This window comes from Ruminococcus sp. Marseille-P328, assembly GCF_964249465.1.
In the GTDB taxonomy this organism is placed as follows: domain Bacteria; phylum Bacillota; class Clostridia; order Lachnospirales; family Lachnospiraceae; genus Blautia_A; species Blautia_A faecis.
This window is the reverse complement of the sequence record NZ_CAXUBQ010000004.1, coordinates 144,187-201,857: the sequence shown is the minus strand read 5'-3', so window position 1 is coordinate 201,857 and position 57,671 is coordinate 144,187. Positions and strand designations below refer to the sequence as shown.

Sequence of the window (57,671 nt, the reverse complement as noted above, 5' to 3'; positions counted from 1 at the left end):
GAAGCCATTCAGGAATATGCCAACATCACAGAGCTGGACGCAGCCACCCTTAACCGCTTAATCAAAGAAATCGTCGTGCATGAGCGCATTGACGAAGATAAAACAAGACACATTTCTATCGAAATTCATTTTAATCTCAAACCCATCCCAGAGGTGGAACAGGTCACTGCCTGACCTGTCCTACCGGGACGGTTCTCTTAAAAACACCATATAGATTTTTTGTACGCCGCCGCCCGCCATCGAGCAGAGTTTTACACCTAATTGGGGATAAAACAGCTCATGGCGGGCGGCGGCGTTGCCCTTATCGGCGGCACCCTCGTACCTCTGCTTGCCGGACTGTTCGGTTAAGCGGCGGGGTTAGCCTATGCAGAGCATACTTGACGCGATTAACGAATGGATAAAGGAAATCCTCATTGGAGCCATTAACGGTAATCTGTCAACTATGTTCGGGGACGTAAACGAAAAAGTCGGAACTATCGCCGCAGAGGTAGGACAAACCCCGCAGGGGTGGAACGCAGGCATATTTTCCATGATACAGAGCTTGTCGGAAAATGTGATTGTACCCATTGCGGGGCTTGTTATTACCTACGTTCTATGCGTGGAGCTTATCAGCATGGTAACGGAAAAGAACAATATGCACGATATTGACACGTTCATGTTCTTTAAGTGGTTTTTCAAGGCGTGGGTAGCGGTGTATCTCGTTACCCACACCTTTACTATCACTATGGCGGTGTTCGATATGGCGCAGCACGTTGTTTCCGGCGCGGCGGGCGTGATCGGCGGCGATACGAATATCGACGTTGACGCCGCCCTCTCGTCCATGCAAGCCGGACTTGACGCTATGGAAATCCCCGAACTGCTTATGCTCGTTATGGAAACAAGCCTTGTGAGCCTTTGCATGAAAATCATGTCGGTGCTTATCACGGTTATCCTGTACGGCAGAATGATAGAAATTTACCTTTACTGTTCGGTATCGCCTATCCCGTTTGCAACTATGACCAACAGAGAGTGGGGGCAGATAGGCAACAACTACTTAAAAGCCCTGTTCGCCCTCGGTTTTCAAGGCTTCCTCATAATGATATGCGTCGGCATTTATGCGGTTTTGGTTGGCAGCATGATTGTAGCGGACAACCTGCACAGCGCGATTTTCTCCCTTGCAGCCTACACCGTGATTTTGTGCTTCTCCCTATTCAAAACAGGCACACTTGCGAAGTCAATCTTTAACGCCCATTAAAGACCGAAAGGAGGTTTTCACTTGGCGTATGTACCCGTACCCAAAGACTTATCAAAAATCAAAACAAAAGTCGCTTTTAATCTGACAAAGCGGCAGATTATATGTTTTGCGGCAGCCCTCGCTATGGGACTACCGCTTTTCTTTTTGCTCAAAGACAGCGCGGGAACAAGCATGGCGGCATTTGCAATGATTGTCGTTATGCTTCCCTGCTTCCTCTTGGCAATGTATGAAAAACACGGGCAGCCCCTTGAAGTCGTGATAAAGAACGTCATTCAGACAAAGTTTATCCGACCAAAGGAACGCCCCTATCAGACGGAAAATTTTTATGCCGTCATAGAAAAACAACGAAAACTGGAAAAGGAGGTATCGGCTATTGTCAATGGCAGAACGAAAAACCATGACCCGCGCGGTAAAAAATTCCGTGAAGCGTAAGCTGACCCGCGCAGAAAAGAAAGAAATCGCCGCCGTGATACAGGCGGCAAAGGGCGACGGGAAGCCCCACACCGCGCAGCAGACCATTCCCTACTTGCAGATGTACCCGGACGGGATTTGCAGGGTAACGGAAAAGAAATACAGTAAAAGCCTTGTCTTTGAAGATATTAACTATCAGCTTGCACAGGCAGATGATAAGACCGCCATTTTTGAAAACTGGTGCGATTTTCTCAACTACTTTGACGCTTCCGTTTCGGTGCAGCTCTCTTTCATCAATCAGGGCGCAAGAAAGGAAAAGGCACAGGCGGCTATCGAAATTCCGGCACAGGACGACGCTTTTAACTCTATCCGCAGGGAGTACGCGGATATGCTGAAAAATCAGCTTGAAAAAGGCAACAACGGACTGGAAAAGTGCAAGTACATTACCTTTTCCATTGAAGCGGACAATCTTGCGGCGGCAAAAGCCCGCCTTTCCCGTATCGAAACCGATGTACTGAATAATTTTAAGGTGCTTGGTGTAACCGCCCGCCCCATGAACGGACAGGAACGCTTGAACGTCCTGCATGGGATTTTCCACCCGGAGGGCGAGCCGTTCCGCTTCTCTTGGGACTGGCTTGTGCCGTCGGGGCTTTCTACAAAGGACTTTATCGCCCCGTCCTCGTTCCGTTTTGGCGACGGGCGCACGTTCCGCATGGGGCGAAAACTTGGTGCGGTATCGTTCCTTGAAATCCTTGCGCCGGAGCTGAATGACCGTATGCTTTCGGACATTCTCGACCTTGAAAACGGGATAATCGTCAATATGCATATCCGCAGTATCGACCAGAGCGAAGCAATCAAGACTATCAAGCGCAAGATAACCGACCTCGACAAGATGAAGATTGAGGAACAGAAAAAAGCGGTACGCAGCGGGTATGACATGGATATAATTCCGTCCGACCTTGCTACTTTCGGCAGCGAAGCAAAAAATCTGTTGCAGGATTTACAGAGCCGCAACGAGCGAATGTTTCTGCTGACGTTCCTTGTGGTAAACATGGCAGACACAAAACGGAAACTAGATAATGACGTATTTGCTACGGCGGGCTTTGCACAGAAAAACAACTGCGCTCTGACCCGCCTTGACTATTTGCAGGAAGCGGGCTTTATGTCCTCTATCCCGCTTGGGGAGAACCTTATCCCCATTCAAAGAGGACTTACCACATCAAGCACCGCTATTTTTATCCCGTTCATCACGCAGGAGCTTTTTCAGCGGGGCGCAGCCCTTTACTACGGCTTAAATGCGCTGTCAAATAACATGATACTCTGCGACCGCAAGCAACTGAAAAACCCAAACGGGCTTATTCTTGGAACACCGGGAAGCGGTAAATCCTTTGCGGCAAAGCGGGAAATGACAAACGCTTTTCTCATTACTGACGACGATATTATCATCTGCGACCCCGAAGCCGAGTATTTCTCCCTTGTGCAGCGTTTGGGCGGGCAAGTGATACGCCTGTCGCCAACAGGAAAAGGTATGGACGGCAAGCCCCAGTATGTGAACCCCATGGATATTAACCTCAACTACTCCGAGGACGACAACCCGCTTGCCTTGAAATCCGACTTTATCCTTTCCCTCTGCGAGCTTGTTATCGGCGGCAAAGAGGGCTTGCAGCCCGTGGAAAAGACCGTCATTGACCGCGCCGTTAGGAATGTGTACCGACCTTTCCTTGCAGACCCCGACCCGGCAAAAATGCCGATTTTGGGCGACCTTTACAACGAGCTTTTGAAGCAGCCGGAGCCGGAAGCTGCCCGCATTGCGGCGGCATTGGAGCTTTATGTTTCCGGCTCTCTGAACGTCTTTAACCACCGTACCAATGTAGAACTGAATAACCGTCTTGTCTGCTTTGATATTAAGCAGCTTGGAAAGCAGCTCAAAAAGTTAGGTATGCTCATTGTGCAAGACCAGGTGTGGAACCGCGTGACCGTCAACCGCGCCGAAAAAAAGGCAACCCGTTACTACATGGACGAGTTTCATTTGCTGCTCAAAGAGGAACAGACCGCAGCTTACAGCGTGGAGATTTGGAAGCGTTTTCGGAAATGGGGCGGCATACCGACCGCTATCACGCAGAACGTCAAAGACCTTTTGAGCAGCCGCGAAGTCGAGAATATTTTTGAAAACTCTGATTTTGTCCTCATGCTCAATCAGGCACAGGGCGACCGGGCTATCCTTGCAAAGCAGCTTAACATCTCCCCGCAGCAGATGAAGTATGTAACCCACACCGAAGCGGGCGAGGGGCTTATCTTTTACGGAAACGTGGTGCTGCCGTTCATTGACCGTTTCCCGACGGACACCGAGCTTTACCGTCTGCTTACGACAAAGCCGGAGGAAATGAGCAAAGCATGAAAATGGACGTAATCATCAACCGTGACGCCCTCTATGCCCTGCGGGAGCTTCCGAGTGAAAGCGTGAATTGCTGCGTCACAAGCCCGCCTTACTATGGACTAAGGGACTACGGGCTTGACGCGCAGATTGGACGGGAGGACACGCCGGAGCAGTATATCGGGCGGCTTGTAGAAGTATTCCGGGAGCTGCGCCGGGTACTCAAAGACGACGGGACATTTTGGCTGAATATCGCGGACACATACTGCGGCAGCGGCATGAAAGCGGGCTGCAAGCAAAAGGATTTAATCGGTATTCCGTGGCTTTTAGCCTTTGCCCTGCGCTCTGACGGGTGGTATTTACGCAGCGATATTATCTGGCTGAAAGAAAACCCCATGCCGGAGAGCTGCCGCGACCGACCGAGCCGCTGCTATGAGCATATCTTTTTACTGACGAAATCAAAGAAATACTACTATGACGCTGCCGCCATTGCGGAGCCGATCGCGCCGGGAACGGCTGCGCGGTACCGACAGGGACGCGGCGCAGGACACAAATACGCCGAGGAAGTACCGGGACAGGGCAAGGTGCAGGGTATCAATCAGCCCCGCAGCGGCGGCTATTATGACGACGCTCTTATACCGACCACAAGGAACAAGCGGGACGTTTGGCTTATCAATACCGTACCGTATAAGGGCGGGCATTTTGCCGCCTATCCCCCGAAGCTCGCGGAAACGTGCATACTGGCGGGCTGTCCGGCAGGCGGCGTTGTCCTTGACCCGTTTTTTGGAAGCGGCACCACCGGGCTTGCAGCGAAAAGCCTTGACCGCCGCTATATCGGCATTGAACTGAACGCCGAGTATTGCGCCCTTGCAGGGGCGCGGATTGGAGGTGGTAACACTTGAAAGACCCATTAAAGCCCCGTGATAAAATCACGCAGAAAATGACCCGCGACGGGGCTATCGCAGAAAATCAGACCACGGGAGACACGGAACGTATCAGCAAGCGGACGCAGGACGCGGATTTTCAGAAATCCCCGGAGCAACAGGCAGCACAGGACGCAGCGCAGCTACAAGGTGCAGCTTCCCCGACTTCTCCCTTGCCCCATGTGCCGGGAGCTGCCCCCAAAGCGGACGCAGGCAAAACGGAGCGCGTCATGGAGCATATCGAAGCCGCCCATACCCGCAAAGCGTCTAAAAAAGCGGTACGAAAGGCACAGGCAGAAGCTACCGCCGGGACGAAATCTTCCCGGCTGCAATTTACCGACGAGGAACGCGCTGCCCCGGAGCTTGAAAAGTATATCAAGAAATCCGATAAAGCCGCCGACCGCTTGGATAAGGCAAAGGCGGCTATCCCCAAAGAAAAGAAACTGGTAAAAGAGCGCACCTTTGACGAAACCACCGGGAAAGGCAAGACCCGCCTGCACTTTGAGGAAAAGGACAAGCCACCCGGATTTAAGGAGAAGCACAACCCACTATCCCGCCCCACACAGGAAGCCGGGATTTTGGTACATAACAAAATCCATTCTGTCGAAAAGGATAATTCCGGCGTGGAGGGCGCACACAAGAGCGAGGAAACCGCAGAACGGGGATTGAAGTACGGGGCGCGGAAAATCAAGCAGGGCTACCGCAGCCATAAACTGAAACCCTACCGGGAAGCGGCAAAGGCAGAAAAAGCGGCTTTTCGGGCGAATGTGGATTTTCAGTATCACAAGACCCTGCATGAGAATTCGCAGCTAACCAGTAACCCCATTTCCCGGTTTTGGCAGAAGCAGAAAATCAAGCGGCAGTATGCAAAGGAAGCCCGCAATACCGCAAAGGGCATCAAGGGCGCGGCAGAACGCACCCGCAAGGCGGCAGCCAAAGCCGCCGAGAAAACGAAGCAGACCGCAGCATTTGTGGCAAGGCACCCGGCGGGTGTGGCAATCGCTGTCGGTGTGCTGCTGCTCTTTATCATGGTTATGTCCGGGCTGTCCTCTTGTGGGGCAATGTTTTCCGGCACCTTAAACGGCGTGCTTGGAACGTCCTATACCTCCGAGGACAGCGACCTTGTGGAAGTGGAAAACAGCTACGCCGGATTGGAAAACGAGCTGCAAAGCAGGATTGACAATATCGAGCGCGACAATCCGGGCTATGACGAGTACCGCTATGACCTTGCAAATATCGGACATAACCCACACGAATTAGCGTCCTATCTGACCGCAAAATATCAGAGCTACACCCGCGCCGAGGTACAAAGCGAATTACAGCGGATTTTCAATCAGCAATATAAGCTGACCTTGACCGAGGAAGTGGAAATACGCTACCGGGAGGAAGAACGCACCGACACATGGACAGACGAGGACGGCAACGAGCATACGGACACCTACACGGTACAAGTGCCTTATGAGTATTACATCTTAAACGTCAAGCTGACGAACACCCCGTTATCCACGATTGCAGAAAACAATCTGACCCCGGAACAGCTTGAAATGTACCGGGTGTACTTACAGACAAGCGGAAACAAGCCCCTTATCTTTGGCGGCGGTTCTTCCGATACTTCCGCGTCCGAGGATTTAAGCGGCGTGGATTTTGTGAACGGAACGCGCCCCGGCAATACCGCTATCGTTGACCTTGCAAAGCAGCAAGTCGGAAATGTGGGCGGCTATCCGTATTGGAGCTGGTACGGCTTCAACTCCCGCGTGGAATGGTGCGCCTGTTTCGTGTCCTGGTGCTACGGGCAAATGGGATTTTCCGAGCCGCGTTTTGCCGCCTGCCAGTCGCAGGGTATTCCGTGGTTTACCTCTCACGGACAATGGGGAGCGCGGGGCTATGAAAACATTGCTCCCGGTGACGCTATCTTTTTTGACTGGGACTTAGACGGCAGCGCAGACCATGTAGGGCTTGTTATCGGCAGGGACGGAAACCGCGTCTACACCGTGGAGGGCAATTCCGGCGACGCCTGCAAGATTAAGAGCTATCCCCTTGACTATGCCTGTATCAAAGGGTACGGGCTGATGAACTGGAACTGACATACAACAACACATTTGAAAATCGAAAGGAGAAAAATCATTATGGCTATGAGTAAAATTGAAAGAATTGAAAAGGAAATCCAAAAGACCCGTGAGAAAATCACGGAGTATCAGAACAAGCTGCGCGGACTGGAAGCACAGAAAACCGAAGCGGAAAATCTGCAAATCGTTCAGCTTGTGCGCTCTATGCGCCTTACCCCGCAGGAGCTTACCGCTATGCTTGCGGGCGGCGGTATTCCGGGCATTGCCCCTATGCCCGCAGACTATGAGGAACAGGAGGACAATGCAGATGAAGAATAAAATTCTTAGAAGCCTTACCGCACTTTGCGCCGCCCTTATGCTCATGGGCGGCTTTTCTGTTACCGCCTTTGCACAGACACCTACGACGGAAGAAACCGACGACAGCGGCGTGATCGTGGAAACCGAACCGCAGCCCCTTACCCCGGAGGGCAACATGACCCTTGTGGACGACATCGACGGGGACGCTGCCGAGGATAAACAGTTTATCGTCGTGAAAAGCAAAGGCGGCAACTATTTTTACATTATCGTTGACCGGGCAGCCGAGGGGGAAAATTCCGTCCACTTCCTAAATCAAGTAGACGAAAGCGACCTTATGGCGATTATCGGGGAGGAACAGACCGAACAGCCCCCGGCTGTCTGCAACTGTACCGAGAAATGCAAGGCGGGCGAAGTCAACACCGCCTGTCCTGTCTGCTCTGTAACTATCAATAACTGCACAGGCAAGGACACCGAGCCGGAAGCTCCCGCAGAGCCGGAGAAACCCAAAAACAGCATGGGCGGGCTTCTCATCTTCCTTGTTGTGGGACTTCTTGGCGGCGGCGCAGCCCTCTACTACGTTAAGTTTATGAAACCGAAGCAGAACGTAAAAGGCAGCACCGACCTTGACGAGTTCGATTTTGACGAATACGACGAGGACGAGCCGGAGGAAGAAACTGACATCGCAGACACCGAACAGGAGGACGAGGAAGAATGAAACTTGTGATTTGTGAGAAACCCAGCGTCGGGGCGGCGGTTGCCGCCGCCCTTGGCGTTACGGGTAAGAAAGACGGATATATCGAAAATGACAAGTACATCATTTCTTGGTGTATCGGGCATTTGGTACAGCTTTCCGAAGCTGCCGCCTATGGGGAGCAGTACAGAAAATGGAGCTATGACAGCTTACCCATTCTGCCGCAGGAATGGCAGTACACCGTAGCCGCCGACAAGGGAAAACAATTCAAAATCTTGAAAGACCTCATGCACCGCGCCGACGTTTCGGAAGTCGTGAACGCCTGCGACGCGGGGCGCGAGGGAGAATTGATTTTCCGATTTGTCTATGAAATGGCGGGCTGCAAGAAACCCTTTACCCGTCTTTGGATTTCCTCTATGGAAACGGACGCAATTCGAAGCGGCTTTGAACATCTGAAGGACGGGCGCGGGTATGACACCCTCTATCATTCCGCACTATGCAGGGCAAAGGCTGACTGGCTTATCGGTATCAATGCGACCCGCCTTTTCTCCTGCCTGTATGGAAAGACCTTGAACGTGGGACGTGTGCAGACCCCGACCTTAAAAATGCTTGTAGACCGGGACGCTGCCATTACAAACTTCAAGAAAGAAACCTACTATCATGTGCGCCTTATGCTCCCCGGCGCAGAAGCGGCAAGCGCGAAGATCTGCGCCGCTGATGAAGCGGGCAAACTGAAAGCAGCCTGCGAAGCGTCGGCGGCTGTCTGTACTTCCCTTGTGAAAGAAAAGAAAACCATTGCCCCGCCGAAGCTCTTTGACCTTACCAGTTTACAGCGGGAAACAAACCGTATTTACGGGTACACGGCAAAGCAGACCCTTGACCTTGCACAGACCCTCTATGAAAAGAAGCTCTTGACCTATCCGAGAACGGACAGCGCATTTCTGACCGATGACATGGGAGAAACAGCGACGGGCATTATCGCGCTGCTATGCGGGAAGCTGCCCTTTATGGCGGGCATTTCCTTTACGCCGGAAGTTTCCCGCGTTCTGAACAGCAAAAAGGTATCAGACCACCACGCAATCATTCCCACTATGGAGCTTGCAAGGGCTGACCTTACCGCGCTGCCGGAAAGCGAGCGCAATATCCTTACCCTTGCCGGGGCGCGTCTGCTTATGGCGACCGCCGAGCCGTACAGTTTTGAAGCGGTAACGGCGGTTTTCTCCTGCGCCGACCATGAATTTACGGCAAAGGGAAAGGCGGTAATCGCTGCCGGGTGGAAAGACATGGAACGGCTTTACCGGGTGACCCTCAAAAAGAAGCCGGACAGCGACGACGAAAACGAACTTGTTTTAGATGTGCCGGACTTTACCGAGGGACAGACCTTTGAAAACCCTGCTGCAAAGGTTACGGAGCATGAAACGACGCCGCCGAAGCCCCACAATGATGTGATATTTTGTGAGCGTAAGGAGTGGATAGGAATTGAAGAAAGGAGTTCAGCATGAGAAGAAAAAAAGATAAAAGCAATGGCATTACTGCTTTGTATGAAAGACTGTCTCGTGATGATGATAATGCTGGAGAGAGTAACAGTATCGTTCATCAAAAGCAAATGCTTGAAGATTATGCTATAAAACATGGCTTTACGAATCTTGTTCATTTTACCGATGATGGTTGGAGTGGAGCGACCTTTGACAGACCTTCATGGAACAGACTTGTTGAAGGTGTTAAAAACGGAGAAATCACTGCCTGTATCTGCAAGGATATGTCCAGAATCGGCAGAGATCATCTGCAAGTAGGTTTTTTCACTGACATTCTGTTTAGAGAAAAGGAAGTTCGATTTATAGCAATCAATAATGGTATTGACAGTGACCGTCAAGAAACCAGTGAGTTTGCCCCTTTTCTGAATATCATGAATGAGTGGTTTGTCAGGGACACAAGTAAGAAAATTAAAGCTGTACTGAAATCCAGAGGTTCTTCCGGCAACGCTCATACAAGTAATATCCCACCATACGGCTATTTGAAAGACCCCGAAAACCCCGACCATTGGATTATTGATGAAGAAGCTGCTGAAGTAGTCCGCAGAATTTATCGCATGACTATTGAGGGAAAAGGACCTTATCAGATAGCAAGAGAACTTTCAGAAGAAAAAATAGAAAGACCGTCTTATTATCTTGGAAAAAAGGGACTTGGAAATCATGCAAGCAACTATGACAAAGAAAATCCGTATATGTGGCGAGGAAATCAGGTTACTACTCTGATTGCCCGACCAGAGTATATCGGAAAGACTGTCAACTTCAGGACATTCAAAAATTCCTATAAGGACAAAAAGACGAAAAGGGCAGACAAGGAAGATTGGGTGGTTTTTGATGATACACAAGAGCCTATTGTCGATGAAGAAACATGGCTGCTTGCTCAAAAGTTAAGACAGAATGTAAGAAAAGCAGATCCTATGGGCGAGCCTAATGTTCTGACCGGAAAGATTTACTGTGCTGATTGTGGTGCGCCGATGTATAATCACAGGCAGCGGAAAGGGCGAGAAAGAATATACTATACTGCCAAAGGCGAAAAAAGGACAAGTTATTCCAATCCGGCAGATTGTTATGAATGTTCCACTTATAATCTTGCTTATCAGAAGTATGATCGTCACTGTACTTGCCACCATATTTCAACAAAAGCACTTAAAAGCATCATTCTGAAAACCATACAGGAGACTTGCCATTATGTTTCTTTGAATGAGCAGGAGTTTGTCTATTCTCTGCAAGAAGAATCGGCGATGAAAGATATTGCTGTTTCTGAAACTGTAAAAAACCGCATTGAAAGAAATCAGAAGCGAGTTCACGAACTGGATATGCTTATCAGGAAAATCTATGAAGATAATGTGATTGGAAGATTGCCGGACAGACTTTTTCAGAGTATGCTTACTGATTATGAAAATGAGCAGAACGAGCTGAACAAGATTATTGAGACTGACACCGCTGATATGCAACGGATTATAGGCGGTCAAAATAATGTGGAGCGTTTTCTAAAGCTGGTCAAAAAGTATGAGAACATTACAGAACTTACTCCTGCCATGATAAATGAATTTATCGACAAAATTCTGGTTCACGAGCCACAAGGAAAAGGTGCAGACCGCACCACAGAGGTGGAGATATATCTTAACTATGTCGGGCAATTTCAAGTACCTGTGGAGCAGCATGAACCAACCGAGGAAGAAAGGATTGCTGCTGAAAAAGAGGCGGAACGACTTCGCAGAAAACGAGAATCCAATCGTAAGTATATGAAAAAGATTCGTGAGAAATCAAAAGAATTTGCGGAGCATGAGCGTATAGCAGAAGAAAAAAGCTCTGATAGCAATGTGTGTGTTGAACAGAACGCCACAAGCAAATCAAATCGGCAAAAAGTGAAAGGAGAAAAAATAGCATGACAGAATTGAAACCACGAATCCATGATGAAAGCAATGGTCTGGACTATGTTCTTGTGGGCGATTACTATGTGCCGGACTTGAAGCTGCCGGAGGAACACCGCCCTATCGGTATGTGGGGCAGACTGCACAGGACATATTTGGAGCAGTACCGCCCTGCAAGGTTATCTGCCCTCTGTTTATCCGGCGAACTGCATACTTACCTTGCTGACCTGAACGAACAGGCAGCGGAAAGGTGCAGCCTTATCATTGAGCGGATGAAACAAGCCGAGGGTGTGACCGAAACCATGAAAGCAGACAATCAGATGTTGTGGGTACAGTCCATGAACTCTATCCGTAACCGAGCCGAAGAAATCATCAGACAGGAAATGATTTACTGCTGATTTTATCAAGTCCAAAACCAACAATTTTATATCGTCAACGAAGCGACAGGTATTTCCTTATGAAGTGTCTGTCGCTTTTCATTTATCAAACTTTAAGGAGGAAAACACAATGAAGATGAACCGGAATGAAATGGAAGCCCTTTATGCCTTTGGCTGTCCGAACCTGAAAGCAACTGTCGAGCGTTTGCGTATGGTGGCTGCCCTTGCACCCGATCCGGTGGCGAAGAAGCTGTTTTATATGCTTTCCGTCAAGCTGAGTGCTGAGGGTGTTGAAAGGTGGTATCGTTGCTTTTACCGCAGGCTGAGGGTGTTGAAAAACCGTAGGGAGGGCTGCTATGACGAGACTGACGAAGATTGAGAAAGAAACAATCGTTCTCTTTAATGAGGGCGAGGACAAGGCAAATATCTACACCCACAACGCCGGATTGAAAAAGAGGTTGGCTGCTTTTGCTAAGAAGTACCCTGACCTTTGCCGACTGGAAAAATCCAATGTTCAAGGCGGTGTTTCTTATGTGCTGGCAAAGTCCCGTCTGTCTATCCGCTTCCTGCCGCCTTACAGCGAGGAACGCAGACAGAAAGCCAGTGAATATGCGAAAAAGCATGGGCTGAACAGCCAGCAGGGATACTGTGATAATCAGGGCTGATATGCGGTTAAAATGTCAGGTGCAAACCTGATGTTTTGACCGTTGCCTATCGCCTGTGAGGAAAGTATCGGAGACTATAAATTTTACGGAAATGTGCGTTACAAGGTTTGAACAGGAACTCTGTACACAAAATTTTTTCTTCCATTCTTTAGGCTGATGAAGTATAATAGACAAAAGATAATTTTAGAAGTGAGCTTTTCGGGAGGCAGTATATATGGAAAAAAGTAAGGTAGAATTTGTATATAAAAATATTTCTTCATTAAACAAGATAAGTATAGTGAATAAAAAAATATTTCGTATTTTGCCATATATTTGTGTGCCATCACTTGCTATAGGGGGGATTGCGGTTTTCCTAAAAGAAATGTTGCCTATAAAAGGAGTGTTGCCTAATTATATTAGACTTGTTTGCTTAGTCATATTTTTCTTAACCTTTTTGATGTGGTTGGTGTCTTTCTTTTTTGAATACATTTTCCTGTTTTTATGGAAATGCCCTGTATGTAAAGGAAAATTTCCATGGTATAAGACTACTTTGGGATATTTAGGAGAAGAAGGAGGTAGTCTTGTAAATAAAGAAGTTAAAGATATTTGTGACCGCAAGAATAAGAAAATATCTTTAATTCAATATGAAAATAGCAATTTAATCATTCCCAAAAAGTGTCCGCATTGTGGTGAAGTTATATGGAAAAAATAATTTTTGTAGATTACCTGTAATCTGCCACAACTGAATATGACCGTTAAGGTCAGATGAAGAAACTGATGTATTGAGCGTAAAGCGATCATGCGTCGGTTTTTCTTATTTCATGAGCTGACAGAATTCCGACTGTATATCACCCGTGAGGAAAGTATCGGGGACTATGGGGTTTGCGGAAATGTGCGTTACAAGGCTTGAACAGGAACTCTGTACACAAAATTTTTTCTTCCATTCTTTAAGTTGATGAAGTATAATGAGATATGAAAAATTGAGGTTTTTAATACTCGATTTCAAACAATCATTTTTATATAGCTGGAACTATGGAGGGCAAAAAATGAATGATTTTTTACGAATGTGTTTGAATATAATTACACAAATAGGCCCCTATTTAGTTGTACTTCTTCTTTTGAAATATCTTGTAAATCTTCAACAAAAGAGAGCTAAAGAACGAGAGGAAGAACAGAAAAAGGGAATAATAAGGACGCATTATATAATAAAAACAGAGAAATTCCTTGTCGTGGCATTTATCGTAGGTACAATATTTTTTGCTTGTTGTACGGCTATGAGTCTTAGGGAAAAAGAAGATATGTTTGTCATTTGTATATTTGGAATATTTTTTTAGTAGGCATAAGCGGAATAGTCAATATGGTAATGTGGAAACTGGAAGTGAACGGAGATGAAATCACATGGCGGTCAACTTTTGGAAAAAAGAGAACTTTTCGTTTTGGGGATATTACCTACTGCGAGAGAAAAAAAGGTTCTGTGCGTGTATATGTAAATGGGGAAAAGCTATTTACCATTGATAGTAATATCGATAAAGAAGAATTTATGGAGGACATAAAAAGAAGAAGAATCCCTGTAAAATCTTACTGGGCAAATCAGCATAAGAAAAATCGTAAATGACATAGATTTTATAACAGTACGATGTTAGACAACTGAATATGACCGTCAAGGTCAGATGAAGAAACCGATGTATTGAGCGTAAAGCGATCATGCGTCGGTTTTTCTTATTTCATGAGCTGACAGAATTCCGACTGTATATCGCCTGTGAGGAAAGTATCGGAGACTATGGATTTTGCGGAAATGTGCGTTATAGGTAAGTAAAAAACTACTTGATAGAGCGTGAATTGAATTGTTCATATCGGTATGATATAATTTACTGAAATGAAGCAAGAAGGTGGACTTTTGTATGAAAAAATTTTTGAAAATATTGCTAATCATTGTAGGAATAGTTTTTTTGATTTTTGCAGCGCTGATATGTATTGGACTGTTTGTTGATTATGATGACCATATTGAAAATGGTCGTTATACTTATGTTCCGGAAGATGACAATAAAGACAATGCATATGTCGAATTCAATTTGAGTGATTACGATAAAAAGGATTCTGAACTCATATATTATAGTTCTGTCGAAGAAGCTATTTTGAATTCTCCTTTGAATGCTGAAAATGAAGAATTTTCTGTTCCAGAAGATTTTCTTAATCATGTTGATGAAATATTGCATATATGGAATGGCAAACAGTATGATACTATTTTCTATCGGGCAGGAAGTGATAACGATCCCGTTCAAGGTTTTGTGATTGCACGCTGCAAAAAAAAGATAGAAAATGAAAGTACACAATATGCGTTTGTAAATGCTACACCAGCTACCACTACACCAGATACCACTTATGGGGGAGACTTCAAAAAATTTATCCATTTATCTTTAACAATAAGTGATATTCAACAAGACTTAAATCCAAATTATCCGGATACCAGATTCGTTTTTGGCTATGCACATGATAAAGAAATTTACTCATTAGAAGTAGAAGGTCAAAAGCCAGATGGGATTATAGAATATGAAGAATATGGTAGAACGATGTATATGTGGTATTATAACGATTTGAAAAGCAATAAAAGAGGCGATTGTCTGAGCTACTCAGTAGATGTGCCAGAGTAATTTTTCAAATTGGCTAATCTGCCACAACTGAATATGACCGTCAAGGTCAGATGAAGAAACCGATGTATTGAGCGTAAAGCGATCATGCGTCGGTTTTTCTTATTTCATGAGCTGACAGAATTCCGACTGTATATCACCCGTGAGGAAAGTATCGGGGACTATGGATTTTGCATAAATGCGCGTTACAAGGCTTGAACAGGAACTCTGCACACAAATTTTTTCTTCCATTCGTTAAGTTGATGAAGTATAATGAAAAATAAGATAAAGTTAATTCTTGGAGGTGTTATTCATGTTTGGTTTTAAGAAAAATGAAAAGCCAACGCTCATTATTGAAGCAAAAGATCTAATGGAAATTATCAAGTCTGATTATGATAATGATATGGCTTTTACTCTTATTGAGTTTTCCTATAATGAGAAAAAATATGTGATGGGTTCCTGTGTTTTACCTGCTAACGCAGAGGAATGTAAAGAAAATATATCTTTTATATTTCAAGACAGAGTTTTTGAAAGTTTTGAGGAATTTCAAACTGCTATTATTATAGATAATAAAAACATCTTACAATTAGAAAAACCCCTTGAAATTTTAAGAGCAGGAATTATTGATAATGAGCCTATGCTGAAAACGCCATGGGGAGATAAAAGATTAGCTGATAAAGCTGTTAATAAATAGCGTGTCGCTTTGAAAGGAGTACAAATTTATGGCATTATTGATGTTTAGAACTTTTGGAGTGATTATAGTATCATTTATAGTCTTAATTATGTATGTTTTGCATAGAAAGAAAAATGGGAAGTTTATAAAACGAAAGGCTGTCAATGAAGAAGAAAAAATAAAATATCAAAAATGGGAAAAAATAATCAATGTGATGGCAGTTGTTGGGTTATTGATTCTCGGTATATTTATAACTGTTCCTTGTTGCTTGGATATACCTTATTTACTATCTAACAATTTAGTTGAAGTTACCGGAGAAGTTACACAAGGTGCAATGTCAGGAGAAAACTCTAATAGTGAAAGAAGAATACATATTAGAGATGAGAAAACTGGAGAAGAACATTCATTAAAATATTGGGGAACAGGTAGCGATTTAGGAGATAAGATAACTGTAAGGTATTTACCACACACAGAATATGGGTATGTAGTTGAATAGAATAAAAATAAATATCCTATTTTGTTTTGGGAAATTTGTAGATTACCTGTAATCTGCCACAACTGAATATGACCGTCAAGGTCAGATGAAGAAACCGATGTATTGAGCGTAAAGCGATCATGCGTCGGTTTTTCTTATTTCATGAGCTGACAGAATTCCGACTGTATATCACCCGTGAGGAAAGTATCGGGGACTATGGATTTTGCAGAAATGTGCGTTACAAGGCTTGAACAGGAACTCTGTACACAAAATTTTTTCTTCCATTCTTTAAGTTGATGAAGTATAATGAGATATGAAAAATTGAGGTTTTTAATACTCGATTTCAAACAATCATTTTTATATAGCTGGAACTATGGGGGGCAAAAAATGAATGATTTTTTACGAATGTGTTTGAATATAATTACACAAATAGGCCCCTATTTAGTTGTACTTCTTCTTTTGAAATATCTTGTAAATCTTCAACAAAAGAGAGCTAAAGAACGAGAGGAAGAACAGAAAAAGGGAATAATTAGAACGCATTATACAATAAAAACAGAGAAAACATTGACTATTATATTTGTTTTTGGAATTTTATTTACAGGAGGTTGTACTGTAGCAAGTGCTATCCAACAGGATGATATATTTCCTCCCTTGGTATTTGGCATTGCATTTGTTGTGTTTTTTATAGGCTCATTGAATATGATTATGTGGAAACTGGAAGTGGATGAAGATGAAATCACATGGCGTTCAACTTTTGGCAGAAAGAGAACTTTTCACTTTGAAGATATTACCTATTGCGAGAGAAGGAAAGGTTCTATGCGTGTATATGTAAATGGAGAAAAATTATTTACCATTGATAGTAATATTGACAAAGAAGAATTTATGGAGGACATAAAAAGAAGAAGAATCCCTGTAAAATCTTACTGGGCAAATCAGCATAAGAAAAATCGTAAATGACATAGATTTTATAACAGTACGATGTTAGACAACTGAATATGACCGTAAAGGAAGATGAAATATGAAAAAAGAGTTGAAACAAATATTGCTTATATGTTTATTTTTAATTATTGGTTGTGTACTTGGTTATTTTGTAGCACTTAATCAAATGAATCAACTTAGTGACCCTGAGTACATTGCGTTTTGGACAAGTCAAAATATGTCTGTTCCTGAACCATTAGGATTTACAAGAAGTATTCTTTCTTTTGGATTGCTTTTTGCTGGAATACCAACAGGTTTGATTTTTTATAGTGGTTTAGTTAAGAAATGGCTAACTCCTATCGCACCTAAAATTATAATTGGATTTGTTACTTTCCCGATTTATACACTTGCTGGAGTAATCGGTTCAATTCCTTTTATCATCTATAAAGGAATTTTTCTATTCAAAAATAATAGATGTAAATGACAACGAGCTTTTCAAGAGTAGGGTGTTTATCAACTACTTTTTAAGGCAACCACGCAAGGACGATCAGCTACATAGTTGGTCGTTTTTGTTTATCCATTTGCAGATTATCCGTAATCTGCCACAACTGAATATGAACGTTAAGGTCAGATGAAGAAACCGATGTATTGAGCGTAAAGCGATCATGCGTCGGTTTTTCTTTTTGCAAAATAGTCCGGTGGACTGTTTTGTAAAACCGAAGGAACTGACGGAGCTTGGGACGGGGCGAAGTCAGTTTGTTCGGGCGGGAGTACGGAGGGTGCAACCCTTTGTGCATGGGTACAGGGAATGCAATATCCCTGTGCAGGTCAAGGGCGGCAGCCTTGCCCAGTTAAGTGGCGTTTCGCCACTTAGTACTGGGTATTACTTGACGCAGAAAGCCGCAAGGAATCAGCTTCGCTGCCCTTCTCCCCTGTCGGGGAAATCAAAAAGAAAAGGAGGAACTCATGTGAAATTAACAAGACACAATGGACGAGCCGGAAAGAATGGCGTTTATAATCCGAAGCACAATGACCGCAGTTTTGACATTGCCAACAGCGAACACATTGATGAAGAACGAGCCAAACAAAATCTCTATTGGGACTGTTACAATGGCTTCCGCAATTTCAAAAATCCCGAAAAGGAAAATGAGCTGTCTGCCACTTTTGAAGATGTGGAACAGCTTTTTTATCATCAGCGGTATCGTGATTTTGTGACAGGACAGAACGAAAGAAATGTGAAGAACAGACACCCTGAAAGGAATAAGGAAACCGGAGATTTGCTCAAAAGCAAAAAGACCTGTCCAGAGGAAACGGTCTATCAGATTGGAACGCTTGATAATCATGTTCCGCCGGAATTGCTCATTGAGATCGTCACAGAATTTATGGAAATCGTAAATGAGCGTTTCGGCTCTCATGTCCATATCCTGAATTGGGCGCTGCACTTGGATGAAAGCACCCCTCATATTCACGAGCGTCATGTGTTCGACTGTGAAAATCAATATGGGGAGATTGCCCCACAGCAGGAAAAGGCTTTGGAAGCACTGGGGTTTGAACTGCCGGAACCGGAGAAGCCTGTCGGAAGAAAAAATAACCGCAAGATGACTTTCGATTCAGCTTGCCGAGTGCTGCTGTTTGATGTGGCGAAAAAGCATGGCTTACAACTGGAAGAAGAACCGGAATATGGTGGTCGTGCTTATCTGGAAAAACAGGATTATATCCTTTTCAAGCAAAAGGAGCAACTGTCAGCACAGGAGCAAAAGCTGGAAGAACTCACGATGAAGATTGAGGATGTGGAAGCTCTGGTGGATGAGGTTGCCGATATTGCCTATGACAAGGCGGTTGAGGTCGTTGCTGATACTGTAAAACTGGAAACGCACAAGGAGGATATTAAGCTGGTGGAGCAGTCTAAGGCGTGGGTTCTCTCCCCTGAGCGTAAGGCTTCAAAGAAAGAAGTTGAGTATGCAGTGAAACGATTGGATGGCGTGATTGCCAGAATCACAAATGCTATGAAATCAACTATTCAGAAAATCCAAACTACGCTGATGAAACCGGAGGTCAAAAAAGCCGGAACGGAGCAAATCAAGAAGAAAGCCAAAAGTTCCATTATAGAGCAGTTGAGCCGCAAGAAGAAGGAAATGGCAGAGCGTGAAGTCAGCCGGACAATTCCGGCGAAAAGCAAAAAACAGGATATGGAACTTTAAGGCACTTGCTGTTTTCACTTTGAAAATGACAGGTGCTTTTGCTTTAGGGAGCAAGAAATTATCTTCCATTCTTTAGGTTGATGAAGTATAATGGAGATACACTATTTGAAAATCTTAAAGAGGTAACAGCTATCATGAAAAAACTATTAACATTGATGTTACTTGTTTCACTGTGCTTAAGCGGTTGTGCATTAGGGAACAATGTATCGGATATATTAAAGATATGTTAAAAGATTTTTTGCCAATAGAAAACAGTGATGATTGGATAATGTCGATATTAAGCAACAATATTAAGGTCGATAAAGATGGTGAAGAAACGTTAGAAATTTGTGGAGTAATGGGATAGGAGACCAGCTATGAATATTAAAGAACTTGTACTAGTAATCAGCATTCTTTTATCCATAAGAATAGCTGAATACGCTATGAAAAAATATAAGGAACAGAAAGACGTTGAGGTAACAAAAAAGCAGAAATCCAGAAAGCAGACAAAAAAATATATAATTACAGCACCCAGCATCTTGAAAGTAGGATTACCATGCGGAATATTTTTTGGTTGTACAACTATTGCTTTTATTTTAAGTCAGATCTTCAAATGGGAATTTGTACAACAGATAGAAAATTGTTATTTTATGTTGATTTGTTTGTTGGTATCTATAGGATTTACAGTATTAGGAATTGTTCTGACATTATATGGATACATATGGAAGATAGAATATGACACACAAGAGATTATCTACCGTTCTGCATTAGGAATTACAAGGAAATATAGAATTGAAGATATTACAAGATGCGTAGGAAAGAGAAGAAATCAATATCGCTTTTATCAAGGGGAGAAAAAGATATTCCAGTATGAAATGGATGCAGAAGGAGATGTTTATGATTTACTAATTATTTTGAAAAAAAGGGGGATAGATGAAGAAGAATTGATTCCATCTACGAAAGAGCACTGCATAGTAGAGCCAATGATTATCCGGAAAATATTGCCTATCATAGGTTTCTGCATTTATACTTTTTTTACAATTGTATTATTTTTGACTCGAGATGGGAAAATTTGGATGTATCTGTTGCTGGGAGTGATAGATTTACTGTTGCTTTATTACAGCGGTGTCTATTGGTATGATCAACTGGAAGTACAAGACAAACTTTATAAGAAAGATTTTCTAAAGAAAATGCGGACAGTTGAATTTAAAGAGATTACAAAGGTTGAGCAACACAAAAGTATAATAGAAAAGGAGTACATAATTATTTATGTAAAAGGAGAAAAACCAATAAAAATAGACAGATATAATGAAAATGTAGAAGTTTTGCTAATGAGATTAAAGGATGAAAAAATATCTGTAATGTGATTGATAAATAATGTGGAAGATTAGGATAAAGAAGAAGCAGTACTTATTCGGATAAAAAAGGAAAGCGGAGAACACCAGATCTCTTACTGGTACAATTTTCCAGTATTGAAACGTATATTGGTTCAGCATTTGGTGGTGCATTAGGTGGAATTTTGGGAGCACCTTCAGCTATAGGAAAAGTAGGTACAACTATAGGCGCTTCTGAAAAGATACTAAATTTTTTATCAAAGCCCTTTATTATTGGAGGGATTTCAAGTGGAACATCAACATTAGTTGGGGAAAGTCTTGAAACGATGACAGGAACAAATAAAAGGGGAATAGAACAAATCGGCTTGGATGTACTTGAAGATTTGATTTTAGGAGGTATCTTAGGCGGTATAGGATCAAAAATAAAAATAAAAGGATTAAATGCAGGAAGAAATAACTATCAAGCAATTTTTGCAGGAGGAATAACAAGGCTTATTAATGGGACAGGTGCAATGCATCTTAAAACATTATTAAAAGGATATATTGCACAATTAGTTGAATCGATAGGAGATGGAGTAGCAGGAGAGATATATGATTATATAAAAACAGAATTATTTGGTTGTGGGGAGGCATAAAATGGAATTTAGTATTTTTAGACTTGAAATAAGAGGGATATTGTTTGGAATAGCAGTATTATGTTATATAGTGTATTGTATAAAAAAAAAAGTTTTTATTTGCACTTTTTTTTAAGAAAAAAAGTGTTGTAGAGCAATATAAATATAACGGTAGAAATGATATTAAATTACTTAGAGGTGCTAATTTAATGTTATTAATAACGGTAATTTTTATTTTAGTATATATAATGAAAATTATTTTTGATATTCCGTACATAATTAATAAAGAATATTTTTACATTAAAGGCTATACTATTGAACAAAGTCATGGTGGTGCGGATGTTTCTCATGAACGTAGAAGCATTTTTGTAAAGGATGAAGATACAGGAAAAGTATTTGAAATTACGGTTTTTTCAGAATACATTGATGAAAACGATTTTTTAGAAGTTGAATTTTTGCCACATACCAAATATGGAGCAATTATTTCGAGAGAAAAATCGAGATGATTAGGTTAATTGGAAGTTACCATACGAGGAGAAAATGCTATGACAATATCTGATTTCAAGAAAGACACAAGCCTGACAAGTATACCGGAAAACAGCAGCAATCTTACAAACTTAGATTTAGAACCTGTAATCGCCTATGGCAGACTGCGTGCATTATTTGGAGAACCCAATTATGAAACACAGAATTTTGAAGACGCTTACTCTTATATTCTATTTGTTGAGTCGGAGTCTTCTGAAAAAATTTACTTGGAAGTGTATGAGGGAAGCAGCGGACCGGCGATTGGTGGTCTGAACAATGCTGAGAGTTTGCAAGCTGCTGAAACTCTGAAGAAATTGATAGAGGAATCAGAAGAAGTGGCAGATTATCAGTATGAGGGATACTATTTGGATTTAGATTCAAAAATCACTATGGGTATCAAAGATGGCGTGCCTTATTATAACGAGGAATTTTGTGAGGAAATTCCCGATTTTCACTAATTAGACGAAATAATTATCATTTAGAAGAAGCAGGAAATCTGAAAAGGTCTCCTGCTTCTTTTGCACCCAAAATTGAATATGGAACTCTAAGGCACTTGCTGTTTTCGTTTTGAAAATGACAGGTGCTTTTTTCGTTTCAGGAAAGGAGTCACATGAATGTATTTGAAGTTGTAAAAGAAAATGTTACTGCCCGACAAGCCGCAGAAGCCTATGGCTTGAAAGTGGGTCGCACAGGTATGGCGTGCTGTCCGTTTCACTTGGATAAGTCCCCCAGTATGAAGCTGGATGAACGCTATTACTGTTTTGGCTGCGGAGTGACCGGAGACGCTGTTGATCTCACAGCGAAGCTATTCGGTATCGGGCTGAGGGAAGCTGCTGTCAAACTTGCTGAAGATTTTGGTCTTAACTATGACAGCCGACAAAAGCCCAGTGTCCGCCCTCGTATTCGTGAGCCGACACCGGAACAGAAGTATCAAAAAGGAGAAAATCATTGCTACAAGGTGCTGACGGATTATTTTCATCTTCTTAGAGAATGGGAAAAGAAATACGCTCCTAAACAGCCGGATGAGGAATGGAATCCTCTGTTTGCAGAAGCACTGTATAAGAAGAACTATATCGAATATCTGCTTGATATTCTTCTGTATGGTTCATTGGAGGAACGAAAAGCACTTGTGGCAGAACAGAGAAAGGAGGTGTTGAAACTTGAACAGCGAATTGCAGAACTGTCAGCAGACAGAACCATGCACAGTAGAAGAAATCCGAAACAGCTTAGAGCAGAGCGAGAAAGGTAAGGTTTATAATACTGCCGCAAATTATAAGCGTGTTCTGCAATATGACCCACTTTTGAAAGGGGCTATCCGAAAAAATCTTCTGACCGAAAGAATCGACATTGTGAAGCCCCTCGGCTGGTATCGTGACAGCCCGACATTGACGGATGTAGATGTGAAATATCTGCTCCTATATTTTGAAGAAAACTATGGATTGACCGTAGAGAAGAAAATTATAGACGCAGTTGCGGTTATTGCCAATGAAAACCGTTACCACCCTGTCTGCGATTTTCTCAATGCCCTACACTGGGACGGAACGGAACGCATACGCTTCTGTCTGCACCGCTTTCTCGGTTCTGATACAGATGATTACACCTATGAAGCATTGAAGTTGTTTCTGTTGGGTGCTATCTCACGAGCCTTTAAGCCGGGGTGCAAATTTGAGGTAATGCTCTGTCTTGTAGGCGGTCAGGGAGCCGGAAAGTCCTCTTTCTTCCGTTTGCTTGCGGTCAATGATGATTGGTTTTCTGATGACTTGAAGAAGCTGGAGGATGAAAATGTGTACCGCAAAATGCAGGGGCATTGGATTATTGAAATGTCGGAAATGATTGCAACCGCCAACGCTAAGAGCATTGAAGAAATCAAATCCTTTCTGAGCCGCCAAAAGGAAACCTATAAGATACCGTATGAAACACATCCGGCAGACAGAAAACGACAATGTGTGTTTGGAGGTTCTTCCAATACCCTTGACTTTCTTCCCCTCGACCGAACAGGCAACCGCCGCTTCGTTCCGGTTATGGTCTATCCTGAAAGGGCTGAGGTTCATATTTTGGCAGACGAGCAGGCTTCCAGAGAGTATATCAATCAGATGTGGGCAGAGGCTATGGAGATTTACAGAAGCGGCAATTTCCGTCTGAGATTCAGTCCGGCTATGAACGCTTATCTGAAAGCCCACCAAAAGGACTTTATGCCGGAGGACACAAAGGCAGGACAGATTTTAGACTATCTGGAACGCTATTCCGGCAGCATAGTCTGTTCCAAACAGCTTTACAAAGAAGCATTGGGGCATGATTATGACGAACCGAAACAATGGGAACTGCGAGAGATCAACGACATTATGAATAACGCTGTCACAGGCTGGAGGGCGTTCAGCAATCCGAGGTACTTTCCAGAGCCTTACCGCCGACAAAAGGGCTGGGAGCGTATCAGGAACGACAACGAGCCTGACAACAGCATGGATGGTTTTCAGGAAATCCCGACAGAGGAAATGGAACAGTTAGGGCTTCCGGAAGAATGGTTAAAGCAGAAATAAAAGTCCGTTGTCGCTTCGGTTGTCGAGCCGGTTGTCGGTCTGGTTGTCGGGCGAAAATCCCGAAAGCCTTGATATTGCGGCACTTTTCCCTCTCTGACAACCATGACAACCAATATTATAAAGAAAAAGGAAATAGTAAAAAGATAGTATCGCCCGATAAAGAAAAAAGGTTTTCTGATGTCCGTTGTCGGAACTTCGTTGTCAGACCTTTCCTTGTCGGGCTTTTTCATTCAAGGAGGAATATCGTATGACAAATATTGTGAACAGTACACTACCCACCCCAAATAACCATTCGGAGAAAAACAAACCGGATGGAGTTTTTGTGATTAAGCAAGGCAAAACAAATTATAAAGTCAAAGTGTTTTTTGACCATAGTAGCGGTTTGACTGCTGAGGACAGATTGAAACGCATTATTCAGGCAGAAGCAGAGAGAGAATCTGCGTAAGCAATATAAAAAATATCCACGCACCCCCTTGACAAAAGCTTTCAGAAGCGTCCTTACTTTCTGCTATGGAACGCGCTGGGAATGAGGACACCGACCCGGACGCAGAACGCCGGGGGCTTGGGACGCCCGCTACCCGCGCCGCTGTCATTGAAAAGTTAGTAAAAGGCGGCTTTATCGAGCGCAAGGGCAAGCAGCTACTTCCTACCAAAGACGGCACAAACCTTGTGTGCGTCCTGCCGGACAGCTTAACTTCTCCGCAGCTTACGGCTGCATGGGAAAACAATCTGACGCAGATTGCAAAGGGTAACGCTGACCCTGCCGCTTTCATGCAGGGTATCGAAGCAATGACGCAGGAGCTTGTAAAAACCTATGCTTCCGTGTTGGGTGAGAAACAAGAGCTTTTCAAGACAGAAAAAACAGAGCTTGGGAAGTGTCCCCGCTGCAAGTCCCTGGTCTATGAGGGAAAGAAAAACTACTACTGTTCCAACAAAGAGTGCGGCTTTACCATGTGGAAAAATGACCGCTTCTTTGAGGAACGAAAAACCGCCTTTACCCCGAAGATTGCCGCAGCACTTCTTAAATCCGGCAAGGCAACAGTTAAAAAACTGTACTCTCCGAAAACGGGCAAAACCTACGACGGAACGGTACTTTTAGCCGACACGGGCGGTAAATATGTGAATTACAAAGTAACCATTTCAAAGAACAAAGAACTTGAATAGCAAGCATAGGAAGCGGGTACCCACTTCCGTAAAATCCCTGCCACTCATGTAGAGCTTGGCGGGGATTTTGCTTGTTGGGAAGTTTCCCAAACCCTCTAAAAATCCTCAAAAATCTTTGGCAGAAATGCGGGCGCACCGTAGTGGGACTATGTAACCACAAACGCAGCGTCCGCGCTGCCATACGCGAAAGGAGGTTTTACACATGGCAAGTTTGCGCGACAGCGTAAAGGACTATCAAGAGGAACTTAGGGACGGTATTGCATGGGTAGCATTTTGGAAAGAGGGACGTTCATGGAACGCCGAGCTGTTTCATCTTGAAGTGGACGGTACTTTAGAACCGTTTGACAGGAGCCGGTTAGAAGAAATCAAAGCGGCTGACCCCACCGCCGTTATTCTAAACGGCTACTACTGCGGGCATTTAGGCGAGAATATGAGCCTTGACGAGTTGACCGCCGGAGTGCGCTATCACTATGAAAACAGCATGAACGACCTTGACGGTTTTATCGGGGCGCATGACGACAGGCTTCCCCCGGAGGTTATCGAGGAAGCAAGAGCCGCCGCCCATGCAGCGGGGCTTCCCTTTTCCGAAAAGCCCTACCGGGACGGGGAAGATTTTGACCCTTATGTATTTGACGGAAGCATGAGCATTGAGGACTACGAGCTTATGCACCGCATGATTGAAAAAGAAAGGAGCGAGCAAATGGACGAATGGAAAACAGGTTATTCCTCATACGACCGCGACAGACTGGACGCCGCCGACAAGATGAAGATTGAGCGCGGTATCTATTTTGAAACGAAAGACGCGGATATTTCCCCGCTGACCGCCTTACCCCTTGCCGAGCTTATGAAGCTGCGGGAGGAAAGCGCGGCTGCGGAGCAGACCGTATTTGAAAATCTAAAAGTACAGGCTTCCGCATGGGAGGAACAGGCGGGAAAGACCCTGCTATTTGACAAGGCGATTGAGTATGCGAGAATACCCGAAGTGAAGCATACGGCGAACAAGTGGCAGGACGAGGACAACGACCGCCACACCATCAGCAACCGGGTATATAAAATGAGCTACCATGTTTACGAAAATACCCGTTACGACAAGGCAGCACAGAAGTCTATCCCGTATTCCTATACGCTGTCTTGGAACGTCTACACCAACAGCCCCCACGGATACGGACAGGCGAAAATCGCCGGACAGGACAGAAAGGTATTTGCTGACCGGGCAGCTATGGAAAAATATCTGAATGGGCGTATCAAGGCGTATGAAAAGCTCTTTACGGAAATCTCCCCGGCTATCCCGCAGGAATACGCGGAGCAGTTTAAGGTAAACGGGCAGCTCTTACCGGGCTATACCGTAGAGGGCGAGGAAATCAAGCAGCCCGCTGCCGACATTCCCGCCGCTGCACCGAGAACCGAACCGGGACAGGATACGGAACAGTTTGCAATCCTTATTGACAGCCGCACCCGTTTTGAAACGGGAGAACCGGGCGGCTGCTGGTTATCCATGCCCGCCACAAAGGAAGAACTTCACGAAGCCATGCAAAGCGTCGGCATTACCGCAGACAATCCGCAGGAATTTTTCATTCACGGCTACTCTGACCGGGAGGACAGACACATTGCCCTGCCGTATGACATGGTATGCGCGGCACAGGTGGACGAGCTGAATTTCCTTGCGGCACGACTGGAAACCCTTGACGCTTCCGGGATTACCGCGCTGAACGCCGCCACGCAGCGCAGGAATGGTTTTGAGAATATCGGGCAGCTCATTGACTTTACCTATAACGAGGACTTTTTCGTGCATATCCCCGAAGTACATAATCTCCGCGAATTGGGCGATTATTACCTTAACAAATCCGGCATGGTGCAAATGCCCGCTGAATGGAAAAACAGCATTGACCTTATCGCCTTTGGACGAAACGCCGCCGCACAGGAAAAAGGCAGCTTTACGGAATACGGCTACCTTGTGGAAAGCGGCGACGCATGGGAGCAGCACTTTGAGGGGCGCGATGTGCCGGAGGACTACCGCATTATGAGCTACCCGCAGCCAACCGTCGAACTGGACGCAGCCCCGGCAGTACAGGCGACTGTTCCCGAAGCAACGCCGCAGGAGCCGCGCCCGGTTATCCCCATTGTCTTAACTTCCGAGAAGCCCGCCGAAAAGCTCAAAGAGATAACCGACCGCTTGGAGCAAGGCATTACGGAACTGTTCGACAGCGAGCGTTACAAGGAATATCTGCGCGTCATGTCAAAGTTTCATAATTACAGCTTTAACAATACGCTGCTGATCGCCATGCAAAAGCCCGACGCTTCCCTTATCGCCGGATTTTCCGCATGGAAAAATAACTTTGGACGAAACGTGATGAAAGGACAAAAGGGTATCAAAATCCTTGCCCCGTCGCCGTTCAAGATTAAAAAAGAAATGGAGAAAATCGACCCGCAGACACAGAAAGCCATTATCGGCAAAGACGGAAAGCCCGTAACCGAGGAAAAGGAAATCACAATCCCCGCCTTTAAGGTGGTATCGGTCTTTGACGTATCGCAGACCGAGGGCAGGGAAATCCCCGATATTGCCGTAAATATGCTGACCGGGGACGTGGAGCATTACAAGGAGGTTTTCGCTGCCCTTGAAAAGACTTCTCCTGTTCCTGTCGGCTTTGAAAAAATCGAGGGCGGCGCACATGGTTACTACCACTTGGAGGACAAGCGTATTGCCCTTGATGAGGGCATGAGCGAGCTGCAAACCTTAAAGACACTTATCCATGAAATCGCCCATGCGAAGCTGCACGACATTGACCTAAACGCCCCTTTAGAGGACTTGGAGAACAGACCCGACCGCCGCACCCGTGAGGTACAGGCAGAAAGTATCGCCTATACCGTGTGCCAGCATTACGGGCTTGATACCTCTGATTATTCCTTTGGGTATGTTGCCGGGTGGAGTGCCGGACGGGAGCTTGCTGAACTGAAAAGCTCTCTTGAAACAATCCGCAGCACCGCAGCGGAAATCATCAACAGCATTGATGAACATATCGCAGAGCTGCAAAAGACGCAGGAACAGGCGCAGACTTCCGAGGTACAGGAAGTGACGCAGGACGCGCCGCCGCAGGAGAAGCCGGAAATCCCCGTACCCGACGCCACTATCAGCGTAAAGGAAATGCAGGACTACGGCTATTCTTGGGACGGTATGTTTCCGCTGAAACAGGAAGCCGCCGAGCGTTTGTTTACACAGGACGGTATCGAGGTTTTCCGTATCTATGAGGACGGCACCGAGGGAGCCGTTACCAGTCTGACCGATTTACAGGAACACGCAGAAAAAGGCGGCTTGTTCGGTGTAGAAAAGGAAACTTGGGAAGCCCTGCATGAATACAACGCCATGAAGCAGCAGCTACGGGAAAGTGTGCCGACAAAGGAAGCCCTTTTACTCTACGGCAAGGAGGACAGCTACGGGATTTATCAGTTAGCCCGCGGCGACGCCACAAGGGACTTGTACTTTGAGCCTTACGACCGCCTGCAGGCGACGGGACACACCGTAGACCGGGCGAATTATGAGCTTATCTATACCGCGCCCCTTACGGCAGACGTTACCCTTAACAGCATTTGGGAAAAGTTCAATATCGACCACCCGAAAGATTTTAAGGGACACAGCCTTTCCGTTTCCGATATTGTGGTGCTTCATCAGAACGGCGAAAATACCGCCCACTATGTAGACAGCGGCAGTTTTCGGAATGTGCCGGAATTTTTGCAGGAGAAGCAGTCGCAGCTTATCCCCGACGAGCATTTGACCGGGAAACAGATTAGAACGCCGCGCGGCAGTTTTTATGTATCGGATATGAGCGTTGAACAGATGAAAGAAGCCGGGTATGGACTTCATCATCAATCCGACGACGGGAAATATCTGATTATGGGAAACAGTACGCGGGCGTTTGCCGTTGCCGCCGAACAGCCGGAAAAAGCTAACCCGTTAAAACATATCGAGGACACTATCGAGCAGAACGACAATAACTTTGACGGTATCATCAACAACACGCCGCAGACGCCGACCGTGGACGCTCTGGAGCAGAAAGCAAAGGCGGGCGAGGTTATCTCCCTTGTTGACCTTGCCGACGCTATCAAAGCCGACAAGGAACAGGGAAAGACAGCAAAGCCGGAAAAGAAGCCCTCTATCCGGGCGCAACTCAAAGCAGATAAGGAAAAGGCACAGAAGAAACCACAAAAAAGCAAGTCGCAGGACTTAGAAAGGAGCTGACCGATTGGGTAAATTAAGTAAGTTTGAGAATGTGGACGTTATCGCTTCCCTTGAAGCGATTATGAAACAGAATACCGCTTTCTATCAGAGTGATTTTGAGATAGACAAACGGATTTTGCGAGAAGCAGCGTCAAGACCCGCTGCTGAAGAAAAACGGCTGCTATGGTTTTCCCGCCCGTCGGGGACGTGCTGCTTCCGGGAACGCGACGTTTTCCTAAAGGACACAAGGCAGCATAACACATGGCGGTTTTATGGGGAGCAGACCCGCGATAAAATCCTTGCCTATGCGGTGGAGCTGACCGGGAAAGAAAATGGGATAATCAAAGGCAATCTCTATGAGCTTGACTATCCGCAGCACTTCCGGGAAGTAGTCGAAAAATCTCTGCCCGCCGATAATTACACGCTGCTCTATGAGCATGGGGAACGGGTGCAGCCCGCCGGAATGTATTTTGACGGCAACCCCGACCCGCAGCTTGGGAAGTTTGAACGCTTTGAAGCGCAGCCTAATGACCCGGAAGCATTGCATTTTCTCATGCGGGAGGAAAAGCACAGCTATGACCGCTTAAAGCCGGGGGATTTCAAGGCGCATATTACCGCGTTGCATGACAGCCGGATTGAAGCCGAAGCACAGCGCATTGTAGCGGAAATGAAGCGGCAGGACAGCCCTAACAGCCCCAACAAAACACATTTCATGGTGGAGCTTTCGCCTTACTTTATGCAGTTAGCTTCTACAAAGGACACCGACCGTCTGTTTGCTATGCTGCCATACAAAACACTTTCTTTTTCTAAGATTGAGGGCAGGCATGGCACTTTTGCATTTTTAGACAAAAGCGAGGACAGAAGCCGGAATATCCGAAAAGCGCGCCCCTCTGTCCGGGCGCAGCTTACCGCAGACAAGAAAACAACCGCCCCGAAAAAGGCAGCGGCAAAAAGAAAAAATCACGATTTGGAGGTATGAGCATGAATAGATTTACTGTTGAGGAAACAAACCTTTTGAGCATTTACCATGAGGGAAGCAAGGCGCAGCTTATAGAGAACATGACCGCTGCGCTGCCTTACATGGACGCGGGATTACGGGAGCTTGCAAAGCGCACCCTTTCCAAAGTGAACGCGCTGACCGACGCCGAGTACAAAGAACTTTCCGTTTATCCTGCTGATGAAGTATGACCGGGATTAAGCGGCTGTCGCCGCGACAAAGCCGCAAGGTAAACACCCTTGTGAAAAAGGAGTGCTGCAACTGCGAGAATGGCAACTGTATTTTACTGGACGACGGGGACACTTGCGTATGCCCGCAGCTCATTTCCTATTCCCTGCTCTGTAAGTGGTTTCGGATTGCCGTACTTCCTCTTGATAAGCTGCTCTATGCGGAACTCTATCAGACCGAGGACAGAAAGAAATGTACCGTGTGCGGCGCGTTCTTTGCGTCCACCTCTAACAGCGTCAAATACTGCCCGGACTGTCGGAAGCGGATTACCCGCAGACAGGCAGCCGAGCGCATGAGAAAACGGCGCGCTCTTGTTACGCGGTAAGGGCGAAAAAAGCCTTGTTTTACAGGCTTCTGACAACCGTTTCCTCATAGGGCAAGGGCTTTATACCTTTTCCCTTAAAAACGGCGTTCTACTACGTAACATTTCAGAACTGCACCCATAAGAAAACCGGGGCGCGGATAGTCTTTACTGACTGTCTGCGTCCCGGTTTTTCCTTTGCTATTTTTCCATGTTGATTTGAGGGGTTGCGCCCTTATCTGTGGTAAGTAAACGGTATATCGTAAGGGGGATATACCATGCAGCCACGACGAGCCGCCATATCAAAATGACCCCACCGATAATGCCGCCCAAAATGAAGTTGAGGGCAATGATACCCACCGTTCCGGCTATGTCATACCCATGCGGTACAAGCCATACGAACATACGGCGAATACCAAAGGGAATACCGCAGCACAGCCACACATAAAAGTAATTGGTCTGCCCGTCCTCTGTAAAGACGTTCTTAAACATGAAGAATAAAAACAATGCGATAACGGCGGGCAAAACGGTTCTCTTAAAAAAGTCTTTCCAAATTTCCCCGCGTGTCATGGTATCACTCCTTTTCTATTGGGAATTGTGGGATAGCTTCTAACAGTTTCAGTATGAGCGTTTGCCGTAAATCGTCGTCGATTTCCTCTTTTACGCTTCCGTCCGGCTGACGCTTTTTTACCATTGCAAGGCGGTTGATTTCGTCACCGTAACAAGCAAGCACTTTTTCCAACGCCCATTTTTCGCTCACAACGGCGGCGCGTATCGTTTCATAGTCCGGCATTTCCTGTTCCATTCTCTGACACTTCCTTTGCTGAAAATGTATCACTTTGGTATGTAACTACTGTTTTTGATAGGAACTATTATATCATACAAGTATGAACAAAGCTACTCCCCACGTTCTTTTCCTTTTTCCCGTTCCGGTTCTCTTGGCTGCCGTAAAATGCTGTCTATGTTCTGTTTGATAACGTCGTACTCTTTGACCTGTTTTTTCAGTCTGCCATAGTCGGCGTAAAGGGCTTCTTTCTGTTCCTGGAGCTTTTCATATTCCGATTGCAGCGCGGTGAGGTTCGGGAGCTTGGAAACGCCCGCCGCCTTTAATGCCTTTGCCGCTGCTTCATGCAAGATGATTTCGCGCTCATGGGCTGCCCGGTAACTGTCCTTATTTCTTGCTTTGCGGTATGCGTCATAGGCGGGTTTTGTCTTTTGGAACGTGGAAACATTCTTGATAAGCACCGCCATATCTGCAAGCCGTTTTTCCGCGCTCTTTAATGCGTCTGCCGCCTGTTCGCTCTCTGTCTGTATCTCTGCGATTTTTGCGGTCAAGTCGGTGTATTGTTCAATCTTGTGTTCCGTAATAAAATTCATGGTCTTAGCTGCCTGTTTCAGATTGTGGATTTTCGCCCATTGTTCATAACCCCGGCTCTGCGCCGCCTTGATACTGTTTTCAATATCAATGAGCAGGGACACGCCGCGTTCTGTCTTGGGAGCTTTGGCGGTGCGGGTACGCTTGCCCTCTATCCGTTCCCGGATTGCTTCCTCTGTATAATCTGCGCCGAGGGTTTTCAAACGGGTAAACCGTTCCTGTCCCGGAACCAAACAGGACACATATTTTCCCCGTTTGATTGTGAAGCCTTCTGCCTGTAACCGCGCGAGCAATTCTTCAAAGTCGGACACTTGGGGGATAAGGGTATCGACGGCAAGTTTCAATTTTGCTTTGGCGGTTTTCTCTTTCTTATACACCGCATAATTCTTTCCCTTGCCGCCTTTCTCCGGCACAAGGACGGACAAGCCGTTTTCCCGGCACAGCCTGTCGCTGATGTTGCGTATTCCGTAATAGGTGCGCTTGTTGGAAACATACTTGTGGTAGTCTACAAAGTTTACCGCACAAAAAATGATGTGGTTATGGATATGCCCTTTATCTATGTGAGTGGTAAGGACGTATTCATATTGCCCCTTTGTTACCGCGTCGGCAAGCTGTTTTCCGATTTCATGGGCTTTCTCATAATCGACTTCCCCCGGCTCAAAAGATTGTATCAAATGGTGTGCGAGGTTGTTTCCTCTGTCAAGAGCTTGCGACAATGTAAATCCGAACTCAATATCTGCCGTTTCATAGCTGCACCCGAACGAGGACACCAGCATTTTCCCGTCCGTCTTGTCCGGGTTTTGGATATAGTCAAGGGCTTTTTTTAACGTGCTTTTAATAGGCTTAATCTTTGTAACCGCCATATCTCCGCAAGCACCTCCTTGATTTCTTCTATATCCTCTTGGTAGACGCTGCCCGTCGCATTGACGCGCTTTGCAATCTGATTGACATTGACCCCGATTTTCTGTATCTCCGCTGTCATAGCTTTTATGTCGGCATGGTCTATCTGAATGATATACCCGTCGATTGCCATTTTCCGCAAGTAGGCTTCCATGTTCCGGGTAGGGACGAGCTGCATTTTCTGTTCAATGAACGCCCGTTCTTCCTCTGTTACTCTGAATTTAATTTGTACTGTCCGTTTCCTGCCGTTCATCGGCTCACACTCCTTTCCATTCCGAGGGTTTGGGACACTTCCCAACAAGCAATTTTCAACCGACGCGCCGCAGCGCAGGAGGGCGAAAATACGGAAAGGGTACCCCTTTCCTATGCTTGCTAAGAAACTTTCTCCCTTTATCCCTACTACATGGAAAATCTGATTTTGCCAAAGCAGGACAAAAGAAAAACGCCGCAAACTGCGACGTTTCAAACTGCTTTTTCTATGAAGAAACGAGGGAACTTTATTCCCCCGTTATTTCGTTGTTGGCTTCCTCAATCCCTTTTGCGGTAGCTGACAGGATTTTCAAATCCTTTTCGCTCATGCCGTTGAGCATGGTATCAAGCTGACGGCGGCGTGTGGACTTTTCCTGTTCCCGTTCCGGGAAAAAGAACTGGTCTACCGATACGTCAAGCAGGGTTACAAGCTCATACAAAATCTGCAAACTTGGGTGCTGCCCGCTGTTTTCAATGGACGCGATATATCGCGGCGCAATGTTCAGCTTATCCGCTAACTGGTTGCGGGAAATTCCCTTTGCTTTTCTTGCCGCTTTGATAGCCTGTCCGAAAGCCTTAAAATCAAACTTTTCTTTGCTCTGCTTCATAATCATTTCACCCAACTACATTGTATATTTCATCTCTCTTTCAAGATATGATTACACACATCATAGTATGGATAGAAATAGAGCATATCATGTACTTGCTATTATTCGGTTATCCGAGTATAATTATATTGATAATGTTTGAAGAAAGGACGGTTACGATATGGAATATATGTCTTGTCCCGAAGCAGCGGAAAAATGGGGTATTTCTGAACGGCGTGTGCAGATACTTTGTAAAGAAAATCGAATACCTGGTGTTTCAAAAATCGGTTATATGTGGTTGATACCCAAGAGCGCAGTAAAACCATTTGATAAAAGGATAAAAAGGAGTGTAGACAATGAATGAAAAAATTTTAGTTGTAGATGATGAAAAAGAGATAGCAGATTTACTTGAAGTTTATCTTAAAAACGATAATTATATAGTACACAAATATTACAATGGAATTGAAGCATTGGAATGTATTCAGAAAACGGAAATTGATTTGGCGATATTGGACGTTATGCTTCCTGATATAGACGGATTCCGTATTTGCCAAAAAATTAGAGAAAATTATTATTTCCCTGTTATTATGCTTACAGCTAAAATTGATGATGGCGATAAAATAATGGGGCTAACAATAGGTGCCGATGATTATATAACAAAACCTTTTAATCCCCTTGAAGTCATTGCAAGAGTGAAAACACAGTTAAGACGCTATCAGAAGTACAACAATCCAACAAAAAAGCAGTTTTTTCCAAAAAGTGAATATGACATTAGAGGATTGATTATCAATAAGGACACGCATAAATGCTTTTTGTTCGGAAAAGAAATATCTTTAACTCCTATCGAGTTTTCAATCCTTTGGTATTTATGTGAACATCAAGGCAAAGTTGTTTCAACTGAGGAACTATTTGAAAATATCTGGAAAGAAAAATATTTAGATAATAACAACACCGTAATGGCACATATAGGGCGGCTTAGAGAAAAATTAAATGAACCCGCCAAAAATCCAAAATTTATCAAAACAGTTTGGGGGGGAGGTTATGAAATTGAATAAAAATGAACAAAATTATCTGCTTACAATCCTGTTTAAAAGTTATATCTTACAGAGTGTAATTTGTTCGGGAATTATCTTAGTGTGTACGGTTTCGTTAGATATGGGACTTACTTGGGTACTGGATAGATATGTGGAACATTACTACCTGATATATAGGGGACTTTATGTTTATATGGTAGGGCTTATATTATGGGTAGTTTGCATTTTGTATTTGACTTATAAACTTTTGAAAAAGGTTGTTAATTATGTCTACGAGTTACAAGCTGCAACAGGAAAACTATTTGATAAATCAGTAGATTATATTGAACTCTCACCGGAACTAAGCGAAATTGCTATCAACATAAATCGCTTAAAGCAAGAAGCAGAAAACAATGCGCGACTTGCACAGGAAAATGAACAGCGCAAGAATGATTTGATTATGTACCTTGCACATGATTTGAAAACGCCGCTTTCTTCCGTCATTGGCTATCTAACACTACTGCATGATGATGAACAACAAATATCACAGGAGTTAAGAGAAAAGTATCTTTCTATTTCTCTTGATAAAGCAGAACGTCTTGAAGATTTGATAAACGAGTTTTTTGAAATCACACGATTTAACTTATCTAACATAACATTACAATACAGCAACATAAATTTGACCCGTTTATTAGAACAACTTATCTATGAATTTAAGCCCATATTAAAGGAAAAAAATTTGAAATGTACTCTCAATAGTACAAGCGACATTATGCTACATTGCGACGCAAACAAAATACAACGTGTGTTCGATAATCTCTTGCGTAATGCGGTAATTTACAGTTATACAGATACAGAAGTTGCAATAACCACAGAACTTCAAGAGAACACTATTGTAATTACTTTTGAAAATTTTGGGAATCCTATCGCAGAAGAAAAACTAAAACTAATATTTGAGCAGTTTTACCGAGTTGACACATCAAGAAATACTACAAGTGGTGGTGCCGGATTGGGACTTGCGATTGCGAAACATATTGTAGAACTACATAAGGGGACTATTGTTGCTCATAGTAAAGACGAGTGTATAAAATTTATAGTTACACTTCCACTTTCGTAGGAAAATCGTAAGAAATTCCGTAGCAAAAAAGAGGATTTTCTTGCGAACAATCATCAAAATTAAGGCTTTTATTTTGATATAATTATTGTATCAAGGTGAAAGCCTTTTATCTTTAAACGAAATATAATATACAATAACAAGGAGGTATGTTGGTGAAATACCAAAATCGAATTATGGCGTTACCTATGCTATGTATGATAATAATTGTGTTATCTGCCTGTTGTTTTGACGAGCAGAAAAATGAAACCAGTAACGTAAATCCAAAAGTACAATCCGTTGAAACGGTATCCGTTACTCGCGGTAATCTTACTCCAACGGTATCTGCTCACACAACTATTATTCCGGCTTTGGATTTTGTTTTATGTTCTTCTGTTGAGGGTACTTTTGAAGCCTGTTCCTCAGCCGGCAACAAAATTACTGAGGGTGGTGTGATTGGGAAAGTATCTGAAGAAGAAATAAAATCCCCAGTTGACGCAACGATTCTTTCTATTATCTCATCTAATGAGAGTGTTCCCAAAAATTATCCCTTAGCAACAGCTAAGTACACAGGTTTTGCTCTCAATATTGAAGCTGAAAATTTTTTGAAAATATTGCCGGAAAATGCAGCATTAAAAGCAAAGTTTCAAGTAGTTGATGGTGTGGGACCTACGGAAGCGATTGCAGTTGTAGTACCAGTATCAGAAAATGCAGAAAGCACATTGCAATGTTTAATTGGAAAAGATATTGATGTAAAACCCGGACAAAGTGCTACCGTTGTCATAACAGCCGAAACTAGAAAAGATGTGCTTTTGTTACCACTTTCAGTCATTGCGGGCAGACAAGGTAAGGGAATGGTAACCGTAATAAATGACGGAAAACAAATTCAAACAGAAGTTATGCTGGGTGCAACTGATGGTGCATATATAGAAATATTGTCGGGTGTAAATGAGGGCGATACAATTTCTTCTATTCCCCCAAACCTTGACCCAAGGAGTAAGGAGTAATTTGTAACATGGAAAAAACGAATGGAGGAAATTTAATTCAAATAAAAAACTTGGTAGCGACTGTTAATTTGAATAATGGTGATACCTTAGTAACTGTAAACAAAGCAAATATGGAACTAAAGCGAGGAAACAGCTATGCTATTGTAGGCAAATCGGGTTCAGGAAAAACAAGCCTTATATCAATTATAGGTTTACTCAACCACTCATATCAAGGCGAATTTCTTTATAATGGTATGTCTGTTTCCACTTTAACAGATAGCCAGCTATCTATGCTTCGAGCAAGTAATATCGGTTTTGTTTTTCAAAACTATTCTTTAATTAAACATTTAAGAGTTTGGGAAAATATTGAGCTTCCTTTACTTTATTCCAAAAAGAAAATGAATACAAGACAGCGGAAAGAAGCAATACGAAATCTTTTGCAAAGTGTTGGATTAGAAGGAAAAGAAAATGATTATCCATCTAATTTATCAGGAGGCGAACAACAAAGAGTGGCGATTGCCCGCGCACTTGCAGTATCGCCGGAAGCCATTTTATGTGATGAACCTACTGGTGCTTTAGATAAAAAAACCGGAAAACAAATTATGGACCTTTTACATCAAGTTGTGCTTAAAAATGGCATTATGCTTTTAATAGTAACTCATGACCTCGATATTGCAAAGACTTGTAATACAATTTTTGAAATGGACGGAGGGAGGCTTCAATGTGTTAAATATGATTCTTAAAGACCTTCGTATTTCTCCTCTAAGAAATATCTTAACAGGTATATCGATGTTTGTAGGAATTATTGCAATGATTAGTTCTGTCTTGGTGGGAACGCTTGGTAAAGAATATTTGATTTCTGTCAATGCACAGATGTATGGATGGAGTCCTACATATTCTTTTTCAATTACAGGATCAGATTTTCAAGATACCATTAAAATGGAGAATTTTTTTCGAGAAATTTACAATACTGATCATTTTGTGGCTGTTACCTTTTCCATGCTGGAAGAGATAACAGTTGCTCCAGTAGCGTCTGTCTCTTCTCTACAAGACATAAGTGACACTGTTTACAAAAAGACTGTACCCGTAGATGTTGTTTTTACTACAAGCACATATAACAAAATCTATAATTTGCCTATGTCATCAGGGGATTGGTTTGATTCTTCGGAAATAAATAAAACTCTGTGCATGGTAGTAAATAAAGCAGCACAGAATTATTTTGATACTTCATATGCTGTTGGAAATGTAGAAAGTAGTCTTTCATTAACACCATTTAATGTGGTAGGTACTGTGAATGACGGGACAGATATACCAACTGTATATCTTGACGCCCATTCAATAGAACTACTTGTTCCGAATATGTGGAAAGTAAAAAATGCAACTGTTCATTGGCATTCAGAAGCGGGAATTACCATGAGACAGATGTATTCGTCATTACATGACATTTTAGAAGATACAATAGGAGGAAATTTGGATATCATAGGGAAAAGTGATATTGGAGATACTTATAATTCCGTACTTTCTGTACTTCAATTAGGACTTTTGGTAACATCATTTTTATTGTTATTTGTTTCTGTATTAGGACAAATTAACATAGGGTTATCATCCTTGGAACAACGTACTCACGAATTACTAATTAGACGGGCGATTGGCGCTTCTCGTGCGAATATTGTTACTTTAGTGTTAGGCGCACAATTAACTATATCAGTGTTTGTTTGTATTGTTTCAATCCTGATATCCTTTTTCTTGGTTCAAGGCATGGGGTTATTTCTGCCTGTGGATTCTCCCGTAGCGGCACTGGAATATCCTATTCTTTCGGCAGTGGTAGCTGTTATAACATCCGTTGTTGTAGCGTTGCTTGGAGGACTATTGCCAGCGTTAAAAGCTGCAAAGCTTGAACCTGCATTGGCGCTTAGATAAAATAAATTTTATAAAATTGGAGGAAAAACATGAAAATATTATCTATGAAAACAACGATTTTTTTAGGAGCAATGCTTTCTTTATTGGTATGTCTGATGTTTACAGGTTGTTCAAATTCTGAAACAAATTCTACTTCAAGAGGACTCACGGATTTTGCACACATTGAAGAAGAATATCTTGCAACCATTGACAGTTTGAATTGGCCTGATGGCATTACACTTCCTGATAAACTGGAAGATGAAGATACAGGAGCTTCCTTTCAGGTTGGTTATGGAGAAACGAGAGCTTCTTATTTGTGGGAATATTCATGGATGAAAGAATGGCTTGATACTTATAATACAGATCCAGAGCGAGCCCAAAAAGCATTAGAAGAATTGGAAAAAGCCTTCGACATGCCATATATGGGAATAGACCGGTGTGATGACGCAACTCGTAATTATTTGCGCGAAAATATAGATAAAGCAAAATTAGGTGACCCCTCTGGATTTACAGAAAGTATAAGAGCAAATTATGCCAATTAGATTTACCTATTAAATCTGACTGATTACTGTCGGAGGTGCAATTTATGAAAAGAAAATACAAGAGAAGGACGTCTCGTTTCGGAATATTTTTTGTTTTCCTTACTGCTGTAACGATAGCAGGTGTATTTTTCATACCGTGGGCAATGAAACCTGACAATTTTCGCGATGAGAAGAATAAAATCAACTCTTGGCTGAATGGAATTTTCTTTCAAGATTTTTATAATGCAAAATCCCTCATATTAGTTGACCTTTCTAATGACAATATATTTATTTCAAAGCGAGAAAACGAGCAACAGCTTCCTGCCAGCTTAGCCAAATTATTTGTCATTGAATACGCAGCAACACTTGCGGATTTAGATAGTATTGTTCCTGCAAATTATGAAGCAATCCAATTAACTAAACCTGGTTCATCTGTTGCGAATATAGACGCGAAAAAATATTTTCTCCACAATTTGTTTGCTGCCATGTTGGTTCCATCTGGAAATGACGCTGCTTATGTAGTCGCGGATTATTGTGGTTCTATTCTTTCACCACAAGCTAAGAATAGTCAAGAACGTATTAATGTTTTTATGGAACATCTAAATAATTACTTACAAAATCAAGGGTATGAAAACACAATTTTATATGACCCAAGCGGATATGATGTCAATGCTCTCACTACCGTTTCAGACCTAAAATCAGTATCTACTCACCTTTTAGAGAAGCAATGGTTTAGAGATATTGTTTCAAAGAGTAATTATACAGCTACTTTACCTGACGGAAGTACGCAGACATGGAGGAATACTAATACTTTTCTTGACCAAACATCAGAATATTACAATGAAAATGTTAAAGGTATCAAGACAGGTTCCTTATCTAATGACTATAATTTAGTTGTTCTTTATCAACAACATGGAAAGGAATTTTTAATATGTAGTTTAGGCTCTCAATCGGATTCTTCAAGATATGATGATGTGAATTATATTCTTAAAACAATAGATGAATCTGACTATTTAACTAAATGATTTCATCTGCCGGACGACGGCAAAAGAAAAAAAGCCGTCGCAGAGCAGACACATTTTCACGCGCCTACTCTATTTCGGCGGCTTTGATTATCAGAGCCGCCGTTTCTTTTTATCCATCTAAATTCCAACGACGACCCTCTACCATGTAAAGGCATGGCGGCTTTAGGAGGTAGCCGCCATGCACTTATCAACTTATCGACACAAATCGACATTCCCCCAATTATCAAAAAAAGTCTATCCCCTGCAACGGGGTATTTCGGGCATAAAGATGAACAATCACATCATCTAAATACTTTTTATGTTTCCTTTGCGTCTGTCTGCGCCTTGCAGATGGGCGCATTTTGCATTTTACAGAACTTTTTTCAAAGAAATTTTTGCTTTCGTCCGGCGTTTGAAAAAGTCGTCTGTATTATCACGCGAAAAGGGGAGGTACTACCACCTTTCGACAGAAAGGAGGTGAGAACATGGAACCTAATCGCAGAGAATTTCAAAAGCAATGTGCCTTTCAAAGTTTCTGTAAACGGGTGCTGCACAACGAAGCGTGCAACGCCCACGACGAAATCCGGCGACGCAGGAAACGGGAAGTATCGTTTTGCGACCTTGCCTTGCATGAGGAACGGCAGCTTTACACCGTTGACAAGTATTTTCAAGACGAAGAAGCTGAACCGCGTTATCAAATGGCAGGAAAAGAGATAACCCCGAAACTGCTGCTTGAAGCAATCCGCACTTTGCCGGAGGAAAAAAGGACTGCTATCCTGCTGTACTATTTCGAGGGCATGACCGACGTGGAAATCGGAAAGATGTTCAATACGTCGCGCAGCACGATACAGTACAGACGGACAAGCTCTTTTGAACTGTTAAAGAAATATTTGGAGGGACACGCTGATGAATGGGAAGAATGGTAAACAATCCGACTACCCGGAAATCGCCCTTGTTCCCTATCCCGTCATTGTGGCGGCGAGCAAAGGCGACCCGGACGCTATGAAAATAGTCTTGCAGCATTTCAGCGGCTACATAGCGAGCCTGTCCATGCGGAAGCTCTACGACGAGCGCGGCAACGTCTACTATGGCGTTGACGAGGACATACGGGAACGGCTGCAAGCAAGACTGATGAGGGCTATCCTCACATTTCGGGCTGATGAATAGTTGAGCATGACCGTAAAACGTCTTGTAACCCCTTTTCCGTTTTACGGCAAGCAGAACAGCCATCTTGTTCTTTGAAAAAGAAAGCGGCGCAAGAGAACGGCGACGCAGTATAGGGCAAATCGGATACGTTCCTTTTGTGCCGAGCCATACGGCGGGTGCGCCATGACTTCCCTTTCGGGAACGAGCGAACAACACTACACCGCAAAGCAAGTCAGCAGCTTGCGGGCGACGACACACAAGAGGGATAATGATACTCCCTTACAGCCACAGTCCGAGCGTTAGAAGCGTCGCAGGCAATGGGTAGGGCTGCGTGAGAACCATGCAGGAGTGAAATTCTCGTGGAGCTATGCTAATAGCCGTTCGATTAAAGCCCCTTTTATTCAAAAACATACCTTTGAGCCATTTTGAAAGGGGGTATTCCTATGGCTAAAAAGGAAACTACAAACCATGCCGCCCCTGTTTTGCCTATGCTGAAAACAGTAGAGCAAATGAGCAAGGTTAGCGGTATTGGAGAAAATAAATTACGCGAGCTTATGGATAACGGCGAACTGGAATACGTTCAAAACGGAAACCGCCGCTTGATTGCCGATACCGCTATATGGGATTGGTACGAGCGAGCGAAAACCGCCGTAAAGCCCCCGGCAGAGCAAGGGGGTTAAGTTATGGCAATCTCAACAAGACAGGTAAAAAACAAACGCGACAGCAACGGCGTACTGACCGGACGACCCGGCACAGTCTACGACGTAAACATAAAGTACACCGCCCCGGACGGAAAAAAGAAGTCGTATGCAAAAAAGGGCTTTGCCACCAAAAAGGAAGCAGCACAGCATGAAGCGGAAATGAAAACGAAGCTCCAAAATCCGGGGCAAGTTGCTTCTATTACTTCACAGAGGAAACAGACTGTCGCTGCCTATCTCAATGACTGGGTGGAAAGCTATGCAAGAGTGAACTTGCGCCCCTCTACTTATGACGGGTATAAAAAGACGATTGCAAACTATATCAATCCGTATATCGGCGGCGTTACCCTCAATCAGCTTACCCCTGCTATGGTAGACAAGATGTTTCAGCAGATTATAGACAAAGGCTTGAAGCCGTCCACCGCAGCCGGGGCAAAACGTGTTTTGAGTGTGGCGTTGAGCCATGCCCGCAAATACCGCTATATCGAAACCAACGCGGCAAAAGATACCCTTACGAAGTTTGGGAAAGGCGACAAGACCCCTGACCCTTACACGCCGGAACAGGTGAAAGCCTTAATGCAGCGCGTCGAGGGTACTGTTTGGGAAATGCCTGTTATCTTGGGCGGGCTTTACGGTATGCGCCGTTCTGAAATCTTAGGCTTGCGTTGGCGCAATGTGGATTTGGAGAACAACACCTTTGATGTTACCGAGCAGCTACCTTTCAAGGTACCGCCAAAAACAAAAGTCATTGAAGAAATGGCACCGCCGAAATCCAACGGCAGAAAGCTACCCATTACGGAGCTTGCCCGCCCGTTCTTCCTCAAACAGCTTGCCATGCAGGAAGTACAGAAAGAACAGGCAGCAAAAGACGGAAAGCCTTACTATGACAATGACCTTGTTGTAGCAAAGCCGGACGGCGCACCTATCGCCGCGTCGTGGGTGTCCTCTCAATTTGGAAAGCTGCTTGAAGATTTGGATATGCCGCACATTCGTTTTCACGATTTACGACATACGGCAGCGACCAATATGCACCAACTGACAGGCGACTTCTATACGGTTGGCGAAGTCTTGGGGCATACGCTTGCGGGTATCGGCGCGTCGCTTGGGCTTTCCATGAACTTTGAAGCTGTTACCGCCCGTTATGTGGACGTGCGGCTTGAACGAAAAAAAGAAGTTTTGGACGCTTACCATAGCGCGGTGGAAAAAGCAGCCCCGGAGAAACCAAAGGAAGCCGAGCCGAAAAAAGGAAAACGGGCAGCAAAGAAAAAACACAGCGAAATAGACCTTTAACCGCTGTATCTCTTTACTGCTCTTTACAACCTTTTATATGCCCGCGTGGAATTTGGGCACCATTTGGGCACCATTTACGGAAAAAGCACCATGAAAACAGAGGGTAAAAGAAACGCCGACAACTCACAAAAACGTAGTGTTCATGCGGGTTTTCGGCGTTTTCCTATCCCTTAACGGGCTTCTATTCATCTTGTGCGAGAGAGAAAAATTCTACTATTTTTTATATATTGTAGGAATGGATGCAAGAAAGAATGTGGAATTTTCCAATGCGACGGCGATGTGCCTGAAATATCCTTATGTACAATATATTTGTAAGCTGGAAAGACTACGTGCAGCGATGTTGTTGTCAGAAAAGCAAAAAATGAGTCTGCGCTGGGATGAAAAAGTAACAGGGGAGAAAAATCTGGAATTATATCAGGAATTGACAACGAAACATTTGCATGCAATCTATGCGGATCATCCAAAATGTATAGGAACATGTCTGGAAAATGGAGAAAGCTCTTTTAAACTTCTTGGCATAGAACAACAAGTGATGCTTTTATGTGATATTGTTGAGTATACCTCTTTTCAAAAAGGAACATTTTCGCTGCAGGCAATCGGCGGCCAAAAAGAAGTAGGAAGAATACGAATCTCCGGAAATATGACAGATGCAACAGAATTGAAACTGATCCATTATTCGATTACCGGAATGTATAAAAAAGAAGAGGATTTACTGCATATGTAAGAATGGGGGGAATGTTTATGAGCTGGCGGACAGTGGTAATATCCAGTACGGCAAAGCTGGATTATCAGATGGATTATTTGGTGATTCGTAAAGATGATGTGACTAAGATTCATCTTTCAGAAATTGAGAACTTAATGGTTGAATCAACAGCAGTTTCACTGACCGCCGCTCTTTTGTGTGAACTGACAAAGAAAAAGATAAAAGTAGTCTTTTGTGATGAAAAAAGAAATCCATCTTCTGAATTGATTGGTTATTACGGCGCTCACGATACGTCGCTGAAGGTCAGAAATCAGATTGCCTGGTCGGAGGATATCAAGAAACACGTATGGACAGAAATCGTAACGGAGAAGATACGAAAGCAGGCACAGCATCTGAAAATATGGGAACGGAAGGAAGCGGATCAGCTTTACGGCTATATCAGTGAAATCGAATTTGGGGATGCCACGAACCGGGAGGGACATGCAGCAAAAGTGTACTTCAATGCCCTGTTCGGAATGGATTTTACCAGAAGTGCGGAGAATGTTACCAATGTAGCTTTGAATTACGGATATTCGTTATTATTGTCTGCGTTTAATCGTTGTGTGGTGGCAAATGGTTATATCACACAGCTTGGTTTGTTTCACGATAATGTATTTAACCAGTTTAATCTGGCATGTGATCTGATGGAGCCATTTCGTCCATTTGTAGATCTGAAAGTAAAAAGGATGGCATTTCCATTCTTTGAAAAAGAAGAGAAACATGAGATGATCTCATTGCTGAAGGAAGAAGTGACTATAGCTAACCGAAACGAATACTTGACAAACGCAATCAGAATCTACACCAAGAGTGTTTTTGACGCATTAAACGATAATGATATATCACAGATAAAATTTTATAAAACAAATGAGTTATAGATATATGAGAGTAATGGTATTTTTTGACCTGCCGGTGATTACCAGTGCAAACAGGAAAGATTACAGGGAATTTCATAAATATTTGCTAAAAACCGGATTTTTGATGATGCAGGAGTCTGTATATTGTAAACTTGCGCAAAATTCCACGATGGCGGATGCGATTGTGGAAAATATAAGAAAAAATAAGCCGGCAGATGGACTGGTGCAGGTGTTGAAGATAACAGAAAAGCAATTTGGAAAGATGGAATTTATCATCGGTACGAAAAAGAGTGAGATCCTGGATACAGATGAAAGGGTGGTAATCCTTTGAGACTTGTGAATACCAGATTAGGGATGGAAATAGAACTATATGAAAATCAGGTTCTGAATCTGACCATCGAGACACCGGAACGATTTGCAGAAGTTGTATACAATGTTAGTAAACAGGTAGAAGGGGAAGAAGGAGACTTTATTCTTTCAGATATTGAAAAGGAACTCTCTCTGGAGAGAAAAGCAATCATGGTCAGCAATCCTCTGATGGTTAATTGTAATGAGAAAAAATTTTATCCAAACTTTATAAGAATCTGTCAGAGACAATCTCAGAAGATTACGCAGAAGAATTTGCAAGCGTGAATCAACAGATTTTATGCTTTATGGATAAGATTGTGAATACTTCTGCATATAATCTCACATTTGATATTGATTTTCCGGCAGCAGGGCTGATAAAATATTGTAATGTACATGTGGATTCCTGTTATCATAGTCTTGCAGAAAAATTTATAGATTATCTGAGAGCTATGAAAACAATCTGCAATACAGACATTGTGTTTGTGCTGAATCTAAAGCAATATTTCGGTATAGAGGATCTGAGAGAAATTTATAAACATTGTTTTTACACGAAAACTTGTCTGGTCAATTTGGAAGGAATAAAAACCAACCCAATCGAAGGTGACAGATATATAATCGTGGATAAGGATCTTTGTGTACTGGACCTGTCGTATTAACAGCTATCTGTCGAAAGATAGTAATGACTCGGTGAGAATCGGATTTGAGGTTTGAGAGTCTTGTTAATACGGAAGGAATTTAAACGATTCCAACGTCAAGGGTTATCGTGCAGCAGTTTGAGAGTCTTGTTAATACGGAAGGAATTTAAACAACAGAATAATAATGGTATCCTGTGGGTATGTTTGAGAGTCTTGTTAATACGGAAGGAATTTAAACCGTAACGGTGGTTTCGGATCAACTGACAAGGTTTGAGAGTCTTGTTAATACGGAAGGAATTTAAACCTCACCCGTCAAGAAGCTGAGAAGAAGTTGGTTTGAGAGTCTTGTTAATACGGAAGGAATTTAAACGCCCCTGCATGCTGTTTAACAGTCCGTCCAGTTTGAGAGTCTTGTTAATACGGAAGGAATTTAAACAGTCCAATAGAGGATCAGTAGACTGGCGCTGTTTGAGAGTCTTGTTAATACGGAAGGAATTTAAACTTTCGTCGTCGTTTGTCAGCCCTTGCGGGCGTTTGAGAGTCTTGTTAATACGGAAGGAATTACGCTAAAAACCAGCATAAAATATCAAAAAGAGTATGACAGAGATACAGAGCAGGAAATCCTGGCATTATTAGAAAAAAGCAGCAATGCAAAAGACTTTTCCTGGGAATCCAAAATTGAAGAGGTGGATGAAATTCAAAAGGACCGCGTTTATATCAATGATGTAAGGCTGCGGTCCTTTTGTTATATTATTTCAGAAACAGGTGTATCAGTTTGTCGTAAATCCGTCTGTAAGGCTGATATCTCATCGGCAGGTCGATCCATGTCTTTTTGTCTACAATGCTCTTGTAATGGGAAAAGGTTTCGAAGCCTTTCTGACCGTGATAGCCTCCCATACCGCTTTCCCCGAAACCGCCGAATGGCATTTCGCTGGTGGCGAGGTGAATGATCACATCATTGATACAGCCACCGCCGAAGCCACATTCAGAGGTGACTTTTTCGCAGATGGCTTTGTCCTGGGCAAAAATGTAAAAAGCCAGAGGATGTGCCATGGAATTTACATTTCGGATTACTTCATCTATGGAATTAAAGGTAAGGACAGGCATTACCGGACCGAAAATTTCTTCCTGCATTACGGCATCTTCGAAGGTTACCTGGTCCATGACTGTAGGCTCGATCTGTAAAGTCTCCGGACAGGCATTGCCGCCACAGACAACCTTGGCAGGATCGATCAGGTTCAAAATGCGGTTGAAATGCTTTTCGTTGATGATCTTTCCGTAATTTTTGTTATCCAGAGGCGACTTACCAAATTGCTTACGAAGCTGTTTCTGAATCTGCTTCAGAAGCTCATCCTTCACTTCTCTGTGGCAGTAAATGTAGTCAGGGGCTACGCAGGTTTGTCCACAATTCAGATATTTTCCAAATACAATACGTTTGGCGGCAAGCTTGATATTTGCAGATTTATCTACAATGCAGGGGCTTTTTCCCCCAAGCTCCAGGGTAACAGGAGTGAGGTGCTCGCTGGCATGGCGCATAACCTCTTTTCCCACAGCCTGGCTGCCGGTGAAAAAGATGTAGTCAAAGTGCTCCTGGAGAAGGCAGGAGTTTTCCTGGCGTCCACCCATAACAACGGCTACATATTCTTCCGGAAAACATTCGCGGACGATTTCGCAGATGATATTGCTGGTGGCAGGAGAATAGGCGCTGGGTTTTAATACTGCAGTGTTTCCGGCGGCGATGGCGTCTACCAGTGGATCAAAGGTGAGAAGGAAGGGATAGTTCCATGGACTCATGATCAGGGTGACACCGTATGGGGACGGCTTCATGTAACTTCTGGAATGAAACTGGGCAAGTGGTGTGTGCACTGTTTTTTCTTTGGAAAGAGAGCGGATGTGCTTCAGCATATAGGTAATCTCACTGAGAACGAGACCGGATTCGCACATATAGCTCTCGAAGCTGCTTTTTCCAAGGTCTGACTTCAGGGCAGCATTGATCTGCTCCTGGTGGGACTGGATGGAGGTTTGCAGCTTTTTCAGGGCAGTGATGCGAAAGTCAATATTTAAGGTAGCACCTGTATAAAAATAGTTCCGCTGCTTGCGGATGATTTCCTGGATTGCTTCCTGGGTCATGGGAAAGTCCTTTCTGAGTATTTATAATTTATTTGATGATACCAGTGTCAAAAGGTCAAAAAGCTGTTCGTGCTTGCACGATAAGGCTTTTGAGTTTGGGACACGCCAAATATGAGAAAGTAGCGATTTACGCAGTAAATCAGCGGATTTCGAATATTTGGAGGATTGCGGGAGCAGCGTAGCTGCGTAGCAATCCGGGTATCAAATGAGTGTCAAAAGACCTTTTGACACTCATTTAAATTGAGATTAATTCATGTAATGTTATAAAGGTGACAATATGGCATTTTACCAGCTTTTTATTGCACTGTGTTTTCTTTAGCCGGTATCAGCATATAATAAAATTTCTCCAGCTCCTGTGCATCCATCAGTACCGGTACCGGATACAGCGGATTCGCCTCTTTGTCCGCATAATGGGATAGCTTCGGAATGTCTTCTTCTTGGATTTCCGGGATGGTATCGCCGATTCCGAAGCGGGCCTTCATGTCTTTGACCGCCTGGATAAAGTTTAATGCGGCTTCTTCTTCCGGTGTTTCTTTGGAGGCAACACCGGCGGCAACAGCAAGGGCTGCCAGCTTCTTATAAATCGTTTTTCCGTAAGCTTCCAGAACATAAGGGAGAAGTACAGCGTTGGCAAGTCCATGTGGAACATTGTATTGTCCTCCCAGAGAATGGGCAACTGCATGTACATAGCCTACATAGGATTTTGTAAAAGCGCAGCCAGCGAAATAAGAGGCGCGGAGCATATTCCGGCGCGCTTCTTTATTGCTTCCGTCGGTGTAAGCAGTGTCCAGATTTTCGAAAATCAGCTGCACTGCATCCCGGGCATTTTTACGAGTGCCTGGTGTAGTGGAATTACCAATATAAGCTTCCACTGCGTGGGTGAGTGCGTCCATACCTGTAGTAGCGGTGATGAATGGTGGAAGGCTTAATGTGACCTTGGGGTCAAGCACAGCGTATCGGGGAATCAGCGGGAAGTCATTGATGGCATATTTATGCCGGGTTTCGGCGTCCACAATTACCGCTGCCAGTGTAGTTTCGCTTCCGGTTCCTGCAGTGGTTGGAACGGCGATAAGAAGTGGAAGCTTTTTGTGCACTTTCAGGATTCCTTTCATCTTTGCAAGAGACTGATGAGGTTTGGCGACTCTGGCACCTACTGCCTTGGCGCAGTCCATACTGGAGCCTCCGCCGAAGCCTATAATGGCCTGACAGTTATTTTCATGATAAAGTTCAAGTGCCTCAGCCACATTCACAGTGGTAGGATTTGCTACTGTTTTGTCATAAAGGATATAGGGAATGCTGCTGTCTGTCAACACTTTTTCAAGGCGGTCTGTAAGACCAAGCTTATGGATTCCTGCATCTGTAATAATCAGCACATTTTTACATTTTTTCTTTTTCAGCACATCGGGAACGGCTTTCAGACTGCTGATGATCTCAGGATTTCGGTATGGCAGGAATGGAAGGGCAAATTTGAATACATTCTGAAAAATCCGACAGTATATTTTTTTTAAGGGATTCATATGGAAGTTCTCACTTTCTGTTGATACACGCTCTAAAATATAACGTTGTATCAATCGGTTCTATTGTGTAATTGTTCAGTACCTTCACAGCTACATGCTTTGTGGAATAATTACTTTATTATTGTACTTTTTTTATCACGTATGAATTATACCATGTTATCAAATATTGTAAAGATAAAACAATTTTATTATAAAACAAATTTTGGCGTTCATAGCATAACACGCTCTGGTGATTTATTGAAAATAATGAAATAAACACCTGTGTCTCGACTGGCGCCTTCTGTTGTGATATACTGAAACAAGAGATTTTTACAGCAGGAGGCGTTTTCGTGGGTGAACAGTCAGAGAAAATAAAGAAAAATATTTGTATGGGGCTGCTGGCTCATGTAGATGCAGGAAAAACTACATTGTCAGAAGCACTTTTATATTTAAGCGGCAAGATACGAAAGCTTGGAAGAGTGGATCACAAGGATGCATATCTGGATACCTCTCCCCTTGAGCGCGAGCGGGGAATCACGATTTTTTCCAAGCAGGCAGTGCTGGAATTCCCGGAAACAAGAGTTACCATTCTGGATACGCCTGGGCATGTGGATTTTTCTGCAGAGATGGAACGTACCTTGCAGGTCCTGGACTATGCAGTGCTTTTGATTAACGGTGCAGATGGTGTGCAGGGACATACGGTGACTTTATGGAAATTGCTTGAGCGGTACCAGATCCCCACATTTATTTTTGTGAACAAAATGGATCAGGATGGAACGGACCACGATGCTCTTTTGACTGAATTGAAAAAAAGGCTGAATGAGAACTGCATGGATTTTTCAGAAAATGAAAATGCTGATGGAGATTTGGAACCGGAATTACCGACTGGTGAAAAAGAACAGCAGAATTTGATGGAAAATAAATTTTCAGAAGAATTTCTGGAGAGCCTTGCCATGTGTGACGAGAAACTGCTGGAAAAATATCTGGAAACAGGAGAAGTATCCAGGGGAGAGATTACCGGTCTGATCGCAGATCGAAAGGTTTTTCCATGCTATTTTGGCTCTGCACTGAGAATGGAAGGGGTGGAGAAGCTGATCCACGGACTGGACAGGTACACTAGATGTCCGGTATATCCTGAGGCTTTTGGTGCGAAGGTTTATAAGATCGCCAGAGACGATCAGGGAAACCGTCTTTCCTATATGAAGGTTACAGGCGGGACACTGAAAGTAAAAGAACTTCTTATTACCAGCAAGGGAAATGTGGCTGCGGGAGAGGAAGTATGGGAGGAAAAGGCAGACCAGATTCGGATTTATTCTGGCGCCAGATTTGAATTGGTGAAAGAAGTGCCCGCGGGAACCGTGTGCGCAGTGACAGGTCTTTCCCATACTTTTCCAGGACAGGGACTTGGCGTGACAGAGAATTCCAATATGCCAGTACTGGAGCCGGTACTGAACTATCAGATCATTTTGCCGGAAGGCTGCGATGTGCACCAGATGCTGAAGAAGCTGAGAGAACTGGAAGAGGAAGATCCTCAGCTTCATATTGTGTGGGACGAGCAGCTGGGAGAAATCCACGCCATGCTCATGGGAGACGTGCAGATCGAGATCTTGAAAAGGCTGATCTGGGAGCGGTTCCATGTGGCTGTGGATTTTGGAACGGGAAATATTGTATATAAAGAGACCATTGCAGCACCTGTGGAAGGTGTGGGACATTTTGAGCCTTTGCGCCATTATGCGGAAGTTCACCTTCTTCTGGAACCAGGGGAGCAAGGAAGCGGAATGCAGTTTTTTACCGCCTGCAGTGAGGATGTGCTGGACCGGAACTGGCAGAGACTGATCCTCACCCATCTGGAAGAAAAGGAACACAGAGGAGTGCTGACTGGTGCACCGATCACAGATATGCAGATTACCCTGCTTACCGGACGGGCCCACCAGAAACACACAGAAGGCGGAGATTTCCGTCAGGCTACTTATCGGGCTATCCGTCAGGGGCTTAAGAAAGCACAGAATGTTCTGCTGGAGCCTTACTATGAATTTCGGCTGGAAGTGCCGGTGGAGGTTGTTGGCCGTGCAATGAATGATATCCAGAAAATGCAGGGAACTCTTCTTCCTATGGAGACAGAGGAAAATACCGCTATTTTGAAGGGAAAAGCGCCTGTTTCGACTATGCGCGATTACCAGAAAGAAGTAGTTTCTTATACAAGGGGAATGGGAAGACTGTTCTGCAGTTTAAAAGGATATGAGCCTTGTAAAAATCAAGATGAGATCGTGGAACAGATCGGCTACGATTCTGAGCGGGATCTGGATAATCCTACCGGGTCTGTATTTTGTGCCCATGGAGCTGGATTTGTGGTGCCATGGTATGAAGTGGAAGAGTATATGCACCTGGATACTGGGATTATGGCAGAGTTTGAGGATGATCTCAGTGAGGAAGACTGGGAGGATGCTGCATCAGGCTTTGGAAATCCTGCAAGTGGAGACGGTACTGCTCAAAGTGCCAGAAATTCAGCACGCAATGGAGCTGGCAGTACAGGAACTGCCGGAAATACATCTGGAAGTGGAAGCCGTGCGGGAAGTGGTTACCAGCCGCCGGAATCTGCCTACCGTGGAAGCTATGAGGATGACAAAGAACTTCAGGCCATTTTTGAGCGTACCTTTGGTCCGGTGAAAAGAGACCGTGTGTCTTCTTATAAAAAAGTGGTAAGTGCCCTATCTTATTCTGGCAGCAGTTCTTCTGCAAAAAAAGACCAGGAAGAATACCTTCTTGTGGATGGTTACAACATTATTTTTGCCTGGCCGGAGCTGAAAGAACTGGCAGATGCGGATGTCCGTGCAGCACAGACGAAGCTGATGGATATTTTAAGTAATTATCAGGGATATAAGAAATGTACTTTGATTCTTGTATTTGATGCTTACAAGGTGGAGGGACACCAGGAGGAAGTGCTTACTTATCACAATATTCATGTGGTTTACACAAAAGAAGCGGAGACTGCCGATCAATATATTGAAAAAACAGTCCACAAAATCGGCAGACAGCATCAGGTAACGGTTGCTACTTCAGACGGACTGGAACAGATTATCATTATGGGGCAGGGCGCCAGTCGTATTTCCGCAAGAGGTCTGAAAGAAGAAATCGAAGAGACCAGAAAGCAGCTCCGCCAGGAATGGCATCAGCACCGCCAGTCCAGTCATACCTATCTCTTTGATCATGCAGATGCTGAGACTGCGAAGCTGATGGAAGAAGTCCGACTGGGGAAAAAGAAATTATAGGGTTTCTGTTCATGGAGTGAACAATAGCATTATTGGAATTAATGTTTTCCATTGGCAATTTGACAAACTCTTTGCCATCTGTTAAGGTGGTGTGCAAAGTGGTGTTGCAGCTATAAAGGAGATGTATAAAAATGAGAGAGAAGCTCACCAAAAAAGACGTAGAGAAAATTGAACAGGAGATTGAGCACCGTAAGCTGGTTGTCCGCAAAGAGGCAATTGAGGCAGTAAAGGAAGCACGTGCCCAGGGCGATTTAAGTGAGAATTTTGAATACTACGCTGCCAAGCGTCATAAGAACCAGAACGAGAGTCGCATCCGCTATCTGGAGAATATGTTAAAAACAGCAACCATCGTTTCTGATAAATCCTGCAGTGACGAGGTTGGAATGGATGACATTGTAGAAGTTTATTTTGAGGAAGATGACGAGGTTGAGAAATATAAGCTTGTTACTTCCATTCGGGGAAATTCCATGGAGAACAGAATCAGTATTGACTCTCCGATTGGCATGGCACTGAAAGGTCATAAGATTGGCGACAGAGTGGAAGTAAAGGTAAATGATAGTTACAGTTACTTTCTGGAAATCCGCTCCATCGATAAAACCCATTCAGAGGAAGAGGAAATCCGAGGATTTTAAAGGTATCAGAGCCTTGTTCAAACATGCTCTAGAACGAGTCTGATGATGTTATTCCGCGAAGTGTGTAACAGTGAAGATACTGAATCATTACACGTATTATATAAAAATCCCTCATGAGATATGCAACGATAATTGTAAAATTATTCTTCATGTTTCCTGGGGGATTTTTTTGAATGTAAAATTTGGAAAATACGGTAAAATCAACTATCAAACAAATATTTTACATTTTCAACAGCCTGGCTTTACATTTTTCCTGTATAAGAAAATCCAAGATTGTAAAGTATTTTACATATATTTAACATTCTTCTCACCCGAAACTTTACATAGCCCACTTATATTGGTTTTGTAAACAAAAGAAATTAAGAACCCAATAAACTTTTAAAAGGATAAAAAAGGAGAGGAAACGTAATGGATTTTTTTAGCATTCTGACATTGGTCGGCGGACTGGCGATGTTCCTTTATGGAATGCAGGTAATGGGAGACGGTCTGGAAAAGCTTTCCGGCGGTAAACTGGAAAAGATTCTGGAAAACCTTTCATCTAACCGTGTGAAAGCAGTTTTGGTTGGTGCAGCAGTTACTGCAATCATTCAGTCTTCATCGGCAACCACAGTTATGGTAGTCGGCTTCGTAAACTCGGGAATCATGCATCTGTCTCAGGCTGTTGGCTTTATTATGGGCGCAAATATCGGTACTACTGTTACCGCATGGATCCTCAGCCTGGCAGGAATTGAAAGCTCCAATTTCTTTGTAAGACTTTTGAACCCAAACTCATTTTCACCGATTCTGGCATTGATCGGAGTTGTTTTTATTGTCTTCCTTCATGATGAAAAGAAGAAAGATATTGGAAACATTTTGGTTGGTTTCGCAGTGCTGATGTTCGGTATGAATACCATGAGCGGTGCCGTAAAACCTCTGGCAGAGGTACCGGAATTTACAAACATCCTTCTGAAGTTCTCCAACCCTGTTTTAGGTGTGCTGGCCGGTGCACTTCTGACTGCTGTTATTCAGTCTTCATCAGCTTCTGTTGGTATTCTCCAGGCGCTTTGTGTAACTGGTGCAGTCCGTTACGGAGCAGCGCTTCCGATTATCATGGGACAGAATATTGGAACCTGTATTACAGCAATGCTTTCTTCAATCGGTGCTACTAAGAATGCAAAACGTGCAGCAATCGTTCATCTGTACTTCAATATTGTAGGAACTGTTACATTTATGGTTGTATTCTATGTGCTGAATGGATTTTTACATTTCTCTTTCATTAAAGAAGTGGCAGGTCCTGCCGGCATCGCAGTGATCCACAGTGCCTTTAACATCATTGCAACACTTGTACTTCTTCCATTTGGAGATATGCTTGTAAAAATGGCATGTGCAACTGTCCGTGATACAAAAGAGGAGAAAGTTATTTCCGCAGAAGATCAGGAGTTTATGATCCTGGAATCCCGTTTTCTCAGTAATCCTGGTATTGCTATTGAGCAGAGCAAAACAGCTGCCAGGAAAATGGCAGAGCAGTCCAAAACCGCTTTGAACCTTTCCTTTGGCTTGCTGGATGATTTCCAGGAGGAGACAGCTTTCCGTGTGGAAAAGATTGAAGCAAAGGTTGACCGCTATGAGGACGAACTGGGAACCTATCTGATCAAGTTAAATCAGAAAGATCTTTCTCTGGAAGACAGCCACAGCTTGTCCATTATGCTTCACTGTATCGGAGATTTTGAACGTATTTCCGACCACGCCCTTAGCATTATGAAATCTGCAAAGGAAATTTCAGAAAAAAATGCCCGCTTTTCAGACAAGGCAGTGCAGGAACTTCACATTATGGAAAAAGCCGTGTCGGATATTGTGGAAAAAGCGTATAGCGTTTTTGCAAACCAGGACATGAGAGCAGCCGAAGAAATTGAGCCTCTGGAAGAAGTAATCGATGAGCTAAGCCGTGAGCTGAAAAGACGCCATGTAAATCGTCTTCGTGCCGGAGAATGTACAATAGAGATGGGATTTGTGCTTTCTGACATTACAACCAGCCTGGAGAGAATCGCAGATCATTGTTCCAATATCGGAGTCTGTGTGACTCAGGTGCATGAGGATCTCTATGATACCCACAGTCACCTTGACACTGTAAAAAATGCACCGGGAGAACATTTCCATCACGAACTGGAGGTTGCCCGTGTGAACTATATGCTTCCGTAACCGGGAGAGTAGATGTTGCCAGTTGCTGCTCTGGAAAAATTCCTGTGAGAATTATTTCCGGAGGCAGCGACTGGTAATATAATTTTTGCGGCGCGAAAACATGCGAATGCATGATTTCTGTGCATCGCGAAGCGTGTCACTGGCCAGGTCGTGAACGGTAACCTGTTTTCCTGCTTTTTACCGTGACTTTACAGTTGTGCACTTGTATAAGGGGAAAAAAGTACGTATACTAAGAAATAATGATGATTTACAGGTAATGTAAAAAATAGGTAAGACATGGGAGGAGAATACTAAAAAATGATTTTTTGTGTTGAAGATGATAACAACATCCGTGATCTTTTAGTATATACATTAGAGACGACCGGATTTCATGCAAGGGGTTTAGAAGACTCCCAGGAATTGTGGAAAGCCCTCGCAGAAGAGGAACCAGAGCTGATTCTTCTTGATATTATGCTTCCGGGAGAGGATGGATATTCCATTCTGGAAAAACTGAAAAAATCTTCCGGAACCAGAGATATTCCCATCATTATGGTAACTGCCAAGGAAGCAGAATTTGATAAGGTTCGTGCTCTGGAATCCGGTGCAGACGATTATATTACCAAGCCCTTTGGAATGATGGAATTTATAGCCAGAGTGAAGGCGGTGCTCCGGCGCAGCAGCCGCCACGGAGATGACAGAGAGCTTAGCTGTGAGGAACTTCGTATTTTTCCAGGCCGTCATCAGGTGTATTGTGATGATCAGCCTGTGGAGCTTACCCGCAAGGAATTTGAACTTCTTCTGTATCTTATGGAAAACAGAGGAATCGTTATGACCCGTGACCAGATTTTGTGCCATATATGGGGCTATGATTTTGACGGGGAAACCAGAACTGTGGATGTACATGTGCGGACCCTGCGGCAGAAGCTTGGGGATACCGGAAGACTGATCGAAACTGTCCGCGGTGTAGGTTACAGAATGGCAGATAAGGGAGGCAGTCAGGGATGAAAAAGAAAATCCTCAGCCACACCGGTTTTATGATTGTTCTTACAGCAATTCTTACCTTCATAGCAGCCAGCTTTTTAATGTACGAAAAGTTTGATGATGTTATGAAGAGGACTGTCAGAGATGAAACGGAATACGTAAAAGCAGGAATGGAGAAAGCAGGAGAAGACTATTTAAGCAAGCGTGTGGGAGATAATACAGGAACGCGAATTACTTTGACGGATGAGAATGGAAAGGTTCTCTATGACAGTGAGGCAGATGCTTCCAAACTTCCCAATCACAGCAATCGTCCTGAATTTGTCCAGGCCATGGAAGAAGGCCATGGGGAAGTAGTACGCTATTCGGAAACCCTTGCACAGCAGACCTTTTATTATGCAGTGAAGCTGGATGATGGGAAAATTCTTCGTCTGGCAAAAACCACAGACAGTGTTTTTCATAC

57 protein-coding genes, 5 pseudogenes and 1 CRISPR repeat array (2 of these 63 only partly in view) are annotated in these 57,671 nt (G+C 43.8%); of the genes and pseudogenes, 55 read left to right on the top strand and 7 right to left on the bottom strand.

The genetic code is table 11. The features are described 5' to 3' along the window. From ACESTK_RS04875 to ACESTK_RS04710, 34 genes and pseudogenes are all read left to right on the top strand, one after another. On the top strand, positions 1-174 hold the end of the coding sequence (locus ACESTK_RS04875) for a recombinase family protein (protein ID WP_004612760.1). The gene continues 1,497 nt to the left of window position 1, outside the view; the window shows 174 of its 1,671 coding nt (coding positions 1,498-1,671); its start codon lies off the left edge, out of view; it ends in the stop codon at positions 172-174. A gap of 90 nt (positions 175-264) precedes the next feature. Then, positions 265-348, top strand: a pseudogene (locus ACESTK_RS04870) (Maff2 family mobile element protein); the annotation flags it as partial. Positions 349-364: 16 nt separating this feature from the next. Beyond that, positions 365-1,234: a VirB6/TrbL-like conjugal transfer protein, CD1112 family gene (locus ACESTK_RS04865; RefSeq protein WP_117524147.1), complete on the top strand. Its 870-nt coding sequence runs from the start codon at positions 365-367 to the stop codon at positions 1,232-1,234. A gap of 21 nt (positions 1,235-1,255) precedes the next feature. Continuing rightward, positions 1,256-1,666 carry a PrgI family protein gene (locus tag ACESTK_RS04860; RefSeq protein WP_373118927.1) on the top strand — a complete coding sequence of 137 codons (411 nt, stop codon included), beginning with the start codon at positions 1,256-1,258 and terminating at the stop codon, positions 1,664-1,666. Next, positions 1,614-4,043 carry a VirB4-like conjugal transfer ATPase, CD1110 family gene (locus tag ACESTK_RS04855; protein WP_373118946.1) on the top strand — a complete coding sequence of 810 codons (2,430 nt, stop codon included), beginning with the start codon at positions 1,614-1,616 and terminating at the stop codon, positions 4,041-4,043. The genes ACESTK_RS04860 and ACESTK_RS04855 overlap by 53 nt, the downstream gene beginning before the upstream one ends. Further along, positions 4,040-4,921 (top strand): site-specific DNA-methyltransferase, encoded by an 882-nt coding sequence (locus tag ACESTK_RS04850; protein WP_144210431.1) that lies wholly within the window; start codon positions 4,040-4,042, stop codon positions 4,919-4,921. Before ACESTK_RS04855 ends, ACESTK_RS04850 begins: the two co-directional genes overlap by 4 nt. A gap of 38 nt (positions 4,922-4,959) precedes the next feature. After that, positions 4,960-7,026 (top strand): CD1108 family mobile element protein, encoded by a 2,067-nt coding sequence (locus ACESTK_RS04845; protein WP_178870145.1) that lies wholly within the window; start codon positions 4,960-4,962, stop codon positions 7,024-7,026. Positions 7,027-7,068: 42 nt separating this feature from the next. Then, positions 7,069-7,326 carry a DUF4315 family protein gene (locus tag ACESTK_RS04840; protein WP_178870135.1) on the top strand — a complete coding sequence of 86 codons (258 nt, stop codon included), beginning with the start codon at positions 7,069-7,071 and terminating at the stop codon, positions 7,324-7,326. Next, positions 7,316-8,020 (top strand): DUF4366 domain-containing protein, encoded by a 705-nt coding sequence (locus ACESTK_RS04835; RefSeq protein ID WP_117524145.1) that lies wholly within the window; start codon positions 7,316-7,318, stop codon positions 8,018-8,020. The genes ACESTK_RS04840 and ACESTK_RS04835 overlap by 11 nt, the downstream gene beginning before the upstream one ends. Beyond that, positions 8,017-9,474: pseudogene (locus ACESTK_RS04830) on the top strand (DNA topoisomerase); the annotation flags it as partial. The gene ACESTK_RS04835 and the pseudogene ACESTK_RS04830, both read left to right, overlap by 4 nt. Positions 9,475-9,494: 20 nt before the next feature. After that, the gene (locus tag ACESTK_RS04825) at positions 9,495-11,417 is read left to right on the top strand and encodes a recombinase family protein (RefSeq protein WP_003023119.1); all 1,923 of its coding nucleotides are present in this window, start codon (positions 9,495-9,497) and stop codon (positions 11,415-11,417) included. After that, positions 11,414-11,797 carry a TnpV protein gene (locus tag ACESTK_RS04820; RefSeq protein WP_373118923.1) on the top strand — a complete coding sequence of 128 codons (384 nt, stop codon included), beginning with the start codon at positions 11,414-11,416 and terminating at the stop codon, positions 11,795-11,797. Before ACESTK_RS04825 ends, ACESTK_RS04820 begins: the two co-directional genes overlap by 4 nt. Before the next feature lie 109 nt (positions 11,798-11,906). Next, positions 11,907-12,155, top strand: a complete 249-nt coding sequence (locus ACESTK_RS04815; protein WP_003023122.1) for a hypothetical protein — start codon at positions 11,907-11,909, stop codon at positions 12,153-12,155. After that, on the top strand, positions 12,133-12,441 hold the full coding sequence (locus ACESTK_RS04810) for a molecular chaperone (RefSeq protein ID WP_071143748.1): 309 nt from the start codon (positions 12,133-12,135) through the stop codon (positions 12,439-12,441). Before ACESTK_RS04815 ends, ACESTK_RS04810 begins: the two co-directional genes overlap by 23 nt. A gap of 214 nt (positions 12,442-12,655) precedes the next feature. After that, the gene (locus ACESTK_RS04805) at positions 12,656-13,132 is read left to right on the top strand and encodes a hypothetical protein (RefSeq protein ID WP_003023125.1); all 477 of its coding nucleotides are present in this window, start codon (positions 12,656-12,658) and stop codon (positions 13,130-13,132) included. Positions 13,133-13,466: 334 nt separating this feature from the next. Beyond that, positions 13,467-14,035 (top strand): annotated as a pseudogene (locus tag ACESTK_RS04800) (DUF6560 family protein). Positions 14,036-14,321: 286 nt separating this feature from the next. Continuing rightward, positions 14,322-15,071, top strand: coding sequence for a hypothetical protein (locus ACESTK_RS04795; RefSeq protein ID WP_008371563.1), 750 nt, complete (start codon positions 14,322-14,324; stop codon positions 15,069-15,071). A 289-nt stretch (positions 15,072-15,360) separates the two neighbouring features. Then, complete coding sequence (locus ACESTK_RS04790) at positions 15,361-15,741, top strand: hypothetical protein (RefSeq protein WP_003023131.1); 381 nt, start codon at positions 15,361-15,363, stop codon at positions 15,739-15,741. Positions 15,742-15,769: 28 nt separating this feature from the next. Beyond that, positions 15,770-16,216 (top strand): hypothetical protein, encoded by a 447-nt coding sequence (locus ACESTK_RS04785; protein ID WP_003023134.1) that lies wholly within the window; start codon positions 15,770-15,772, stop codon positions 16,214-16,216. Positions 16,217-16,582: 366 nt separating this feature from the next. Continuing rightward, a complete protein-coding gene (locus ACESTK_RS04780) occupies positions 16,583-17,152 on the top strand; it encodes a DUF6560 family protein (RefSeq protein ID WP_039960226.1) in 570 nt (189 codons plus the stop codon). A 61-nt stretch (positions 17,153-17,213) separates the two neighbouring features. Further along, positions 17,214-17,597, top strand: coding sequence for a hypothetical protein (locus ACESTK_RS04775; RefSeq protein WP_003021642.1), 384 nt, complete (start codon positions 17,214-17,216; stop codon positions 17,595-17,597). A 181-nt stretch (positions 17,598-17,778) separates the two neighbouring features. Continuing rightward, positions 17,779-19,314, top strand: coding sequence for a serine/arginine repetitive matrix protein 2 (locus ACESTK_RS04770; protein WP_181985437.1), 1,536 nt, complete (start codon positions 17,779-17,781; stop codon positions 19,312-19,314). A gap of 356 nt (positions 19,315-19,670) precedes the next feature. Then, entirely contained in the window at positions 19,671-20,660 is a 990-nt protein-coding gene (locus ACESTK_RS04765; protein ID WP_117962072.1) for a DUF6560 family protein, read from the top strand. Positions 20,661-20,812: 152 nt separating this feature from the next. After that, positions 20,813-21,262: a hypothetical protein gene (locus ACESTK_RS04760; RefSeq protein WP_373118918.1), complete on the top strand. Its 450-nt coding sequence runs from the start codon at positions 20,813-20,815 to the stop codon at positions 21,260-21,262. 188 nt (positions 21,263-21,450) lie between these two features. After that, positions 21,451-21,747 carry a hypothetical protein gene (locus ACESTK_RS04755; protein ID WP_118359631.1) on the top strand — a complete coding sequence of 99 codons (297 nt, stop codon included), beginning with the start codon at positions 21,451-21,453 and terminating at the stop codon, positions 21,745-21,747. Between the two features lie 39 nt (positions 21,748-21,786). After that, positions 21,787-22,224, top strand: coding sequence for a hypothetical protein (locus ACESTK_RS04750; RefSeq protein ID WP_118322795.1), 438 nt, complete (start codon positions 21,787-21,789; stop codon positions 22,222-22,224). A gap of 152 nt (positions 22,225-22,376) precedes the next feature. Then, positions 22,377-23,015 carry a CHC2 zinc finger domain-containing protein gene (locus ACESTK_RS04745; RefSeq protein WP_215707314.1) on the top strand — a complete coding sequence of 213 codons (639 nt, stop codon included), beginning with the start codon at positions 22,377-22,379 and terminating at the stop codon, positions 23,013-23,015. Further along, positions 22,927-24,303 (top strand): VapE domain-containing protein, encoded by a 1,377-nt coding sequence (locus ACESTK_RS04740; protein WP_373118915.1) that lies wholly within the window; start codon positions 22,927-22,929, stop codon positions 24,301-24,303. The genes ACESTK_RS04745 and ACESTK_RS04740 overlap by 89 nt, the downstream gene beginning before the upstream one ends. Before the next feature lie 247 nt (positions 24,304-24,550). After that, positions 24,551-24,748 carry a hypothetical protein gene (locus tag ACESTK_RS04735; protein ID WP_005335835.1) on the top strand — a complete coding sequence of 66 codons (198 nt, stop codon included), beginning with the start codon at positions 24,551-24,553 and terminating at the stop codon, positions 24,746-24,748. A 41-nt stretch (positions 24,749-24,789) separates the two neighbouring features. After that, a pseudogene (locus ACESTK_RS04730) lies at positions 24,790-25,467 on the top strand (DNA topoisomerase); the annotation flags it as partial. A gap of 202 nt (positions 25,468-25,669) precedes the next feature. After that, positions 25,670-29,701, top strand: coding sequence for a YodL domain-containing protein (locus tag ACESTK_RS04725; protein WP_373118912.1), 4,032 nt, complete (start codon positions 25,670-25,672; stop codon positions 29,699-29,701). A 4-nt stretch (positions 29,702-29,705) separates the two neighbouring features. Further along, positions 29,706-30,659 carry a hypothetical protein gene (locus ACESTK_RS04720; RefSeq protein WP_117688310.1) on the top strand — a complete coding sequence of 318 codons (954 nt, stop codon included), beginning with the start codon at positions 29,706-29,708 and terminating at the stop codon, positions 30,657-30,659. Between the two features lie 2 nt (positions 30,660-30,661). Beyond that, positions 30,662-30,868, top strand: a complete 207-nt coding sequence (locus ACESTK_RS04715) for a transposon-transfer assisting family protein (RefSeq protein WP_178105368.1) — start codon at positions 30,662-30,664, stop codon at positions 30,866-30,868. After that, positions 30,865-31,230, top strand: coding sequence for a cysteine-rich VLP domain-containing protein (locus tag ACESTK_RS04710; protein ID WP_117688308.1), 366 nt, complete (start codon positions 30,865-30,867; stop codon positions 31,228-31,230). The genes ACESTK_RS04715 and ACESTK_RS04710 overlap by 4 nt, the downstream gene beginning before the upstream one ends. 177 nt (positions 31,231-31,407) lie before the next feature. On the opposite strand, the gene ACESTK_RS04705 is transcribed toward ACESTK_RS04710, so the two are convergent. The 5 genes from ACESTK_RS04705 to ACESTK_RS04685 all read right to left on the bottom strand — a co-directional run bounded on the left by ACESTK_RS04705 (position 31,408) and on the right by ACESTK_RS04685 (position 34,338). Then, complete coding sequence (locus ACESTK_RS04705) at positions 31,408-31,776, bottom strand: DUF6050 family protein (RefSeq protein WP_005928622.1); 369 nt, start codon at positions 31,774-31,776, stop codon at positions 31,408-31,410. A gap of 4 nt (positions 31,777-31,780) precedes the next feature. After that, a complete protein-coding gene (locus ACESTK_RS04700) occupies positions 31,781-32,011 on the bottom strand; it encodes a helix-turn-helix domain-containing protein (protein WP_117688307.1) in 231 nt (76 codons plus the stop codon). Between the two features lie 92 nt (positions 32,012-32,103). Next, a complete protein-coding gene (locus tag ACESTK_RS04695) occupies positions 32,104-33,444 on the bottom strand; it encodes a relaxase/mobilization nuclease domain-containing protein (protein WP_117688306.1) in 1,341 nt (446 codons plus the stop codon). After that, positions 33,405-33,734 carry a plasmid mobilization relaxosome protein MobC gene (gene mobC, locus ACESTK_RS04690; RefSeq protein WP_005422959.1) on the bottom strand — a complete coding sequence of 110 codons (330 nt, stop codon included), beginning with the start codon at positions 33,732-33,734 and terminating at the stop codon, positions 33,405-33,407. The genes ACESTK_RS04695 and mobC overlap by 40 nt, the downstream gene beginning before the upstream one ends. A 244-nt stretch (positions 33,735-33,978) precedes the next feature. Then, complete coding sequence (locus ACESTK_RS04685) at positions 33,979-34,338, bottom strand: helix-turn-helix transcriptional regulator (protein ID WP_173907081.1); 360 nt, start codon at positions 34,336-34,338, stop codon at positions 33,979-33,981. Between the two features lie 160 nt (positions 34,339-34,498). Here ACESTK_RS04685 and ACESTK_RS04680 point away from each other — a divergent pair, with 160 nt between their 5' ends. The 16 genes and pseudogenes from ACESTK_RS04680 to csn2 all read left to right on the top strand — a co-directional run bounded on the left by ACESTK_RS04680 (position 34,499) and on the right by csn2 (position 46,567). Beyond that, the gene (locus ACESTK_RS04680; RefSeq protein WP_005422953.1) at positions 34,499-34,681 is read left to right on the top strand and encodes a helix-turn-helix domain-containing protein; all 183 of its coding nucleotides are present in this window, start codon (positions 34,499-34,501) and stop codon (positions 34,679-34,681) included. Further along, complete coding sequence (vanR, locus tag ACESTK_RS04675; RefSeq protein ID WP_373118907.1) at positions 34,674-35,372, top strand: VanR-ABDEGLN family response regulator transcription factor; 699 nt, start codon at positions 34,674-34,676, stop codon at positions 35,370-35,372. The genes ACESTK_RS04680 and vanR overlap by 8 nt, the downstream gene beginning before the upstream one ends. Then, positions 35,359-36,447, top strand: a complete 1,089-nt coding sequence (locus ACESTK_RS04670; protein ID WP_005422949.1) for a sensor histidine kinase KdpD — start codon at positions 35,359-35,361, stop codon at positions 36,445-36,447. Before vanR ends, ACESTK_RS04670 begins: the two co-directional genes overlap by 14 nt. A 152-nt stretch (positions 36,448-36,599) precedes the next feature. Further along, positions 36,600-37,430 carry a hypothetical protein gene (locus ACESTK_RS04665; RefSeq protein ID WP_233435094.1) on the top strand — a complete coding sequence of 277 codons (831 nt, stop codon included), beginning with the start codon at positions 36,600-36,602 and terminating at the stop codon, positions 37,428-37,430. 8 nt (positions 37,431-37,438) lie between these two features. Continuing rightward, positions 37,439-38,152, top strand: coding sequence for an ABC transporter ATP-binding protein (locus ACESTK_RS04660; protein WP_005422944.1), 714 nt, complete (start codon positions 37,439-37,441; stop codon positions 38,150-38,152). Beyond that, on the top strand, positions 38,142-39,329 hold the full coding sequence (locus ACESTK_RS04655; RefSeq protein ID WP_005422943.1) for an ABC transporter permease: 1,188 nt from the start codon (positions 38,142-38,144) through the stop codon (positions 39,327-39,329). Before ACESTK_RS04660 ends, ACESTK_RS04655 begins: the two co-directional genes overlap by 11 nt. 29 nt (positions 39,330-39,358) lie before the next feature. Next, the gene (locus ACESTK_RS04650; protein WP_373118904.1) at positions 39,359-39,850 is read left to right on the top strand and encodes a hypothetical protein; all 492 of its coding nucleotides are present in this window, start codon (positions 39,359-39,361) and stop codon (positions 39,848-39,850) included. A gap of 44 nt (positions 39,851-39,894) precedes the next feature. After that, positions 39,895-40,854 carry a D-alanyl-D-alanine carboxypeptidase family protein gene (locus tag ACESTK_RS04645; RefSeq protein ID WP_373118901.1) on the top strand — a complete coding sequence of 320 codons (960 nt, stop codon included), beginning with the start codon at positions 39,895-39,897 and terminating at the stop codon, positions 40,852-40,854. Positions 40,855-41,318: 464 nt separating this feature from the next. Then, positions 41,319-41,759 carry an RNA polymerase sigma factor gene (locus ACESTK_RS04640; protein WP_065532039.1) on the top strand — a complete coding sequence of 147 codons (441 nt, stop codon included), beginning with the start codon at positions 41,319-41,321 and terminating at the stop codon, positions 41,757-41,759. Beyond that, positions 41,740-42,000 carry a helix-turn-helix domain-containing protein gene (locus ACESTK_RS04635; RefSeq protein WP_022263773.1) on the top strand — a complete coding sequence of 87 codons (261 nt, stop codon included), beginning with the start codon at positions 41,740-41,742 and terminating at the stop codon, positions 41,998-42,000. The genes ACESTK_RS04640 and ACESTK_RS04635 overlap by 20 nt, the downstream gene beginning before the upstream one ends. 422 nt (positions 42,001-42,422) lie before the next feature. After that, the gene (locus ACESTK_RS04630) at positions 42,423-42,659 is read left to right on the top strand and encodes a helix-turn-helix domain-containing protein (RefSeq protein ID WP_065532041.1); all 237 of its coding nucleotides are present in this window, start codon (positions 42,423-42,425) and stop codon (positions 42,657-42,659) included. 3 nt (positions 42,660-42,662) lie between these two features. Further along, positions 42,663-43,967: a tyrosine-type recombinase/integrase gene (locus tag ACESTK_RS04625; RefSeq protein WP_117613365.1), complete on the top strand. Its 1,305-nt coding sequence runs from the start codon at positions 42,663-42,665 to the stop codon at positions 43,965-43,967. Positions 43,968-44,109: 142 nt separating this feature from the next. After that, entirely contained in the window at positions 44,110-44,691 is a 582-nt protein-coding gene (locus ACESTK_RS04620; RefSeq protein ID WP_373118896.1) for a Cas9 endonuclease PAM-interacting domain-containing protein, read from the top strand. A gap of 17 nt (positions 44,692-44,708) precedes the next feature. Further along, on the top strand, positions 44,709-45,584 hold the full coding sequence (gene cas1, locus ACESTK_RS04615; RefSeq protein WP_226837029.1) for a type II CRISPR-associated endonuclease Cas1: 876 nt from the start codon (positions 44,709-44,711) through the stop codon (positions 45,582-45,584). Between the two features lie 4 nt (positions 45,585-45,588). Then, a complete protein-coding gene (gene cas2, locus ACESTK_RS04610) occupies positions 45,589-45,894 on the top strand; it encodes a CRISPR-associated endonuclease Cas2 (RefSeq protein WP_226837031.1) in 306 nt (101 codons plus the stop codon). Positions 45,895-45,917: 23 nt separating this feature from the next. After that, positions 45,918-46,567: pseudogene (gene csn2 / locus ACESTK_RS04605) on the top strand (type II-A CRISPR-associated protein Csn2). Positions 46,568-46,616: 49 nt separating this feature from the next. After that, positions 46,617-47,114: a CRISPR direct-repeat array (repeat unit 36 nt; unit sequence GTTTGAGAGTCTTGTTAATACGGAAGGAATTTAAAC). A 182-nt stretch (positions 47,115-47,296) separates the two neighbouring features. Here csn2 and ACESTK_RS04600 read toward each other — a convergent pair. Together ACESTK_RS04600 and ACESTK_RS04595 are read right to left on the bottom strand one after the other, a co-directional pair. Next, positions 47,297-48,676 (bottom strand): aldehyde dehydrogenase, encoded by a 1,380-nt coding sequence (locus ACESTK_RS04600; protein ID WP_226837032.1) that lies wholly within the window; start codon positions 48,674-48,676, stop codon positions 47,297-47,299. Between the two features lie 296 nt (positions 48,677-48,972). Next, positions 48,973-50,193: an iron-containing alcohol dehydrogenase gene (locus ACESTK_RS04595; RefSeq protein WP_195699072.1), complete on the bottom strand. Its 1,221-nt coding sequence runs from the start codon at positions 50,191-50,193 to the stop codon at positions 48,973-48,975. A 368-nt stretch (positions 50,194-50,561) separates the two neighbouring features. On the opposite strand from ACESTK_RS04595, the gene ACESTK_RS04590 reads away from it, so the two are divergent. The 5 genes from ACESTK_RS04590 to ACESTK_RS04570 form a co-directional block, all read left to right on the top strand. Beyond that, positions 50,562-53,441: an NYN domain-containing protein gene (locus ACESTK_RS04590; protein WP_373118942.1), complete on the top strand. Its 2,880-nt coding sequence runs from the start codon at positions 50,562-50,564 to the stop codon at positions 53,439-53,441. A gap of 131 nt (positions 53,442-53,572) precedes the next feature. Next, on the top strand, positions 53,573-54,073 hold the full coding sequence (greA, locus tag ACESTK_RS04585) for a transcription elongation factor GreA (protein WP_118582273.1): 501 nt from the start codon (positions 53,573-53,575) through the stop codon (positions 54,071-54,073). Positions 54,074-54,481: 408 nt separating this feature from the next. After that, positions 54,482-56,251 (top strand): Na/Pi cotransporter family protein, encoded by a 1,770-nt coding sequence (locus tag ACESTK_RS04580; protein ID WP_373118891.1) that lies wholly within the window; start codon positions 54,482-54,484, stop codon positions 56,249-56,251. Positions 56,252-56,548: 297 nt separating this feature from the next. Further along, positions 56,549-57,235: a response regulator transcription factor gene (locus ACESTK_RS04575; protein ID WP_373118888.1), complete on the top strand. Its 687-nt coding sequence runs from the start codon at positions 56,549-56,551 to the stop codon at positions 57,233-57,235. Then, positions 57,232-57,671, top strand: partial view of an ATP-binding protein gene (locus ACESTK_RS04570; protein WP_173735102.1) — the beginning only. It continues 898 nt past the right edge of the window; only the first 440 of its 1,338 coding nucleotides appear in the window; it begins with the start codon at positions 57,232-57,234; its stop codon lies off the right edge, out of view. The genes ACESTK_RS04575 and ACESTK_RS04570 overlap by 4 nt, the downstream gene beginning before the upstream one ends.

Bases quoted from the DNA above. Each gene is read 5' to 3' on its own strand.
- ACESTK_RS04865 (WP_117524147.1), top strand. From the start codon at position 365: ATGCAGAGCATACTTGACGCGATTAACGAATGGATAAAGGAAATCCTC.
- ACESTK_RS04855 (WP_373118946.1), top strand. From the start codon at position 1,614: ATGGCAGAACGAAAAACCATGACCCGCGCGGTAAAAAATTCCGTGAAG.
- ACESTK_RS04850 (WP_144210431.1), top strand. From the start codon at position 4,040: ATGAAAATGGACGTAATCATCAACCGTGACGCCCTCTATGCCCTGCGG.
- ACESTK_RS04845 (WP_178870145.1), top strand. From the start codon at position 4,960: ATGACCCGCGACGGGGCTATCGCAGAAAATCAGACCACGGGAGACACG.
- ACESTK_RS04840 (WP_178870135.1), top strand. From the start codon at position 7,069: ATGGCTATGAGTAAAATTGAAAGAATTGAAAAGGAAATCCAAAAGACC.
- ACESTK_RS04835 (WP_117524145.1), top strand. From the start codon at position 7,316: ATGAAGAATAAAATTCTTAGAAGCCTTACCGCACTTTGCGCCGCCCTT.
- ACESTK_RS04825 (WP_003023119.1), top strand. From the start codon at position 9,495: ATGAGAAGAAAAAAAGATAAAAGCAATGGCATTACTGCTTTGTATGAA.
- ACESTK_RS04820 (WP_373118923.1), top strand. From the start codon at position 11,414: ATGACAGAATTGAAACCACGAATCCATGATGAAAGCAATGGTCTGGAC.
- ACESTK_RS04815 (WP_003023122.1), top strand. From the start codon at position 11,907: ATGAAGATGAACCGGAATGAAATGGAAGCCCTTTATGCCTTTGGCTGT.
- ACESTK_RS04810 (WP_071143748.1), top strand. From the start codon at position 12,133: ATGACGAGACTGACGAAGATTGAGAAAGAAACAATCGTTCTCTTTAAT.
- ACESTK_RS04805 (WP_003023125.1), top strand. From the start codon at position 12,656: ATGGAAAAAAGTAAGGTAGAATTTGTATATAAAAATATTTCTTCATTA.
- ACESTK_RS04795 (WP_008371563.1), top strand. From the start codon at position 14,322: ATGAAAAAATTTTTGAAAATATTGCTAATCATTGTAGGAATAGTTTTT.
- ACESTK_RS04790 (WP_003023131.1), top strand. From the start codon at position 15,361: ATGTTTGGTTTTAAGAAAAATGAAAAGCCAACGCTCATTATTGAAGCA.
- ACESTK_RS04785 (WP_003023134.1), top strand. From the start codon at position 15,770: ATGGCATTATTGATGTTTAGAACTTTTGGAGTGATTATAGTATCATTT.
- ACESTK_RS04780 (WP_039960226.1), top strand. From the start codon at position 16,583: ATGAATGATTTTTTACGAATGTGTTTGAATATAATTACACAAATAGGC.
- ACESTK_RS04775 (WP_003021642.1), top strand. From the start codon at position 17,214: ATGAAAAAAGAGTTGAAACAAATATTGCTTATATGTTTATTTTTAATT.
- ACESTK_RS04770 (WP_181985437.1), top strand. From the start codon at position 17,779: ATGCGTCGGTTTTTCTTTTTGCAAAATAGTCCGGTGGACTGTTTTGTA.
- ACESTK_RS04765 (WP_117962072.1), top strand. From the start codon at position 19,671: ATGAATATTAAAGAACTTGTACTAGTAATCAGCATTCTTTTATCCATA.
- ACESTK_RS04755 (WP_118359631.1), top strand. From the start codon at position 21,451: ATGTTATTAATAACGGTAATTTTTATTTTAGTATATATAATGAAAATT.
- ACESTK_RS04750 (WP_118322795.1), top strand. From the start codon at position 21,787: ATGACAATATCTGATTTCAAGAAAGACACAAGCCTGACAAGTATACCG.
- ACESTK_RS04745 (WP_215707314.1), top strand. From the start codon at position 22,377: ATGAATGTATTTGAAGTTGTAAAAGAAAATGTTACTGCCCGACAAGCC.
- ACESTK_RS04735 (WP_005335835.1), top strand. From the start codon at position 24,551: ATGACAAATATTGTGAACAGTACACTACCCACCCCAAATAACCATTCG.
- ACESTK_RS04725 (WP_373118912.1), top strand. From the start codon at position 25,670: ATGGCAAGTTTGCGCGACAGCGTAAAGGACTATCAAGAGGAACTTAGG.
- ACESTK_RS04715 (WP_178105368.1), top strand. From the start codon at position 30,662: ATGAATAGATTTACTGTTGAGGAAACAAACCTTTTGAGCATTTACCAT.
- ACESTK_RS04710 (WP_117688308.1), top strand. From the start codon at position 30,865: ATGACCGGGATTAAGCGGCTGTCGCCGCGACAAAGCCGCAAGGTAAAC.
- ACESTK_RS04705 (WP_005928622.1), bottom strand. From the start codon at position 31,776: ATGACACGCGGGGAAATTTGGAAAGACTTTTTTAAGAGAACCGTTTTG.
- ACESTK_RS04700 (WP_117688307.1), bottom strand. From the start codon at position 32,011: ATGGAACAGGAAATGCCGGACTATGAAACGATACGCGCCGCCGTTGTG.
- ACESTK_RS04695 (WP_117688306.1), bottom strand. From the start codon at position 33,444: ATGGCGGTTACAAAGATTAAGCCTATTAAAAGCACGTTAAAAAAAGCC.
- mobC (WP_005422959.1), bottom strand. From the start codon at position 33,734: ATGAACGGCAGGAAACGGACAGTACAAATTAAATTCAGAGTAACAGAG.
- ACESTK_RS04685 (WP_173907081.1), bottom strand. From the start codon at position 34,338: ATGAAGCAGAGCAAAGAAAAGTTTGATTTTAAGGCTTTCGGACAGGCT.
- ACESTK_RS04680 (WP_005422953.1), top strand. From the start codon at position 34,499: ATGGAATATATGTCTTGTCCCGAAGCAGCGGAAAAATGGGGTATTTCT.
- vanR (WP_373118907.1), top strand. From the start codon at position 34,674: ATGAATGAAAAAATTTTAGTTGTAGATGATGAAAAAGAGATAGCAGAT.
- ACESTK_RS04670 (WP_005422949.1), top strand. From the start codon at position 35,359: ATGAAATTGAATAAAAATGAACAAAATTATCTGCTTACAATCCTGTTT.
- ACESTK_RS04660 (WP_005422944.1), top strand. From the start codon at position 37,439: ATGGAAAAAACGAATGGAGGAAATTTAATTCAAATAAAAAACTTGGTA.
- ACESTK_RS04655 (WP_005422943.1), top strand. From the start codon at position 38,142: ATGATTCTTAAAGACCTTCGTATTTCTCCTCTAAGAAATATCTTAACA.
- ACESTK_RS04650 (WP_373118904.1), top strand. From the start codon at position 39,359: ATGAAAATATTATCTATGAAAACAACGATTTTTTTAGGAGCAATGCTT.
- ACESTK_RS04645 (WP_373118901.1), top strand. From the start codon at position 39,895: ATGAAAAGAAAATACAAGAGAAGGACGTCTCGTTTCGGAATATTTTTT.
- ACESTK_RS04640 (WP_065532039.1), top strand. From the start codon at position 41,319: ATGGAACCTAATCGCAGAGAATTTCAAAAGCAATGTGCCTTTCAAAGT.
- ACESTK_RS04635 (WP_022263773.1), top strand. From the start codon at position 41,740: ATGAATGGGAAGAATGGTAAACAATCCGACTACCCGGAAATCGCCCTT.
- ACESTK_RS04630 (WP_065532041.1), top strand. From the start codon at position 42,423: ATGGCTAAAAAGGAAACTACAAACCATGCCGCCCCTGTTTTGCCTATG.
- ACESTK_RS04625 (WP_117613365.1), top strand. From the start codon at position 42,663: ATGGCAATCTCAACAAGACAGGTAAAAAACAAACGCGACAGCAACGGC.
- ACESTK_RS04620 (WP_373118896.1), top strand. From the start codon at position 44,110: ATGCGGGTTTTCGGCGTTTTCCTATCCCTTAACGGGCTTCTATTCATC.
- cas1 (WP_226837029.1), top strand. From the start codon at position 44,709: ATGAGCTGGCGGACAGTGGTAATATCCAGTACGGCAAAGCTGGATTAT.
- cas2 (WP_226837031.1), top strand. From the start codon at position 45,589: ATGAGAGTAATGGTATTTTTTGACCTGCCGGTGATTACCAGTGCAAAC.
- ACESTK_RS04600 (WP_226837032.1), bottom strand. From the start codon at position 48,676: ATGACCCAGGAAGCAATCCAGGAAATCATCCGCAAGCAGCGGAACTAT.
- ACESTK_RS04595 (WP_195699072.1), bottom strand. From the start codon at position 50,193: ATGAATCCCTTAAAAAAAATATACTGTCGGATTTTTCAGAATGTATTC.
- ACESTK_RS04590 (WP_373118942.1), top strand. From the start codon at position 50,562: ATGGGGCTGCTGGCTCATGTAGATGCAGGAAAAACTACATTGTCAGAA.
- greA (WP_118582273.1), top strand. From the start codon at position 53,573: ATGAGAGAGAAGCTCACCAAAAAAGACGTAGAGAAAATTGAACAGGAG.
- ACESTK_RS04580 (WP_373118891.1), top strand. From the start codon at position 54,482: ATGGATTTTTTTAGCATTCTGACATTGGTCGGCGGACTGGCGATGTTC.
- ACESTK_RS04575 (WP_373118888.1), top strand. From the start codon at position 56,549: ATGATTTTTTGTGTTGAAGATGATAACAACATCCGTGATCTTTTAGTA.